At 66.9% G+C, this 55,267-nt stretch carries 59 protein-coding genes and 1 pseudogene (2 of these 60 cut by a window edge); 31 read left to right on the top strand and 29 right to left on the bottom strand.

Annotation, left to right across the window (positions count from 1 at the left end):
- Positions 1–203, bottom strand: the start of a protein-coding gene (pheA, locus tag M1248_RS06035) for a prephenate dehydratase (RefSeq protein ID WP_163733054.1). The gene continues 682 nt to the left of window position 1, outside the view; 203 of the gene's 885 nt are visible here — the first part of the coding sequence; the start codon lies at positions 201–203; its stop codon lies beyond the left edge, outside the window.
- A gap of 111 nt (positions 204–314) precedes the next feature.
- Here pheA and M1248_RS06030 point away from each other — a divergent pair, with 111 nt between their 5' ends.
- The 3 genes from M1248_RS06030 to M1248_RS06020 all read left to right on the top strand — a co-directional run bounded on the left by M1248_RS06030 (position 315) and on the right by M1248_RS06020 (position 3,179).
- Positions 315–1,115: a DUF2470 domain-containing protein gene (locus tag M1248_RS06030; RefSeq protein ID WP_317147824.1), complete on the top strand. Its 801-nt coding sequence runs from the start codon at positions 315–317 to the stop codon at positions 1,113–1,115.
- Positions 1,116–1,143: 28 nt separating this feature from the next.
- Positions 1,144–1,914, top strand: a complete 771-nt coding sequence (locus M1248_RS06025; RefSeq protein ID WP_163733049.1) for a CPBP family intramembrane glutamic endopeptidase — start codon at positions 1,144–1,146, stop codon at positions 1,912–1,914.
- A 92-nt stretch (positions 1,915–2,006) separates the two neighbouring features.
- On the top strand, positions 2,007–3,179 hold the full coding sequence (locus tag M1248_RS06020) for an LCP family protein (protein ID WP_410506629.1): 1,173 nt from the start codon (positions 2,007–2,009) through the stop codon (positions 3,177–3,179).
- A gap of 94 nt (positions 3,180–3,273) precedes the next feature.
- On the opposite strand, the gene M1248_RS06015 is transcribed toward M1248_RS06020, so the two are convergent.
- Genes M1248_RS06015 through M1248_RS06005 form a run of 3 tightly spaced genes read right to left on the bottom strand, consistent with a single transcriptional unit; the run spans position 3,274 to position 5,539 of the window.
- Positions 3,274–4,098 carry a glycerophosphodiester phosphodiesterase gene (locus M1248_RS06015; RefSeq protein ID WP_163733046.1) on the bottom strand — a complete coding sequence of 275 codons (825 nt, stop codon included), beginning with the start codon at positions 4,096–4,098 and terminating at the stop codon, positions 3,274–3,276.
- Positions 4,099–4,104: 6 nt separating this feature from the next.
- Entirely contained in the window at positions 4,105–5,163 is a 1,059-nt protein-coding gene (locus tag M1248_RS06010; RefSeq protein WP_317147823.1) for a DUF4328 domain-containing protein, read from the bottom strand.
- Positions 5,164–5,197: 34 nt separating this feature from the next.
- The gene (locus M1248_RS06005) at positions 5,198–5,539 is read right to left on the bottom strand and encodes a rhodanese-like domain-containing protein (protein WP_317147822.1); all 342 of its coding nucleotides are present in this window, start codon (positions 5,537–5,539) and stop codon (positions 5,198–5,200) included.
- 342 nt (positions 5,540–5,881) lie between these two features.
- Between M1248_RS06005 and M1248_RS06000 the strand changes: the two genes are divergently transcribed.
- Complete coding sequence (locus M1248_RS06000; protein ID WP_163724422.1) at positions 5,882–6,094, top strand: hypothetical protein; 213 nt, start codon at positions 5,882–5,884, stop codon at positions 6,092–6,094.
- Positions 6,095–6,176: 82 nt separating this feature from the next.
- Here M1248_RS06000 and sodN read toward each other — a convergent pair whose 3' ends face one another.
- A complete protein-coding gene (gene sodN, locus M1248_RS05995; protein ID WP_163733038.1) occupies positions 6,177–6,599 on the bottom strand; it encodes a superoxide dismutase, Ni in 423 nt (140 codons plus the stop codon).
- An 85-nt stretch (positions 6,600–6,684) separates the two neighbouring features.
- On the opposite strand from sodN, the gene M1248_RS05990 reads away from it, so the two are divergent.
- The 4 genes from M1248_RS05990 to M1248_RS05975 all read left to right on the top strand — a co-directional run bounded on the left by M1248_RS05990 (position 6,685) and on the right by M1248_RS05975 (position 9,328).
- Entirely contained in the window at positions 6,685–6,969 is a 285-nt protein-coding gene (locus tag M1248_RS05990; RefSeq protein ID WP_174262283.1) for a S26 family signal peptidase, read from the top strand.
- A gap of 99 nt (positions 6,970–7,068) precedes the next feature.
- Positions 7,069–7,602: a peptidase gene (locus M1248_RS05985; protein ID WP_083127798.1), complete on the top strand. Its 534-nt coding sequence runs from the start codon at positions 7,069–7,071 to the stop codon at positions 7,600–7,602.
- Between the two features lie 240 nt (positions 7,603–7,842).
- Positions 7,843–8,550 carry a TMEM165/GDT1 family protein gene (locus M1248_RS05980; protein ID WP_163733033.1) on the top strand — a complete coding sequence of 236 codons (708 nt, stop codon included), beginning with the start codon at positions 7,843–7,845 and terminating at the stop codon, positions 8,548–8,550.
- Between the two features lie 379 nt (positions 8,551–8,929).
- Positions 8,930–9,328, top strand: coding sequence for a transcriptional regulator (locus M1248_RS05975; RefSeq protein ID WP_083127744.1), 399 nt, complete (start codon positions 8,930–8,932; stop codon positions 9,326–9,328).
- Between the two features lie 37 nt (positions 9,329–9,365).
- Here M1248_RS05975 and M1248_RS05970 read toward each other — a convergent pair whose 3' ends face one another.
- From M1248_RS05970 to M1248_RS05960, 3 genes are all read right to left on the bottom strand, one after another.
- Positions 9,366–10,538, bottom strand: coding sequence for a hypothetical protein (locus M1248_RS05970; protein WP_163733030.1), 1,173 nt, complete (start codon positions 10,536–10,538; stop codon positions 9,366–9,368).
- Positions 10,535–11,026 (bottom strand): ImmA/IrrE family metallo-endopeptidase, encoded by a 492-nt coding sequence (locus M1248_RS05965; protein WP_163733027.1) that lies wholly within the window; start codon positions 11,024–11,026, stop codon positions 10,535–10,537. Before M1248_RS05965 ends, M1248_RS05970 begins: the two co-directional genes overlap by 4 nt.
- 67 nt (positions 11,027–11,093) lie before the next feature.
- Positions 11,094–11,825, bottom strand: a complete 732-nt coding sequence (locus M1248_RS05960; RefSeq protein ID WP_317147821.1) for a hypothetical protein — start codon at positions 11,823–11,825, stop codon at positions 11,094–11,096.
- Between the two features lie 430 nt (positions 11,826–12,255).
- Between M1248_RS05960 and M1248_RS05955 the strand changes: the two genes are divergently transcribed.
- The 6 genes from M1248_RS05955 (at position 12,256) to rraA (ending at position 16,260) form a co-directional block, all read left to right on the top strand.
- On the top strand, positions 12,256–12,909 hold the full coding sequence (locus tag M1248_RS05955; protein WP_163733021.1) for a DUF6474 family protein: 654 nt from the start codon (positions 12,256–12,258) through the stop codon (positions 12,907–12,909).
- A 1-nt stretch (position 12,910) separates the two neighbouring features.
- Positions 12,911–13,453 carry a copper resistance protein CopC gene (locus tag M1248_RS05950; protein WP_317147820.1) on the top strand — a complete coding sequence of 181 codons (543 nt, stop codon included), beginning with the start codon at positions 12,911–12,913 and terminating at the stop codon, positions 13,451–13,453.
- A complete protein-coding gene (locus tag M1248_RS05945) occupies positions 13,429–14,373 on the top strand; it encodes a copper resistance D family protein (protein ID WP_410506622.1) in 945 nt (314 codons plus the stop codon). The genes M1248_RS05950 and M1248_RS05945 overlap by 25 nt, the downstream gene beginning before the upstream one ends.
- 91 nt (positions 14,374–14,464) lie before the next feature.
- Positions 14,465–14,980 carry a hypothetical protein gene (locus M1248_RS05940; protein ID WP_317147818.1) on the top strand — a complete coding sequence of 172 codons (516 nt, stop codon included), beginning with the start codon at positions 14,465–14,467 and terminating at the stop codon, positions 14,978–14,980.
- Positions 14,981–15,028: 48 nt separating this feature from the next.
- Positions 15,029–15,784, top strand: coding sequence for a MerR family transcriptional regulator (locus tag M1248_RS05935; protein ID WP_317147817.1), 756 nt, complete (start codon positions 15,029–15,031; stop codon positions 15,782–15,784).
- On the top strand, positions 15,781–16,260 hold the full coding sequence (rraA, locus tag M1248_RS05930) for a ribonuclease E activity regulator RraA (protein WP_163733004.1): 480 nt from the start codon (positions 15,781–15,783) through the stop codon (positions 16,258–16,260). The genes M1248_RS05935 and rraA overlap by 4 nt, the downstream gene beginning before the upstream one ends.
- A gap of 10 nt (positions 16,261–16,270) precedes the next feature.
- Here the strand turns inward: rraA and M1248_RS05925 are convergent, their stop codons facing one another.
- Entirely contained in the window at positions 16,271–17,746 is a 1,476-nt protein-coding gene (locus M1248_RS05925; RefSeq protein WP_163733000.1) for a flavin-containing monooxygenase, read from the bottom strand.
- Positions 17,747–17,825: 79 nt separating this feature from the next.
- Between M1248_RS05925 and M1248_RS05920 the strand changes: the two genes are divergently transcribed.
- The 3 genes from M1248_RS05920 to M1248_RS05910 all read left to right on the top strand — a co-directional run bounded on the left by M1248_RS05920 (position 17,826) and on the right by M1248_RS05910 (position 20,080).
- Positions 17,826–18,470 (top strand): TetR/AcrR family transcriptional regulator, encoded by a 645-nt coding sequence (locus M1248_RS05920; RefSeq protein WP_163732997.1) that lies wholly within the window; start codon positions 17,826–17,828, stop codon positions 18,468–18,470.
- 20 nt (positions 18,471–18,490) lie between these two features.
- Complete coding sequence (gene dinB / locus M1248_RS05915; protein WP_317147816.1) at positions 18,491–19,723, top strand: DNA polymerase IV; 1,233 nt, start codon at positions 18,491–18,493, stop codon at positions 19,721–19,723.
- A 66-nt stretch (positions 19,724–19,789) separates the two neighbouring features.
- Entirely contained in the window at positions 19,790–20,080 is a 291-nt protein-coding gene (locus M1248_RS05910) for a YiaA/YiaB family inner membrane protein (RefSeq protein WP_163732991.1), read from the top strand.
- 7 nt (positions 20,081–20,087) lie between these two features.
- Here M1248_RS05910 and M1248_RS05905 read toward each other — a convergent pair whose 3' ends face one another.
- Positions 20,088–21,092 carry a PHP domain-containing protein gene (locus M1248_RS05905; protein ID WP_317147815.1) on the bottom strand — a complete coding sequence of 335 codons (1,005 nt, stop codon included), beginning with the start codon at positions 21,090–21,092 and terminating at the stop codon, positions 20,088–20,090.
- Between the two features lie 116 nt (positions 21,093–21,208).
- Between M1248_RS05905 and M1248_RS05900 the strand changes: the two genes are divergently transcribed.
- Together M1248_RS05900 and M1248_RS05895 are read left to right on the top strand one after the other, a co-directional pair.
- Positions 21,209–21,586, top strand: a complete 378-nt coding sequence (locus tag M1248_RS05900) for an ArsR/SmtB family transcription factor (RefSeq protein ID WP_163732983.1) — start codon at positions 21,209–21,211, stop codon at positions 21,584–21,586.
- Positions 21,583–23,226: a SulP family inorganic anion transporter gene (locus tag M1248_RS05895; protein ID WP_410506621.1), complete on the top strand. Its 1,644-nt coding sequence runs from the start codon at positions 21,583–21,585 to the stop codon at positions 23,224–23,226. The genes M1248_RS05900 and M1248_RS05895 overlap by 4 nt, the downstream gene beginning before the upstream one ends.
- 12 nt (positions 23,227–23,238) lie before the next feature.
- Here the strand turns inward: M1248_RS05895 and M1248_RS05890 are convergent, their stop codons facing one another.
- Positions 23,239–23,811: a TIGR03086 family metal-binding protein gene (locus tag M1248_RS05890; protein ID WP_163732980.1), complete on the bottom strand. Its 573-nt coding sequence runs from the start codon at positions 23,809–23,811 to the stop codon at positions 23,239–23,241.
- 30 nt (positions 23,812–23,841) lie between these two features.
- Entirely contained in the window at positions 23,842–24,519 is a 678-nt protein-coding gene (locus M1248_RS05885) for a potassium channel family protein (protein WP_163737995.1), read from the bottom strand.
- Positions 24,520–24,674: 155 nt separating this feature from the next.
- Here M1248_RS05885 and M1248_RS05880 point away from each other — a divergent pair, with 155 nt between their 5' ends.
- Both M1248_RS05880 and M1248_RS05875 read left to right on the top strand, forming a co-directional pair.
- On the top strand, positions 24,675–26,171 hold the full coding sequence (locus M1248_RS05880; RefSeq protein ID WP_163732978.1) for a potassium/proton antiporter: 1,497 nt from the start codon (positions 24,675–24,677) through the stop codon (positions 26,169–26,171).
- A 117-nt stretch (positions 26,172–26,288) separates the two neighbouring features.
- On the top strand, positions 26,289–27,146 hold the full coding sequence (locus M1248_RS05875; RefSeq protein WP_317147814.1) for an LLM class F420-dependent oxidoreductase: 858 nt from the start codon (positions 26,289–26,291) through the stop codon (positions 27,144–27,146).
- 82 nt (positions 27,147–27,228) lie between these two features.
- Here M1248_RS05875 and M1248_RS05870 read toward each other — a convergent pair whose 3' ends face one another.
- From M1248_RS05870 to M1248_RS05850, 5 genes are all read right to left on the bottom strand, one after another.
- Positions 27,229–27,375 (bottom strand): hypothetical protein, encoded by a 147-nt coding sequence (locus M1248_RS05870; RefSeq protein WP_163724419.1) that lies wholly within the window; start codon positions 27,373–27,375, stop codon positions 27,229–27,231.
- A 164-nt stretch (positions 27,376–27,539) separates the two neighbouring features.
- Complete coding sequence (locus M1248_RS05865) at positions 27,540–28,328, bottom strand: polysaccharide deacetylase family protein (RefSeq protein ID WP_317147862.1); 789 nt, start codon at positions 28,326–28,328, stop codon at positions 27,540–27,542.
- Between the two features lie 99 nt (positions 28,329–28,427).
- Positions 28,428–29,894, bottom strand: coding sequence for a glutamate synthase subunit beta (locus M1248_RS05860; RefSeq protein ID WP_163732971.1), 1,467 nt, complete (start codon positions 29,892–29,894; stop codon positions 28,428–28,430).
- Positions 29,887–34,482 carry a glutamate synthase large subunit gene (gene gltB, locus M1248_RS05855; protein ID WP_163732969.1) on the bottom strand — a complete coding sequence of 1,532 codons (4,596 nt, stop codon included), beginning with the start codon at positions 34,480–34,482 and terminating at the stop codon, positions 29,887–29,889. The genes M1248_RS05860 and gltB overlap by 8 nt, the downstream gene beginning before the upstream one ends.
- A gap of 414 nt (positions 34,483–34,896) precedes the next feature.
- On the bottom strand, positions 34,897–36,948 hold the full coding sequence (locus tag M1248_RS05850) for a heavy metal translocating P-type ATPase (RefSeq protein ID WP_317147813.1): 2,052 nt from the start codon (positions 36,946–36,948) through the stop codon (positions 34,897–34,899).
- 61 nt (positions 36,949–37,009) lie between these two features.
- Between M1248_RS05850 and M1248_RS05845 the strand changes: the two genes are divergently transcribed.
- The 5 genes and pseudogenes from M1248_RS05845 (at position 37,010) to M1248_RS05825 (ending at position 40,903) form a co-directional block, all read left to right on the top strand.
- Positions 37,010–37,825, top strand: coding sequence for a PaaI family thioesterase (locus M1248_RS05845; RefSeq protein WP_163732963.1), 816 nt, complete (start codon positions 37,010–37,012; stop codon positions 37,823–37,825).
- A 76-nt stretch (positions 37,826–37,901) separates the two neighbouring features.
- Positions 37,902–38,951, top strand: a complete 1,050-nt coding sequence (locus tag M1248_RS05840) for a cupin domain-containing protein (protein WP_317147812.1) — start codon at positions 37,902–37,904, stop codon at positions 38,949–38,951.
- A gap of 62 nt (positions 38,952–39,013) precedes the next feature.
- Positions 39,014–39,256: pseudogene (locus M1248_RS05835) on the top strand (hypothetical protein); the annotation flags it as partial.
- A 139-nt stretch (positions 39,257–39,395) separates the two neighbouring features.
- Entirely contained in the window at positions 39,396–40,286 is an 891-nt protein-coding gene (locus tag M1248_RS05830) for a lysophospholipid acyltransferase family protein (RefSeq protein ID WP_317147811.1), read from the top strand.
- A gap of 2 nt (positions 40,287–40,288) precedes the next feature.
- Entirely contained in the window at positions 40,289–40,903 is a 615-nt protein-coding gene (locus tag M1248_RS05825) for a CDP-alcohol phosphatidyltransferase family protein (protein WP_317147810.1), read from the top strand.
- A 181-nt stretch (positions 40,904–41,084) separates the two neighbouring features.
- Here the strand turns inward: M1248_RS05825 and M1248_RS05820 are convergent, their stop codons facing one another.
- The 3 genes from M1248_RS05820 to M1248_RS05810 form a co-directional block, all read right to left on the bottom strand.
- On the bottom strand, positions 41,085–41,642 hold the full coding sequence (locus M1248_RS05820) for a DNA starvation/stationary phase protection protein (RefSeq protein ID WP_317147809.1): 558 nt from the start codon (positions 41,640–41,642) through the stop codon (positions 41,085–41,087).
- A gap of 79 nt (positions 41,643–41,721) precedes the next feature.
- Complete coding sequence (locus M1248_RS05815; RefSeq protein WP_317147808.1) at positions 41,722–42,636, bottom strand: DNA-3-methyladenine glycosylase 2 family protein; 915 nt, start codon at positions 42,634–42,636, stop codon at positions 41,722–41,724.
- 9 nt (positions 42,637–42,645) lie between these two features.
- Positions 42,646–43,020 carry a DUF427 domain-containing protein gene (locus tag M1248_RS05810; RefSeq protein ID WP_317147807.1) on the bottom strand — a complete coding sequence of 125 codons (375 nt, stop codon included), beginning with the start codon at positions 43,018–43,020 and terminating at the stop codon, positions 42,646–42,648.
- A gap of 60 nt (positions 43,021–43,080) precedes the next feature.
- Here M1248_RS05810 and M1248_RS05805 point away from each other — a divergent pair, with 60 nt between their 5' ends.
- Positions 43,081–43,548 carry an SRPBCC family protein gene (locus M1248_RS05805; RefSeq protein ID WP_317147806.1) on the top strand — a complete coding sequence of 156 codons (468 nt, stop codon included), beginning with the start codon at positions 43,081–43,083 and terminating at the stop codon, positions 43,546–43,548.
- Here M1248_RS05805 and M1248_RS05800 read toward each other — a convergent pair.
- Positions 43,545–44,921 carry an FAD-dependent oxidoreductase gene (locus M1248_RS05800; protein WP_317147805.1) on the bottom strand — a complete coding sequence of 459 codons (1,377 nt, stop codon included), beginning with the start codon at positions 44,919–44,921 and terminating at the stop codon, positions 43,545–43,547. The two genes, M1248_RS05805 and M1248_RS05800, sit on opposite strands and share 4 nt — an antisense overlap.
- A 122-nt stretch (positions 44,922–45,043) precedes the next feature.
- On the opposite strand from M1248_RS05800, the gene M1248_RS05795 reads away from it, so the two are divergent.
- Positions 45,044–45,826, top strand: a complete 783-nt coding sequence (locus M1248_RS05795) for a sensor domain-containing protein (protein ID WP_317147804.1) — start codon at positions 45,044–45,046, stop codon at positions 45,824–45,826.
- Between the two features lie 7 nt (positions 45,827–45,833).
- Here the strand turns inward: M1248_RS05795 and M1248_RS05790 are convergent, their stop codons facing one another.
- From M1248_RS05790 to M1248_RS05775, 4 genes are all read right to left on the bottom strand, one after another.
- Positions 45,834–47,051, bottom strand: a complete 1,218-nt coding sequence (locus M1248_RS05790) for a hypothetical protein (protein WP_317147803.1) — start codon at positions 47,049–47,051, stop codon at positions 45,834–45,836.
- On the bottom strand, positions 47,051–47,527 hold the full coding sequence (locus M1248_RS05785) for a nuclear transport factor 2 family protein (RefSeq protein WP_163732929.1): 477 nt from the start codon (positions 47,525–47,527) through the stop codon (positions 47,051–47,053). The genes M1248_RS05790 and M1248_RS05785 overlap by 1 nt, the downstream gene beginning before the upstream one ends.
- 48 nt (positions 47,528–47,575) lie before the next feature.
- Positions 47,576–49,327 (bottom strand): serine/threonine-protein kinase PknH/PknJ, encoded by a 1,752-nt coding sequence (locus tag M1248_RS05780; RefSeq protein ID WP_317147802.1) that lies wholly within the window; start codon positions 49,325–49,327, stop codon positions 47,576–47,578.
- Positions 49,328–49,454: 127 nt separating this feature from the next.
- The gene (locus tag M1248_RS05775; protein WP_317147801.1) at positions 49,455–50,588 is read right to left on the bottom strand and encodes an FHA domain-containing protein; all 1,134 of its coding nucleotides are present in this window, start codon (positions 50,586–50,588) and stop codon (positions 49,455–49,457) included.
- Between the two features lie 74 nt (positions 50,589–50,662).
- Between M1248_RS05775 and M1248_RS05770 the strand changes: the two genes are divergently transcribed.
- Both M1248_RS05770 and M1248_RS05765 read left to right on the top strand, forming a co-directional pair.
- A complete protein-coding gene (locus tag M1248_RS05770) occupies positions 50,663–51,319 on the top strand; it encodes an enoyl-CoA hydratase-related protein (RefSeq protein ID WP_317147800.1) in 657 nt (218 codons plus the stop codon).
- Positions 51,320–51,437: 118 nt separating this feature from the next.
- Positions 51,438–51,656, top strand: coding sequence for a hypothetical protein (locus M1248_RS05765; RefSeq protein WP_317147799.1), 219 nt, complete (start codon positions 51,438–51,440; stop codon positions 51,654–51,656).
- A gap of 18 nt (positions 51,657–51,674) precedes the next feature.
- Here the strand turns inward: M1248_RS05765 and M1248_RS05760 are convergent, their stop codons facing one another.
- Positions 51,675–52,448, bottom strand: a complete 774-nt coding sequence (locus tag M1248_RS05760; RefSeq protein WP_317147861.1) for a class I SAM-dependent methyltransferase — start codon at positions 52,446–52,448, stop codon at positions 51,675–51,677.
- Positions 52,449–52,579: 131 nt separating this feature from the next.
- Here M1248_RS05760 and M1248_RS05755 point away from each other — a divergent pair, with 131 nt between their 5' ends.
- Positions 52,580–53,518, top strand: coding sequence for an amidohydrolase family protein (locus M1248_RS05755; protein WP_317147798.1), 939 nt, complete (start codon positions 52,580–52,582; stop codon positions 53,516–53,518).
- Here the strand turns inward: M1248_RS05755 and M1248_RS05750 are convergent.
- From M1248_RS05750 to M1248_RS05740, 3 genes are all read right to left on the bottom strand, one after another.
- Positions 53,515–54,132 carry a sigma-70 family RNA polymerase sigma factor gene (locus tag M1248_RS05750; protein WP_317147797.1) on the bottom strand — a complete coding sequence of 206 codons (618 nt, stop codon included), beginning with the start codon at positions 54,130–54,132 and terminating at the stop codon, positions 53,515–53,517. The genes M1248_RS05755 and M1248_RS05750 overlap by 4 nt on opposite strands.
- Before the next feature lie 17 nt (positions 54,133–54,149).
- Entirely contained in the window at positions 54,150–54,872 is a 723-nt protein-coding gene (locus M1248_RS05745; protein WP_317147796.1) for an SDR family oxidoreductase, read from the bottom strand.
- Positions 54,873–54,939: 67 nt separating this feature from the next.
- A protein-coding gene (locus M1248_RS05740) for an AAA family ATPase (RefSeq protein ID WP_317147795.1) crosses the window boundary here: on the bottom strand, positions 54,940–55,267 show its end. Its footprint extends 2,453 nt past the window's final position; 328 of the gene's 2,781 nt are visible here — the last part of the coding sequence; its start codon lies beyond the right edge, outside the window; it ends in the stop codon at positions 54,940–54,942.

The raw sequence follows: 55,267 nt of genomic DNA, 5'->3' as shown, positions 1-55,267 counted from the left end.
AGCACGGAGCCGTCGATCGAGTTCTCGATCGGCACGCACGCGAAGGCGGCGTCTGCGGATCGCACCATCTCCAGCGCGGCCGCCGGGCTGCTCGTCGGAAACCATTCGAACTCGGTCAACGGAACCAGGTGAGCCCCGACCATGCCGCGCAAGGCCGCCTCGGTGAAGGTCCCTTCGGGTCCGAGATACGCGATACGGGTCACGGTCCAACCCTATCGGTTCCCCTCGGTAATCCCGTTCCGCTGCACGTAAGCCTTGCGCGACCAGACGAGGCTTAGTTAAGTTAGGCTCACCTTATCTACGAGAGGTTGGCCATGACAGAGCTGGAGACCAAAGCCACACCGACGACGGCCGAGCGCATCCGCAGCGCGTTCGCACGGGCCGGCGGGGCGATGCTGGCGGTCGAAGGGCTGGAACCCGCCGAATCTCCGGTGCACCACCTGCTCGACGACGGTTCGTTCGCCATCACCGTTCCGGTCGACGGCGCCGTCGCTCACATGGTGGTTTCGGCGGGTGCGGCCGGTGTTCAGGCGGTGCTGGAGATGACCGACTACGCCCCGCTACCGCTGCGCGAACCGGTGCGGTCGCTGGTGTGGATCCGCGGCCGCCTGCACGACGTCCCCTCCGGCGAGGTCTCCGCGCTGCTCGACCTCATCGCCGCCGAGGATCCGAATCCCGCCTTACTCCAGGTGAACTCGGGACCCGCCGACTCCGAGAAGGACACCCGCTACGCGTTGATGCGGCTCGAGATCGACTCCGTTGTCGCCGCCGACTCCACCGGGGCCGAATCCGTCGGGTTGAGCGCGCTGCTGGGTGCACGTCCCGACCCGTTCTGCGCGATGGAGTCATGCTGGCTGCAGCACATGGACTCCGCGCACCGCGAGGTGGTCGACCGGTTGGCCAGCCGACTGCCCAGCTCGCTGCGCCGCGGACGCGTCCGTCCCCTCGGCCTGGATCGCTACGGTGTCCAGCTGCGCATCGAGGGCGATGACGGCGACCACGACGTTCGGCTGCCCTTCGCGAAGCCGGTCGACGACGTCAGCGGTCTGTCCCAGGCGCTCCGCGTTCTGATGGGCTGCCCGTTCCTCAACGGCTTGCGCGCGCGCCGGCTCTGAGCCGCAGCCGGGCCGCTAGCCTGACCCGGTGACCGCCGGCGCCCCCGACGACCTGACAGACCCGCAGCGCCGTGGGTTGCGCATCGAGATCGTCGTCGTATTGGCGGTCACCTTCGGACTGTCGGCGTACACCGCCCTGCTCAACCTGATCGAGGCGGTCCTGCTCGGGCTGTCCGGACAGGTAGTGGCGCTCAATCCGCGCCGGTCGCCTTTCGACCTGATCGACCTGGGACTGAACCTCTCGTGGGTTTTCCAGTTGCTGGCGTGGGGCGCTCTGGGCCTATACCTGTTGTGGCGCAGCGGTATTGGTCCTGCCCAGATCGGGCTGGGCAGAATCCAGTGGCGTCCCGACCTCCTTGGCGGCATCGGCCTGGCACTGCTGATCGGGCTGCCCGGACTGGGGTTCTACTTGCTGTCACGAGTGCTGGGCATGAACGCCTCGGTGGAACCCGCGGAGCTGTACGACACCTGGTGGCGCATCCCCGTGCTACTGCTCGTCGCGTTCGCGAACGGCTGGGCCGAGGAAGTGATCGTCGTCGGGTTCCTGCTCACCCGACTGCGCCAGCTGCAAATCAGCCCGCTGGCCGCGGTGATCATCACGAGCCTGTTGCGCGGTCTGTACCACCTGTATCAGGGTTTCGGCGCCGGGCTCGGCAACGTGGCGATGGGCCTGGTGTTCGGCTACGTGTACCTGCGCACCGGACGGTTGTGGCCGCTGATCGTCGCGCACGCGCTGATCGACGCGGTCGCATTCGTCGGATACGCATTGGCGGCAGGCCATCTGAACTGGCTGCAGTAGGGTTCGGCCGACGTACATTTCTTGCTGTGGACGACAACCGGCAGCAGCCCCCGGGATTCGACCCGTACCAACGCCGGGAGCCGCCGCAGGTGATCCGGCGCGATCCCAACTACCGGCCGCCGCCGCCACCGAAGCCACCGACCCCGCCGGACCCTCGACATCGACGCCCGCCGCCACCGCCGCCTCCTCTGCAACGGAGGCCTCCGCCGCACCGGCCGCCACCACCACCACCGCCACGGGCGCGTCGGCCGGCACCGCAGGCCCGCCCACCTGCGCCGCCGTCGCCGCCGGCACCGAAAAAGCCTCGGCGCAAACGTCATTGGGGCCGGATGCTGCTTGTTCTTCTGCTGCTGTTCGTCGTCGCGGTCGTGGGCGGTGGGGTCTGGATCGACTCGTCGCTGCACCGCACCCCGGCACTGGCCGACTACCCGGACCGACCCACGGCGGGATCAGGTACGACATGGCTACTCGTGGGGTCGGACAGTCGACAGGCGCTGACACCCGAACAACAGGCAGAGTTGGCCACCGGCGGCGATCTCGGCGGCGGCCGCACCGACACGATTCTGCTGGTCCACATCCCCGGTCTCGGATCGAGCACGCCGACCACGATGGTTTCGATCCCGCGCGACTCGTACGTGGACATCCCCGGCTACGGCAGCGACAAGATCAACGCGGCATTCCTGGAAGGCGGGGCGCCCCTGCTGGCGCAGACCGTGGAACAGGCCACCGGGCTCCGCTTGGACCACTACGCCGAGATCGGTTTCGACGGGTTCGCCGTCATGGTCGACGCGGTGGGCGGGGTGACCATGTGTCCCGCCGAGCCGATCGACGATCCGCTGGCGGGGATCAACCTGCCCGCGGGCTGTCAGGAGCTCGACGGCCGCACCGCGCTCGGCTATGTCCGTACGCGCGCCACGCCGCGCGCAGATCTGGACCGCATGGTGAATCAGCGCGAGTTCATGTCCGCCCTGCTGCACCGCGCCGCCAGTCCCGCGGTGTGGCTGAACCCGCTGCGCTGGTATCCGATGGCCCACGCCGCATCGGGGGCGGTCACCGTCGGCCAGGAGGACCACATCTGGGACCTGGCGCGGCTCGGTTGGGCGCTGCGGGGGGACGTCACCACGACGACGGTGCCGATCGGCGAGTTCACCGAGGGCGATTCGGGATCGATCGTGGTGTGGAACAGCGAGGTCGCCGATCAATTGTTCGCCGCGCTGAAAACCGACGCGCCGGTACCACCGGAGGTCATCGACGCGCAGCCCTGACGGGCGGCCTTCTTGGCGGTTGTAACGTCATGGCGCGATTCAGGCTGATTCCTCGCCGTGCGGTTACGCGCGACAACGCCCACGGCGGCGCGCTCTAGTCGCTCTGCACTCCGGTCAGTCCGTTCTGCAGCCAGTCCTTGGTGCGACCCGGGTGGTTTGTCGCCACCCACGCGACGCCGACGTCTCGGCAGTAGCGCACGTCCTCGTAGTGGTCGACGGTCCAGCAGTACAACGCTCGGCCCTGTGCGGCGGCGCGATCCACCAGTTCGGGGTGCTCGCGCAGCGTCGATATCGACGGGCCCACCGCGGTCGCGCCGACGGTCGTCGCGGCGCTGCCGCCGAGAAAACGCGACGTATCGCCGAGTAGTACGGTCGGCAGCATCGGCGCCGCGCGCCGGATGCGCCACACCGCTGCCGCCGAGAACGACATCACCACGGCGCGGGACAGATCGGCCGAGGCCGGCGCTGCGACGCCGTAGCGATGCAGCAGTGCGAGGACCTTGCTTTCGACCAACGCGCCGTAGCGCACGGGATGTTTGGTCTCGATGAAGAGCTTCACCGGGCGGTTCCAGTCCAGCACAAGCTTGACGAGGTCGTCGAGCGTCAGCAGTCCCGTGTCACCGGTCGCACCGTCGTCTTCCCGACTGGGATGCCAAGCGCCGTAATCCAATTCGCGCAGCTGAGCCAGCGTCATCTCGCTGACCAGTCCGCTTCCGTTGGACGTCCGGTCCACCCTGCGGTCGTGCACGCAGACCAGGTGACCGTCGCGGGTCAGCCGCACATCGCATTCGACGCCGTCGGCCCCTTCCTTCAGCGCCAACTCGTAGGCAGCCAGGGTGTGCTCGGGGAGTTCACCGGACGCACCGCGGTGCGCCACGACGAACGGATGGCCGGCGAGCGTGCCGTCGCCCGAGTTCATAGGTACCTATGCTGCCGGGTTTTGGCCTTCGGACTCAACCGCAGCGGCATTCTCGCGTTCGGTGTCGCGTCGCACCTCGGTGTTCACGGCGGCGTCGGGCACGATCACCCAGCGCTTGGACGGCTTCTCGACGGGTTGGCGCTCGAACCCGTCGAACACTTTCATGGCGAGCAAAACGGCCGCCAGGGCCAGCAGATACGCCACGGTGGTCGTCACCGTGTTGTTGGCGATGGCCTGGGCCTCGGTGGCGAAGCTCGTCGCGATGGAGAACACCGACACCGTGGTGCTGGCGACCCACACCAGCCACCACACCGCGATGGGTCTGCGCAGCCAGGTGAACCGCTCCTCGACGCCCGCCAGCTCGATGACGAACACCGGCGCCCAGGCCAGGTTGACGACGGGCACCAAGCAACCCGCACGGAGCGACCACAGCGACCGCGGGTCCGGCTGCCCCCGGTAGGCGTAGGCGGCGGCTCTGCGGCCGATGAGCCAATTCGTCAGCACTACCGCGCTGGCGACCACCATGAACATCGCGATGACACTGAGCACGACGCCGATCCACGTCACGCCACCCGCCACCCACGGGTTCAGCAACCTGCTGCGGTTGACGATGAGCAATGCGTAGCGCACCAGATGCGCGAGCGCCGCCGCACCGAGCACGGCCATGGTCACGACCAGAGTGGTTCGCACCATCCCGGCGGAGGGGCCCGGGCGCTGCGGGGCCTGCTGCTGGTCGATCGGGTCGAAACGGTCGACGAGGCCCCAACGCGGGATGAACGCGTAGCGCGGCGTCGGACCGAGGGGGCGACGAGTCCGGCGCGGTGGGGGCGCCGATCCTGGACGGACCGCGATCCAGCGATAGCCCTGCGGCAGTCTCCTAGCTGACGGCGGGGTACCGAGGCCGGCAGTCGGCCCCCACCCCCTACCTGCCGGTGGGGTCGTCCCCAGCGCAGCGGAGTCTGGACCCGTCGGCGCGAGCAGCGTGCCGTTGCAGCGCGGGCACCAGTCCCGTCGGCGGTCACGCACGTTCCAGCGCGTTCCGCACGTGGAACAGACCTGGATCATCCGACCAGCCTAGCCAGCGATTGTCGACGGCTGCTCAGACGGCGCCCGCACCACCGTCGTCGGTGACCACCGGTCGTCCGGCGTCGGCCCACGCGTGCATGCCACCGCTGACATTGATGGGCGCGTACCCGTTCTGCGCCAGGTATTCGGCGACCCGCTGCGAGCGGCCCCCGACCCCACACACGACGTACAACGTGGCCGAGGGGTCGATCTCGGCGACGCGGGCCGGAATCTGCCCCATCGGGATGTGCCGGGCGCCTGGCGCGTGGCCGCGCTGCCATTCGTCGTCTTCGCGAACGTCGAGCAAGATCACCGATTCGTTGAAGGTCGCCGGAACGGTGGCGATGTCGGCCTGCGGGACCGCGTCGGAGTCCATCCGCCAATGCTCGCATACGACGGCGGGTCCACCCAGGCCAGCAATTCCCGGCTATCCACAGTTTCCACAGGTTCATCCACAGGCCCAAGATCAGGGCAATAGGAGTCTGAGCCGGTGAATCTGTGCGGTTGCTCAAGATCAGTGTGGATAAACTGGGATGTGATCAAGACGACAATCAACAGCCGGAGCGGGCCTGAGCGAAATACCTCGCCAGACTAACCATTCGCTTCTTGACGGCTGTCGACTGTTTTGTACCCCCCACCTGCAGTTCTAAACGCCTCTCCGCGCCGATTTCTTCCGAGGAACAGCAGGGGTTATGATCGCGGTCACAACATGGGTATTGTGACCGATCTCACCGGGGAGGGTATCGATCGTGCAGGTCAGGAGCTGTTAATGACGTCGTCGCATCCGATGGGTCCGGGGTCCGCGGTACCGCCTTCTGAGTGGCATTCCTCGGCGAACACGTACACCCGCGGCCAGTTGATGGCCTGCATGCGGGCCGGTGTGATCGCGCTGGTCCTGTTGGGCGTGCTCGCCCTGATCGTCCTGTACTGATCGACGTCTCCCGGGACGCAACTCACTAGGCACGAAAAACGGGCCTGCTCGCGATGAGCAGGCCCGTCCTCGTGTCAATTCACTAGGCGGGCGGGTAGACGCCCATCTGCTTGCCCTTGTCGGTCTGCCAGAAGATGTCGGCGATCTCGTCGATCGTCTTGAGCAGCTTCTCGGCGACGGCGGCGTCGAGAGACTTCTTGACGTCACCAGCGCCGTGCACGCCGTCCCAGAACAGCTGGTGCAGGTTGGGGAACTGCTCGAAGTGGTCCTTGGTGAAGAAGTCGGCCCACAGCACCATCAGGTGATGCTTGACCTCTTCGGCCTGGCGCTCCTTGATGATGATCGCGCGGGCCTTGAAATGGTCATCGTCCGAGTCGTGGTACTTCTGGATCGTCTTCAGGCACGAAAGCGCCTCGATCCTGGCCTGGGCCGGATCGTAAACACCGCAGTACAGGTCGCAGTGGGCGTGGGCAGGGGTGGCGTTGTTCATGAGTCGATGCAGCATGGCCCTAACCTACCCTTCGAGGGTGCCGCGAAACCATCCTCCACCCCGTTGGCCATTGCGTTTGTTCAGGGTGGTCGAGGACTCGATGCGCCCGGCATTGCGACCGGGCGACGGTTTGGTGGCATGGCGCGGCGGCGTACCCCGCGCCGGCCAGCTGCGCTTGTTCCGCGACCCTCGCCGGTCCACCCGTTGGCTCGTCAAACGAGTCGGCGAGGTGTACGGCACCGGCCCGAACGCGATATTCCAAGCCCGGTCGGACAATCCCACAGCGCCGGGCGCCGTCGACTCCCACGAACTGGGATGGGTGTCCGCGGCAGGCACCTATCGCGTCGTCTACACGGTCCGGGGATCAGGCCGCCGCGACCAATGATGCGTGTCCGCTTGCGCGCCAGTGAGAACCTGCGCATTCTGGTCTGATCGACCCACAGTCGTGTCGGGCTTTACCGAACAACGATGGTGCGGAGGCGAGATGGAGATGGAATCCGGTCGGGCGATAGAGATCGCCCCGTTTCATTCGCGCGGATCACTCAAGGGCTTCGTGATCTCGGGCCGCTGGCCGGATTCCACCAAGGAGTGGGCACAGCTACTCATGGTCGCTGTCCGCGTGGCATCGCTTCCTGGATTACTCTCCACCACAACGATTTTCGGTGCACGCGAAGAGCTACCCGATGAACCGGAGCCCAACACCGTCGGCCTCGTTGTCGCCGAGGGTACGGTCGTCGGCGAATCGGCGGTTCCGCCAGGGTATTTCGCAGAGCATCAGCCACCGGCCCTGTTGATGCTGCATCCACCGTCCGAGACCATGCCGTCGCTGCCGGAGTGCTCGGGTGCGGCATCGGGCTGCGTACTGCTGCCCGGTCTTCCCCATCTGGGTCTCGAACATCGCGCGGCCTGGGTCGAGGCGGAAGCCGACGGCACCGTCACGTCGATGGTGAGCAGGGTCGGTGTCGACCCGATCAGCCACCCCGACACCGCGATCCTTGCCATGCTCCTTGCCGCGTAAGGGTTTTCGAAGGCAGCCGAACCCGCAAACCTGAACGGTCGATTCGGCTACCCGAAATCATTGCGCGGACTGGCGTGCCGCCACAACCGTCGCTACAGTCGAATCATCAGCGAAGGGGAGTAGCCCCCAATCGTCGTGTCGACATACTGGCGAAAGCCCGGCCGACGAACCGCACCTCAGCACGAGGGGTGGTGGGCGAGACCTTCGACCGTTTTTTGGTCGAAAGGTCTCACCCAACCCATGGTTACCGCAATTCTCATCAGCCTCGCGGTCGTGTTCGTGGCCGAACTCGGCGACAAGTCGCAGCTGATCACCATGACCTACGCACTGCGCCATCGATGGTGGGTGGTGTTGTCGGGCGTCGCGGTCGCCGCCACGCTCGTGCACGGACTGTCGGTGGCGATCGGCCATTTTCTCGGCCTGACACTTCCCGAACGACCGATCGCCTTCGCCGGGGCCATCGCGTTCCTGTTGTTCGCGATCTGGACGTGGCGCGAGGGCCGCACCGGTGACGACGACGATGAGGTCCGCATCGCCGAGCCACGTTTTGTCATCTTCGCCATCGTCTCCTCATTCGTCCTCGCCGAGCTCGGCGACAAGACGATGCTGGCCACCGTCACCCTCGCCAGCGATCACAACTGGCTGGGCGTCTGGATCGGGGCCACCGTCGGAATGGTGCTCGCCGACGGCGTCGCGATCGCGGCGGGCGTCCTGCTGCACAAGCGCCTGCCCGAGGGCTTCCTGCACCGGCTCGCCAGCGTGCTGTTCCTGGTTTTCGGCCTCTGGCTGCTGTTCGACGGCGCGCTCGGGCTGCGCTGGGTCGCGGTGGCGGTCACCGGGTCGGTGGTCGTCGTCGTCGGCACCGTGGCGCTCATTCGCTTCGCCCGGAGGCAGGATTCGGCACCAGCGGCCGCATCGACGGCGACGTCCTCACGCAATTCCCCCTAGCGCAGGTTCGCGCCGCCGGCAACTATTGCCCGTACGGATGCGAACCCGCTATTTGCATACAAACAGCAAATCTTCGATCCACCATTGCGAGTGGCTGTGGACGTTGCCGGTGGTGAAGATCGGGATTACTGTGGCAATCGGGGCAATACCCCGAGTGCGGCAATTCAGACGATGTCGAACTTATTTGCCCGACCGCACCATGTGGGCGCCGTTCTTGCGTACTCTGACAATGTCGCCACTGGTGAGAGAGCCCTGAGATCGCGGAAGGTGGGTTAACTTTCCTAGTTTGCACTTGGGTTTGGGCACAACACTCGCTACGATGATCAGCAAATACGCCGCCAAATAGTCCGCTCGTCTACGCATGTGGAGGTCAATACCGATGAGCAAGACGTTCGCCGCCCGTCTAAACAGACTTTTCGACACGGTCTACCCGCCCGGGCGCGGTCCGCATACTTCCGCCGAGGTGATCGCTGCGCTCAAGTCCGAGGGCGTGACGATGTCGGCTCCATACCTGTCCCAGCTGCGCTCTGGCAACCGAACCAACCCCTCTGCAGCGACCATGGCTGCCCTTGCCAACTTCTTCCGTATCAAGCCGGCGTACTTCACCGACGACGAGTACTACGAGAAGCTCGACAAGGAGCTCACCTGGCTGGCGAACATGCGGGATGAAGGTGTCCGTCGCATTGCGGCGCGCACTGTCGGCCTGTCGGTTGAGGCCCAGCAGGACATCGTCCAAAAGGTCGATGAGCTGCGTCGCCAGGAGCATCTGGACGATTAGCCCGCCATCACCGGCATTGCGGTCGCCGGCGAAGTCATTACGTAGCGGTCTTCTCTGACCTCACGAGCGTGCGGTACTGCGTGGCAATCTCGAGGATCCACTCGCGATCCGAGTAGACGCTGGGCTGCCGCAACCATCTCAGACCGGGGAACTTCAGGTCCCCGTTCTTCCGTGCACCCTCGCGGCCGGCGTAGATCCACAGCGCGACGGCGTGCGCCTGCTCTTCTGGTGGCACGGGTGGCGGCTCCATCTCGGCGTCCTCCCCGTCGATGTCGCCGTCGCCCTCCTCGGCGTCACGATCGACGAGCGCACCGGTCGCGCCGACCCGCTTTCGCGTGACATCCGCAGCCGTCGCCTCCAGAAACAACGCATCCGAGATCAACGACATCCGTTCAGCCACCCGGAACGCGAGCGGACCGCGGGGACGCACGCCGATACCGACGTCCGGATGCCGGCGTCCCAGCTCGTCCAGCAGCGGCTGGATCGCCCGGAGTTCGCGGCGCGCACCGAACCAGTCCTCGATGCTCGGCAGCAGCGAGCCCGCGGCGACCACCAACATCGCGCATCCGAGCAGGGTCGCCGCGGCGCCCACCCCCACGGGTCCGGTCCGGTGCACGGCCCGGAAGAAGAAGAAGCCCGACGCGAAGACGATCAGCACGATGCCGATCGTGAACACGAACAACGCCCTGCCGCGACGGCTGCGGTTCGAGTATCGCAGTCCGGCCCACGACACCAGCGTCAGCGCCAGCAGTACGTACAGCAGCGGCAACAGCCAGGGCAGCGAGTTGCCGTCCGCGGCCAGGGTCCGCTGCAGGTACTCCTCGGGCGCCATCTCCGGCTGCTGCCCCGCCGAGAAGAACGCCACCAGGCTCACCACCGCGATGACGACCGCGACGCCGTACTGCGCGATCGCGATCCTGCGGATCGTGGCCGGCTTACGCCCGGACGCCACCGTGGTGATCATCACGCAGCTGCCCGCCGCGCACATCACGAGCGCCACCTGCGACAGACCCATCGAGATGTTCGGCCACCGCAGCACGGTGTCGACGAGGAGCGTCAGGGGCTGCCAGTTCAGCGCGGCGACCAACCCGAGGCTTCCCAGCGCGAGGATCATCGCGGTGCTCACCAGTGATTGCTTGTTGACCAGCGCCCATCCGATACGTAAACCGGTGGCCAATCCGAGCAGACCGGCGATCACCCAGACGATCAACCAAACGCCTCTCCGAGCCGGACCTGGACGATGGAAGCGCGATCGGAGGGCAACCGCCCCAACCGATACAGCAGCAGCGCCGCGAAGTCCTCGGCTTCCTGCTCCGCGTCCTCGCCATTGGGTCCCATACATCCGGTGCGCTGGTTCAGCATGTAGCCGATCAACTCCGAGCTGGCAATTTCAGTGTTCTCCAGGGCGGCCTCGACGACCGGCATGCCGTCGTGCCCGAGGACCAGGTGGCCGAGCTCATGTGCGAGGGTGCGGTCCCACGCCGGCAGACCCTTTTGAATCAGAAACACGTCGCGATCGGCGTATTGACGCCATTGCCCGCACACACCCGGCGGCAAATCGGCTGTTTTCAGCTCGATCGGACGCCCCCTGTCCTTGCTGACCGCATCGACTAGTCGGGTGAGCGACACCTCCCCGTGGCGCGGAGCGAGGTCCAGAACCGCACTCACTGCGCGGGTGACGTTGCGGCTGGCAGGCATACGTTCCCCCTTTCGACGAATCCACTATGCGCTGTTCGGGTCGCCGAAGCAGCGGTTCCCCGTCAGTTCAGTCCACAAATCTTGCGGCGCCTCCGGCGCGTACCGCGTGCCCCGCCTTTGCCTGTCGGTGACCGACGAGGCCACCGACACCGGTGAGAAGCACCATGCCGGCGAGACCGGGTGCCGCCACGAGGGCAACCTGTGAAATCCCTGCGTTGCGTAGGTACTCGGTGTACCCGGCTCGGTATGACGCGGGTGGGGCTGCGACGTTGCTGGCCGTCTCGGCCGGCGGCGCCTGCCGCCCGGCGGGCGGCTCGGCCGCGGGTCCGCGCGGCGAGGCCGGGACCGGCTCCGTAGGTAACCCGCGCGGAGCTGCGCCACCAGGGATTCCCATCGGGGGCGCCACGACGATCGGCAGGGCGATCGGCGCGACCGGAAGTTGCGGCACGGCAATGCCGATGCCGGGTTCGGCGTCGACCACGCCCGGCTGCGACGGCGTGTGCTCGGGCAGCAGATGCGGCGGCAGTTGCATCGGCGGCGCATGCGGCCGGCCCGCCGGCGGCCGGATGGGTGGGCCCGCGCCGCCACCGTCACCGGGGGGCTGCGGGTCGGGTGGCCAGGGCCAGCAGTCGTCTGGATCTTCCTCGCCCGGCGGTTCTTCCCAGGGGGGCTCTTTGGGTGGCGTTTCGACGCCTCCGCCGTCCTCGCCGTCGACGGGTTCGCCTTCGGTTTCGCTTTTCGTCGTCCTCGGTCTGCGGCGTCTGATGGGGCACGCGTCCGCTGCCGAATCTGCGTTCACGCGGCTTACGACCGTCTGGCTCGTCGCCGCGAGATCCGGTGCCCGGCGACGCGTGGTCTCGGCGGCCCGGCCGCACCGCCGACGGCGCTCCCCCGTGTTGCCCGGATTCGGTCCTGGCGCCATCTCCGTCGTCGGCCGCGACCGAGCCGGGCGCCGGGGTCGCATTCGCAGGAGTATTGCCGGCACCGACGACCAACAGCCCGTAAGCCACGAGGAAGCCGGCCGCGGCGATGCCCACACGCGAACCCACTTCTGCACCACCCATCACACGCATCGCCGCTGCGGATTTGCTGTCAAGCGATTGTCGCACAGGTACGTTGGCCGGTTTGCCCTCGACCGAATCGGCATTCCCTCGGGCCAGGGCCACGGGTGACACGCACCGGGAGATAGTGTTGTGCGGCATCGACAACGCGACCGGGAGACTGCTGGGATGAGCCTGTTCAAGCGCAAAACCCGCGCCACCCGAAAGGCCGAGGCCCGCGCCATCAAGGCGAAGGCGAAACTCGAGGCCAGACTGGCGGCCAAGAACGAAGCTCGCCGCATCAAGGCCGAGCACCGGTCGGAAACGCGCGCCCTCAAGGCTCAGCTCAGGGCCCAGCGCGACACCGACCGGGCCGCGCTCAAGGTCGCGGATATGCAGCTGAAGGCCGCGCGCGAAGGTAAGTTGTTCTCGCCCACCAGAATTCGCCGCTTCCTCACGATCACCCGGCTGCTCGCACCGGTGGCGGTTCCGCTGGTGTACCGGGCCTCTATCGCTGCGCGTGGTTACGCCGACGAGCGTCGCGCTGCCCGCCTAGGTGTTCCGCTGAGCCAGCTCGGTCAGTTCTCCGGCCACGGCGGTGAACTCTCGGCGCGGATCGCCGGCGCCGAGCAGTCGCTGCGGATGGTCGCCGAGAAGAAGCCCAAGGACGCCGAAACGAAACAGTTCGTCGCGGCGATCACCGATCGCCTCGGTGATCTGTCGGCCGCCGTCGCTGCGGCGGAGAACATGCCACTCGCGCAGCGGCGTTCAGCCCATGCCGCCATCGCCAAGCAACTCGACGGCATCGACGCCGACTTGATGGCCCGGCTCGGCCTGGTCTGACATGCGCGCTGCCAAGCAGCTTGCCGCCGTCATAGTTCTCGTACTCGGGTTGGCGGCGGGAACACTGGGCAGTGCCGGTGTCGCTGCCGCGCACGCCGCCCGAATCGCGTCCGACCCCGTCGAAAATGCCTCACTGCCACAGGCACCGGCCCGGGTCAGCGCGACATTCAACGAGGAGATGCAACCCCGGTTCGCGGCGATGACGGTGGTCGGTCCCGACGGCAACGTGTGGTCCACCGGCGAGCCGGCGGTCGACGGCACCGTCATCAGCGTCGGGGTCCGTCCGCTCGGCCCCTCGGGCAGATACACGGTGAACTATCGCGCCACATCGGCCGATGGCCATGTCGTGTCGGGCTCGTGGTCGTTTCAGCTGACCGCGGCGGGTAGCGGTGTCGCCGGACCGCCTGCCGGTGCCGCGCCACCGGCCGCTGATTCGTCCGGTACATCCGAGGACGACGGCGCAGTTCCGGTGTGGCCCTTCTACGTCGGCGCCGTACTGATCGTCGGTGCCGGTGTTCTGTGGGCGGCGCGGCGCCGGACGTGAGACGTTCCGCGGCGCTCGCGGGCGGGACACTGGTGGTGGTCGCCGCGTCGGTGGTGGCATGGGCGTTGGCGTACCCGCAGACCTCACTGCCGGTGACGCTCGTGCGTGCGGTTGCCGACTGCGCGGTGGTCGTCTGTCTCGGACTCGCGGTCGTGCCGACAGTCGACGACGAGCGCCACCGCCGCGAACTCGTCGGTCGCGCCACCGTGCCGTTGTCCGCCGCGGGCGCGGTGTGGCTGGTGGCCGAACTCGGCCTGCTGATCGCCGCGGCCGCCCAAGCCACCGCGGTCCCGGTCTGGCGACTGGGCGCACCGACGACGGTCAGCTTCGCGGTGGACACCGCGGCGGGGCGCGCAGGGACGCTCGCTGTTGCGGCCGCCGCAGCGCTGTGCGTGGCAACCGTCGCGGCGCCGCGTACCGCGGCGGTCAATGCCGTGGTGGCCGGTCTTTCTGCGGTCGGCCTGACGAGCCGCCTGATCACCGGTCACTTCTTCGAAAGCGCGCTCGGCGGGCTGGCGCTGACCGTTCACACGCTGGCGGCCGCGCTGTGGTGCGGTTTGCTGGCGGGCCTGGTGCTGACGGTCGACCATCGAGGTCAGTGGGCACGTGTCCTGCCGCGGTTCTCCCAGTTGTCCCTGTGGTGTGTGCTGGCACTGCTGCTCGGCGGCGCGGTGGCGGCGGTCGACCGGCTCGGGTCGCCCGCCGAGTTGTACTCCACCGGCTACGGCCGGCTGCTGACGGCCAAGGTGGCGGTGGCGGCGGTGCTGATGCTGATGGGCTGGCGTAACCGCACGATCTGGGTGCCCGCGGCACGGACGCACCGAAGCACCGCCGTCCTGTCGCGATCCCGCGCACTGGTCGAATTGGCGGTGATGGCCGTGGCGCTCGCTCTCGCGGCCGGTCTGGCCGCCACCGGTTAGCGCTATAGCCGACCTGGCATGATGGGGGCCACTGCCGGTACCCGCGCTGACGCCGGACGTGCGCAGACAAGACACTGCAAAGGAGCAGCCGATGGCCGACGAGCAGGACCGACCAGACGAAGGGGCCCAGTCCACGCCGCCTGCGGCCACACCGCCACCCGCAGCGCAGCCACCCGCAGCACCGCCCCCACCGGCAACACCGCCCCCACCGGCAGCACCGCCGCCGGCCAAGAAGGCTCCCGCCAAGGCCGCGAAGAAGGCACCTGCCAAGAAGGCCCCGGCGAAGGCTGCGAAGAAAGCCGCCCCGGCGAAGAAGGCTGTCCCGGCCAAGAAAGCCGCGAAGAAGGCCCCGGACACGAAGGCTCCCGCTACGCCGGTGCCACCGAAGCTGGCGGACACCAACGGCGACCTCACCGCGGCCGCGCGTGAAGCCGCGGCCAAGGCCAAGGCCACTGTCGCCACCGCGAGCAATCCGGTGGCGGGCCCCGCGCCGGTGCCGTTCATCGGACCCGAGCCCTCCCGGCTGCCGATCGCCGCGGCCATCGCTGCCGGTGTGCTGGCCATCCTCGTGGTGCTGATCGTGCGTCGCGGCTCTGACGAGGGCTGAACCGAATTCACTTGACCCTCACGCGACGTCAGGGTCGATAGTGGCGTCATGGACGCGAAGACCGTTGGAGCGGTAGCCGCACTCACCGGCGTCTCGGTACGCACCCTGCACCATTACGACCACATCGGTCTGGTGGTGCCGAGCGTCCGCACCCCGGCGGGGTACCGCGGTTACACCGATGCCGATATCGAACGGCTGCACCTGGTGCTGGTGTACCGCTCCGTCGGGCTGCAACTCGAGGACATCCGCACACTGCTGGACGACGGCGATGCCGATGTGCTCGAACACCTCCGGCGGCAGCACCGGCTGCTGCTGGAACAGGCCGACCGGCTGCAACACACGATCAAGGCAGTGGAGGAACTGATGAACGCGCACCGCAGCGGTATTCAGCTGACCGCGGAGGAACAGATCGAGATCTTCGGCACCACCGCGTTCGGGGAGGAGTACGCCGTCGAGGCTGAACAGCGTTGGGGGCAGACCGACGCGTGGAAACAGTCGCAGCAGCGGGCCGCGGCGTTCACCAAGCAGGACTGGATCGACATCAAGGCAGAAGGTGACGCGTTGTTGCAGGCGCTGGCCGAGGCCAAGCGCGACGGCGTCCAACCGGGGTCCCCGGTGGCCCACGAACTGGTCGCCCGGCATCGTGCCGCGATCGAGAGGTTCTACGACTTCGGCGGCGAGATGCACCGCAACCTTGTCGAGATGTATGTGGCCGACGAACGGTTCACCCGCTACTACGACGACGTCGAGCCGGGTTTGGCGCAATTCGTCCGCGACATCGTGATCGCTAGCATCGACGAGTGAGCATCGATTTCCGTCCCACCGCAGACCTCGTCGACGATATCGGCCCGGATGTCCGCAGCTGTGATCTGCAGTTCCGCCAGTTCGGCGGACGATCCGAGTTCGCCGGACCGATCACCACGGTGCAGTGCTTCGAGGACAACGCCTTGTTGAAATCCGTACTGTCCCAACCGGGTAACGGCGGTGTGCTCGTCATCGACGGCGGGGGTTCGCTGCACGCCGCGCTCGTCGGTGACGTCATCGCCGGCCTGGCCCTCGACAACGGCTGGGCCGGAATCATCATCAACGGTTCGGTCCGCGATGCCGCGACGCTGCGCACGCTCGACATCGGCGTCAAGGCACTGGGTACCAACCCTCGCAAGAGCAGCAAGGACGGCGCCGGTCAGCGCGATGTCACCGTTGAGTTCGGTGGCGTGGCGTTCACCCCGGGCCACATCGTCTACAGCGACGACGACGGGATCGTCGTCGTCGCCGGCTAGCGCTGGATGACTAGGCCGAGGCCGTCACCCGCGCACGGTGTTTGGAGAACTTCAGCGCCTCGTCGTCGACCTTGCCGCGACGGATCAGCCGCAGATCCAGCAAGTAGTTCTGCTTGAGACGCCACGGCGCGATGTGTCCGGACTTGGGCAGGTAATCCAACGCGCGCAACACGTAGCCGGGAGTGAAGTCCATCAGCGGAGCCTCGTCGACACGGTCTCCGGGATGCTGAGGTTCGACGGTGTCAAAACCCTTGGCATCCATGTAATTGATGACCCGGCAGAAGAACTCGGACACCAGGTCGGCCTTCAATGTCCATGACGCGTTCGTGTAGCCGATGGTGAACGCCATGTTGGGCATGTGCGTCAACATCGTGCCCTTGTAGGCCATGGTCTCGTTCAGCTCGATCGGCACCCCGTTGCGACTGATCTCTGCGCCTCCGAAGAGCTGCAGGTTCAAACCCGTTGCGGTGACGATGATGTCGGCTTCCAGCTCGTCCCCCGACGTCAGCCTGATGCCGGTCTTGGTGAAACGCTCGATCGTGTCGGTGACGACGTCGGCCTTGCCCTTCTTGATCGTCTTGAACAGATCGCCGTTGGGCGCCAGGCACAGTCGCTCGTCCCACGGGTTGTACCGCGGACCGAAGTGCTTCTGGACGTCGTAACCCTCGGGGAGTCGCCGCTGCGCCATCGTCATCAGTTGCTTGCGCATGAAGTTCGGGAATCGCCTGCTGATTCGGTACTGCGCGAACTGGAACAGAATGCTCTTCCAACGATTGAGGACGTACGCCACCTTGGTCGGCAGCATCTTGTTCGTCTGGACGGTGAACGGATCCACGTCGGGCAGCGCACCGATGTATGTCGGCGAGCGCTGCAGCATCGTGACATGCCCTGCGCCTGAATTGGCAAGGGCCGGAATCAGAGTCACCGCGGTCGCGCCACTGCCGATGACGACGATCTTCTTGCCCGTGTAGTCGAGGTCCTCGGGCCAGTGCTGCGGGTGGATGATCGTGCCCTCGAAGTCGTCGCCCCCCGCGAACTCCGGCGAGTAACCCTGGTCGTAGTTGTAATAGCCACTGGCCGCGAACAGGAAGGAGGCGGTGATCTCACGCTCCTGGCCGTCGGTCTCGACGCGGACGGTCCAGCAGTTGTCGGCGTCCGACCAGTCCGCGCCGAGGACCCGGTGGCCGTAACGGATGTGCTTGTCGATGCCGTACTCGGCGACCGTCTCCTTCAGATACGACATGATCGACGGCCCGTCGGCGATGGCCTTGTCCGACGTCCACGGCTTGAACCGGAAGCCGAGGGTGAACATGTCGGAGTCCGAGCGGATGCCGGGGTACTTGAACAGGTCCCAGGTGCCGCCGAGGTTGTCGCGACGCTCCAGGATCGCGTAGCTCTTGGTCGGGCAGCGGTCCTGCAGGTGCCAGGCGGCGCTGATGCCGGAGATGCCGGCTCCCACGATGACGACGTCGAGGTGTTCGCTCATGGTACCGGAGCGTATCAACGGTGTGTCGAGATAGTCAACAGTGTGTTGAGAATATCGACACTGTGTAGACTCAGGCCTTGTGACCACCGCCAGCCGACCGCGCGCCACACGCGCCCGTCGTTCGACCCGACCGTCCGGGGACGACCGTGAGCTGGCGATTCTTACAACACTGGAGAGTCTGCTCGAGGATCGCCCGTTGGCCGACATCTCGGTCGACGACCTCGCCAAGGGAGCGGGTCTGTCCCGGCCGACGTTCTACTTCTACTTCCCGTCCAAGGACGCGGTACTGCTGACGCTGTTCGAAAGGATTCTCGCCGAGGCCGACGCCACCTTCGAGGGTCGGGCCGACGACTACGCCGGCAACCCGGCGCGCGCTTGGCACGACAGCATTTACGCCTTCTTCGAGCCGCTGCGCACTCACCTGGCCGTGGTGCTCGCCGGCGTCGGGGCCACCGCGACCAATGCGGAATTGCGCGAACTCTGGTCGACCTTCATGCAGAAATGGGTCGACCGCACCGCTGCGGTCATCAACGCCGAACGTGCCCGCGGCGCAGCCCCGGACACCGTGCCTGCCCAGGACCTCGCCGCCGCCCTCAACTTGATGAACGAGCGGACCATGTTCGCCTCGTACACGGGCCAACGCCCGTCGATCGCCGAAGACTCCGCGCTCGACACCGTTGTCCACGTCTGGATCACCAGCATCTACGGCAAGACCCCCCAATAGCCGTACCGCGATGCGAACATATGTTCGTGTCCCGAGTCGGATCGACGGCTCAGCCGTCGGCGACGATCCTGCACGCTGATCTCGACTCCTTCTACGCATCGGTCGAGCAGCGTGACGACCCCGCGCTGCGCGGCAGGCCGGTGATCGTCGGTGGCGGCGTTGTGCTCGCCGCCAGCTACGAGGCCAAGGCCTACGGAGTTCGCACTGCGATGGGCGGGCGGCAGGCGCGCGGCCTGTGCCCGCACGCGATCGTCGTGCCGCCGCGGATGTCGGCGTATTCCGAAGCCAGTCACGCGGTATTCGAGGTGTTCCACGACACCTCGCCCATCGTCGAGCCGCTGAGTGTGGACGAGGCGTTCCTCGATGTCTCCGGCCTACTTCGGGTCTCCGGCACCCCGGTGGAGATCGGCGCGCAACTACGCACGGCGGTGCGCGAGCGGGTGGGGCTGCCGATCACCGTCGGCATCGCCCGCACCAAGTTCCTGGCCAAGGTCGCCAGCCAGGAGGCCAAACCCGACGGCCTGCTACTCGTTCCGCCGGACCGTGAGCTCGCCTTCCTGCATCCGCTGCCGGTGCGACGGCTCTGGGGGGTCGGCGCCAAGACCGCTGAAAAGTTGCACGCACACGGCATCGAGACCGTCGCTGACGTCGCCGAGTTGTCGGAGTCGACGCTGTCGTCGTTGTTGGGCGGGGCGATGGGCTATCGGCTGTTCGCGTTGTCCCGCAACATCGACCGCCGGCGGGTCGTGACGGGTGTGCGACGCCGTTCGGTGGGTGCGCAGCGCGCCCTGGGCAGGCGTGGCAACACGATGTCGGACGCGGAGGTCGATGCCGTCGTCGTCAACCTCGTCGACCGGATCACCCGCCGCATGCGCAAGGCCGGCCGCACCGGACGAACTGTGGTGCTGCGCCTGCGTTTCGACGACTTCAGTCGCGCGACCCGGTCCCACACCATGCCGCGGGCAACCGCGTCGACCGACATGATTCTCGACGCCGCACGCACGCTCGTCGCGTCGGCCGCCCCGCTGATCGCCGAACGCGGCCTGACCCTCGTGGGTTTCGCCGTGTCCAACATCGACCGCGACGGCGCACAGCAACTGGAGCTGCCGTTCCCGCCCGCACCCGCCCACGACGTCATCGCGTTGGACGACGCCGTCGACCAGGTGCGGAAGCGCTACGGCAACGCCGCCGTGATGCGCGGCGTCCTGCTCGGGCGCGATCCGGGGCTCGAGATGCCGCACCTGCCGGACTGACCGGGACTTACGAATTGAGTAATCTCACTCAGCCGCCGGTGCCGCCGTCACGCCAGGCTGAAACCCATGAACACTTTGAATGCTCCGTCGAATAACACCGCCGCGTTCTTTCTGCAGGCCGCCATCGCGTTCGGCGTCAGCCTCCTTGGCGTACTCGGCGGGATCGTCTTCCTGCCCCTGGACATGTGGCAACGGATGTTCCTCGCCATGACGGTCCTGTTCCTGGTCACCAGCGCGTTCACCCTGGCGAAGGTCATTCGAGATCAGGAAGAAGCCGCCACCATTCGAGTTCGGCTGGACGAGGCGCGAATGGAAAAGCTACTGGCAGAACACAATCCGTTCACCACGTCCACCTGAGGAAGGCCTACGAGCTGGTCCAGTCCAACAGCTTGTCGGCCGGCCACGTATTGACGATCCGCTCGGCCGGCACCCCCGCGTCCAGCGCACGCTGTGCACCGTAGCCCAGAAACTCAAGCTGTCCCGGCGCGTGCGAGTCGGTGTCGATGGAGAAGACGCAGCCGATCTCGAGCGCGAGGTTCAGCAGGCGGGTCGGCGGATCCCGACGCTCGGGCCGCGAGTTGATCTCGACGGCCGTGCCGTTGTCGTAACACGCGGTGAAGACCTTCTCGGCGTCGAACTTCGATTCGGGCCGCACACCTCGACCGCCGGTCACCAACCGTCCGGTGCAGTGGCCCAGAACATCGGTATGCGGATTGGCCACGGCCTTGAGCATGCGACGGGTCATCGCGGTCGAATCCATGGACAGCTTGGAATGCACGCTGGCCACCACGACGTCGAGGCGCTCGAGCAGTTCGTCCTCCTGGTCGAGCGACCCGTCGTCGAGGATGTCGACCTCGATTCCGGTCAGAATGCGCATCGGCGCGACCAACTCGCGGATCTCGTCGATCACGTCCAGTTGTTCGCGTAGTCGCTCGGGTGAGAGCCCGTTGGCCACGCGCAGCCGCGGCGAGTGATCGGTCAGCGCGCAGTACTCATGGCCCAATTCCATTGCCGCCAGCATCATCTCCTCGATCGGCGCCGAACCGTCGGACCAGTTCGAGTGCACATGCAGATCGCCGCGCAGGGCGGTGCGGAGATCGCCGCCCCCGAGATCGCCTGCGTTCGAGCGTAATTCGACAAGCACGTCGGGTTCGCCGCCAGCCCAGGCCTGCGCGATGACCTTCGCGGTCTTGGGCCCGATGCCCGACAGCGACTGCCAGCTGTTGGCCGCGCCGTGACGATCACGCTCGGCATCCGTCAACGCCTCGACGATGTCGGCGGCGTTCCGGTAGGCCATCACCCGGCGGGGGTCCTCCCGCGCCCGGTCCTTGTAGTAGGCAATCTGGCGCAGGGCGATGACCGGATCCATGGTTTCAGTGTGCCCGGTCAGGGCCGGCGTCGAACCCGCGGTTTGCATCCACGGCGTGGACCTCGGTAGCATCGATTGCGAATTCGTTCAATCCATCAATTGGCTAGGTCGTAGTAATGCCGCATCCCTTCTCAAGTGGTCCCGAGCTACCCCTCTACGAAATCAAGGCCAACTTGTTCAAGGCGCTCGCCCATCCGGCGCGCATTCGGGTGCTCGAGATCTTGTCGGCCAGCGACCGAGCCACGTCGGTCGGTGAGATCCTCGCCGACACCGAGCTGGAACCGACCCTGTTGTCCCAGCACCTCGCCGTACTCAAGCGGCACCACGTTGTCACCGCGCAGCGCGTCGGCAACGCGGTGTACTACGAGCTCGCGCATCCCAAGATCTCCGAACTGCTCGTCATCGCGAGGAGTTTCCTCACCGATGTCCTCGGTGCGCACCGCGACCAGTGGGAAGCGCTGCAGAGACTCCCGCCCCTTGGTCGTGACCAGTGATCGCCGCAGTCGGCGATCTCGCCCGCCTGTTGCCTAACCGACGCGACTATGCGGAACTGGGGTCGTCGTGGCGCCGTGACATCCTGGCCGGCGTCACCGTCGGTGTCGTCGCGCTGCCGCTGGCGCTGGCTTTCGGCATCAGCTCCGGAGTCGGCGCGGCCGCCGGGTTGATCACGGCGGTGGTGGCCGGCCTGGTCGCCGCAGTCTTCGGCGGTTCGCACGTGCAGGTCTCGGGGCCGACGGGTGCGATGGCTGTGGTCTTGGCACCCGTCGTCGCCCAATTTGGCCTGGCCAGCGTCGCGCTGGTGACGGTGCTCGCCGGCATACTCGTCCTCGCCGCCGGCCTGACCGGCCTCGGCCGGGCGGTCACCTTCATCCCGTGGCCCGTCATCGAGGGATTCACGCTCGGCATCGCGGCGATCATTTTCCTGCAACAGATACCCGCCGCGCTCGGGCAAGGCATTCCGGCCGGTAGCCGCACACTGAGCGCCGCGTGGGCCGCCGTCAGTCACATCGAATGGGCATCCGCGGCGAAAACCCTTGGTGTCGTTGGGGTTGTCGCCGTTTCGATGGTGATACTGCCCCGCCTGCACCGCGGTATTCCGGAATCGCTCACAGCCGTGGTTGTCGTGACGTTGGCCGTCGCGGCGTTCGGCATCTCGGTGGCCAGCATCGGCGAACTGCCTTCGCGCCTGCCCACACCGGTACTGCCACATGCTGACGGGGCCGCCATGCGCACGCTGGTGGGTGCCGCATTGGCGATCGCTGCGCTGGCGGCAATCGAATCACTCTTGTCCGCACGGGTCGCCGCGACCATGGCACCCACGGGTCCCTACGATCCCGACCGCGAGTTGGTCGGCCAGGGCTTGGCTTCGGTCGCCTCGGGTGCGTTCGGCGGTATGCCCGCGACCGGTGCCATCGCGCGTACCGCCGTCAACGTCCGCTCCGGCGCGCGCACGCGAGTCTCGGCGATCGTGCATTCGCTCGTATTGCTCGCTGTCGTATACCTCGCGACGGGACCGGTGTCGGCAATCCCGTTGTCCGCGTTGGCAGGTGTACTCATGGTGACCTCGTTCCGGATGATCTCGGCGGGCACTGTCCGCAAGATCCTGCGATCCACCCGGTCGGACGCATTGACGTTCATCCTCACCGCCGCAATCACGGTGTGCTTCGATCTGGTGGAGGCCGTCGAGATCGGCATCGTCGTCGCGGCATTCTTCGCGTTACGTGCCGTGGCGCGGCGCAGCAGCGTCGTCCGCGAGGACCTTCCGGATGTCTACCGCCCCGGCGATGAACAGATCGCTCTTCTGCGACTTGATGGCGCAATGTTTTTCGGCGTGGCTGAACGTATCTCGAGCGCGATCGTCGACGCCGATCATCCCCATACATCCGTGGTGATCATCCGGATGTCTCAGCTGGGCATGCTGGATGCCACCGGCGCGCACACGCTCGCGCAGATCTGCACCGAGCTGGAAGCTCGCGGCATCACGGTGATCATCAAGGGCGTTCGGGACGAGCACATGGACTTGCTGACCAACGTCGGCGTCTTCGAGACCCTTCGTCACGAGAACCATCTGCTGGACTCGCTCGATGAAGCGATCCGCCACGCTCGCACCCATGTGGCCCGTCAGCCGCACTGACACCGAGCGTGCTCAGCGCCCACTCCACGCAGGGTCACGACCCGTCAGCCCGACGATCCGGTCCAGCACCGGAGCATCGTCGGGAACGGCCACTGCACGGTCGAACAGCCCCTCGACGGGCTCTTCCGCCGCGAACTGTGCGACGTGCGGCACCACCGCGTCGGCCGTGGCGGCGTCGATGTCATATGGCTGACCGGTGGCCTTGGCCAGATCCCAACCGTGTACCACCACCTCCGTCAGAGCGACCATCCCCGCCACGTCGCCGGGAAAGTCGACGCCGCCGGCCCGGCTCATGCCCTGCCAGGCATCGGGTTCACCGAATGCCGTGGCCAGCTCCGACAGGCGCTGTGGGTATACGGTGCGCCAGTCATCCTCGAGCGCTCCGTCGAAGGTCGGCGGTGTGTCGGTCAGTGGTCCGAAGTCCTTGCGCGCGGCCGCGGTGAACGCCAGCGCCAGGCCCCCGATGTGCGCGACCAGTTCCTCGACGGGCAGCTTCTCGCACGGGGTGGATGCGCCCAGCTGATCGTCGGTCACGTTCGCCAACACCTGGGCTGTGCGTCGGCAGGCTGAAGTCATATCGATCATGTCCGTACAGACCGCCGGCACGGCCGGAACTCATCGCCCGCCGCGCCGCTCCGTTGCGCCCTGGACCAACGCGGACACCTGATTCTGGGCGCCGCCCGCGAAGAACAGCATCTCGTCACCGGCCTCGAGCACGTCGTCCGGCTTCGGGAACACGATCCCGCTCTCCCGGATCACGATCGCCAGCGCGGCGTTCTCCAGCAGCGGCAGATCGCGCATCCGCTGACCGACCAGTGGATCGCCGTCGGGCAGCGTCAGTTTCGCCAGGCTCACCTGTCCCTGGCGCAGTTCCATCAGCCGCACGACATGGCCGATGTCGATGGCGCCCTCGATCGCGGCGACCAGGGCCGCGGGTGCCGAGACGGCGACGTCCACACCCCATGACTCGGTGAACAGCCACGCATTACGCATGTCGTTGACGCGCGCCACCACTCGGTCGACACCGAACTCGGTCTTGGCCAGCAGCGAGGCCGTCAGGTTCACCTTGTCGTCGCCGGTCGCGGCGATCACCACGTCGCAGGTCTGGATCCCCGCGTCCTCGAGTGAGGTCAGCTCGCACGCGTCGGCCAGCAGCCAGTCCGCGTCCGGCACGGTGTGCGGTTCGTAGTGGCGAACGTTGTGCTCGATCAGCAACACCTTGTGGCCGTAGCCGAGCAGTTCCTGGGCGACGGAGCGACCGATCGCCCCGGCGCCCGCGATGCCGATGCGCATCTTCGGTCGTTCATCGACGCGGCCCGACTCCTCGGATTTTCGCCGCGTCAATCGGAACATCGGTTCATCGTCGCACCTGACCACGGCGCTTCGCGGCCGTGGTAGGTGTTTACTGCACGTCAAAGCTCATTGGCACCTTTCCGAAAGCGATTCGAATGACCTTGGAGCAGCTGTATCTGATGCTGCTCGCCGGTGGGCTGGTGCTGTTGGCCAGCATCGTCGCCACCCGGGCGGCGAGCCGGGTCGGGCTGCCCAGCCTGCTGCTGTTCCTCGGCGTCGGTGTGATCGTCGGCGAGGACGGGCTCGGTCTGCAGTTCGACAACTACCTGCTCGCCGACCACCTCGGCACCGTCGCGCTGGCGATCATCCTCGTCGAAGGTGGTCTCACGACCCGGTTCTCCGACGTGCGCAAGGTGTTGGCGCCCGCCGGCGCATTGGCGACCGTCGGCGTCGGCGTCAGTATGGCGGTCACCGCCGCGGGAGCCCATCTGCTGCTCGGCATCGACTGGCAGTTGGCCCTGCTGCTGGGCGCCGTCGTGTCGGTCACCGACGCGGCCGCCGTGTTCTCGGTGCTGCGGGTAGTCCCGCTGCCGCGCCGGGTGGCGGGGCTCCTCGAAGCCGAGTCCGGTTTCAACGACGCCCCGGCCGTCATTCTCGTCCTGATGTTCAGCGTGACGCCGCTGGAACTGTCCGCCGGGCACGCGCTGATTGACATCGTCTACGAGTTGGTGGCGGGTGCGGCGATTGGGTTGGGCTGCGGATTTCTGGGCTCAATCGCGCTGCGCCACATCGCACTTCCCGCATCCGGGCTGTATCCGTTGGCGACCTTCGGTTTCGGCATGGTCGCGTTCGCCGCCGCCGGAAGCGCCCATGCCAGCGGATTCCTGGCCGCGTATCTGGCGGCTGTCGTGCTTGCCAACACCGGGCTGCCCCACCGCGCGGCTACGCGGTCGTTCGCCGAAGGGCTCGGCTGGCTGGCGCAGATCGGCCTGTTCGTCCTGCTCGGACTGCTCGTCGATCCCAGCGATCTGGGTGCCGAGTTGGCGGCGGGGATCGTCATCGGTCTCGTCCTGCTCCTGATCGCCAGGCCCGTGTCGGTGTTTGTCTCTTTGATCTGGTTCCGGATTCCGTGGCGCGAGCAGGTGTTCATCTCGTGGGCGGGTCTGCGCGGTGCGGTGCCGATCGTGCTCGCGACGTTCCCGATCGTCGGAGGCGTGCCGGACAGCATCCGCATCCTCAACATCGTGTTCATCCTGGTGGTGGTCTACACCCTGGTGCAGGGGCCGAGCCTGCACTTCCTCGCGCACCGTTTGGGTCTCATCCCGAAGGAAGCCACCCGTGAGCTCCAGGTCGAGGCGGCACCGCTGGATGTGCTCGACGCGGAGCTGCTGACGATGACCGTGCAGGATCCGTCCCGGCTGCACAACGTGACGGTCCTGGAGCTGCGGTTGCCCGACCCGAGCGTGATCACCTTGATCATCCGCGACGGCCACACGTTCGTCCCGCAGCCCGATACCCGCATCGCGATCGGCGACGAACTGCTGATCGTCACCACCACCAAGACCAGGGCCGCGGCCGAACGCCGGCTGCGCGCGGTGAGCCGACGGGGCAAGCTGGCGCACTGGTTCGGCGAATTCGGTGAAACCGAATAGACGGCCGATTCGGCGAAGTCGAATAAAAGGCCGATTCGGCGAAGTCGAATAAAGGGCCGGAGCCGGCGAATCGGACTGACGGTTGACCCCCAGGAATCCGGACTACGCTGGGTCTACGTGAGATTCGCATTCAAGACTTCCCCGCAGAACACCACGTGGTCCGACATGCTTGCCGTCTGGAAGGCCGCCGACGACATCGAGGTCTACGAGTCCGGCTGGACCTTCGACCACTTCTATCCGATCTTCTCCGACTCGACGGGGCCGTGCCTGGAGGGCTGGGTCACGTTGACCGCGCTGGCCCAGGCAACGCAGCGGCTGCGCGTGGGTGTGCTCGTCACCGGCATCCACTACCGTCACCCCGCCGTGCTCGCGAATATGGCTGCGGCACTGGACATCGTCTCCGACGGCCGCCTGGAACTCGGCATCGGCGCCGGGTGGAACGAAGAGGAGTCCGGGGCCTACGGGATCGAACTCGGCTCGATCAAGGAACGCTTCGATCGGTTCGAGGAGGCGTGCGAGGTGCTGACGAGCCTGCTGTCCGAGGAGACGACGACGTTCGACGGAACGTTCTATCAGCTCAAGGATGCTCGCAACGAGCCCAAGGGCCCCCAGCAACCGCACCCGCCGATCTGCATCGGCGGCAGCGGCGAGAAGCGCACCCTGAAGATCACCGCCCGCTACGCGCAGCACTGGAACTTCGTCGGCGGTCCGCCGCAGGAATTCGCCCGCAAGCGCGATGTGCTCGCCGGGCACTGCGCGGACATCGGCCGGGATCCCACGGAGATCATGCTGTCGGCTCATGTCCGATTGGGCGAGGACCGTGATTACGGCAAGGTCGTCGAGGAAGCCGCGGCGCTGGGCACGGAGGGTCTGGACTTGGCGATCATCTACCTACCACCGCCGTATGACCCCGCCGTTCTCGAGCCGCTCGCCAACGAGATCAGGGCGTCGGGACTGCTGAGTAGCAAAGATTAGCGGCGATAACGGAAAGATAACGATTCGGCAAAGGGTGAATCACGACACCGGGGGCGCGGCCGCCGGGCGGTAACGGAATTCGCTAGACGCCGAAGCGGACCAGTTCGTCGGCGGTGATCAGGCGCTCGGCCTTGGCCGGGAACTCGCGGCTCTTCAGGGGATGACGGAACAGTGACCAGGCGATTCGATTCACCCGTGACCGAGATAGCGGGTTGAGGTACACAGTCATAACTCCTGCGTCGATACCGATAGCTGCTCGGGGCCTTACCCTAGCGCAATGCCCTCATGAAGTCATTAGATACCGGCGAGTTGGCAAACCGTGCGAGGCGCGCCGAAAAATCATCTGATGTTTCTGGTGTGGCTGATGTTGTTTTTGTGACTCACTTTCGAAGCCTAGACGGGCCGCAGAAAGACGTCATCGAGGGTCACCGTACGAAGCCTTCGCGCACGGATGATGTCGACCAGTTGGCGGTAGACATTCGTCACCGGCAGGTGGTTGAGATGGCCGATGACGATCGCCTGCGGCGTGAAGTAGGCCTGTGCCATCTTCACGATCTCGGCCTCGGGGATCACGTTCTGGTCCTCGAGAGTCCCCGACCACAGCGTGTCGGTCGTGTAGCCGAGATCGCCGGCCACCTTGTCGACGTGTGCGTTGCGCGCACCGTAGGGCGAACGGAAGTAGGGCCGGACGTCGACACCGTAGGTCTTCCACAGGAAGTCGTGATTGTGCCGTAACTCCTCTGCCACAGCGACTAACGGAAGTCTCGTCATGTTCGGATGTGACCACGTGTGGTTGGCCAGTTGTATCTGGCCGTCGTCGACCATCGGCCGCAACAGGTCGACGTGGTCCATCCACGCCGGATAGATGCCGTTGACGAAGTACGTCAGCCGCACGCCGGTGTCCTTGGCGAACTGGGTGTACGCCCGCACCACGTCGCTGTTCACCCCATCGTCGACCGTCAGGGCCAACAGATCTCCCGCGCCGGACAGGCTGCTCAGGACACCGCCGGGCAGCTGAATGCGCGCCGCGCGCGGCGGCGGCGGCAACAGCTCCGGTGAGGTCGCGGCGACCTGTTCAGATGCGGCGACAACCTCTCGTTGTGCGCCGAAGCTGCACCGGCTGAGGCCGACTCCCGACAGCGTGGCGACGGACAGGGCCGCGATGAAGTGCCGCCGGGTCAGTTCGGTGCCGGCGTAAGGGAGGCGGTACCGCCCTGGCATCGGAACAACTGTCCCGCGAGCCGGGCCCAGAACACGCGTATTGCAGGGCGTGTCGTCGGACTAACGCTGCGGAACCGCCGTCGGCTTGATCGGCGCGGGCAGCGCGGTGTCGCCCATCAGGTAGCGGTCCACACCGGCGGCCGCGGCCCGTCCCTCGGCGATCGCCCACACGATGAGCGACTGGCCGCGGCCCATGTCGCCGGCAACGAAGACGCCGGGCACCGTTGTCGCAAAATCCTTGTCACGCGCGACGTTGCCGCGTTCGGTGAACTCGACACCGAGCTCGGTCAGCAGCCCCTCACGCTCGGGACCGACGAAGCCCATGGCCAGCAGCACCAGATCGGCCTCGAGCTCGAAGTCGCTGCCGTCGACCTTCTCGAACTTGCCGGCCTTCATCTCGACCTCGTGACCGCGCAGATGCGTGACCCGGCCGTCGGCGCCGAGGAACTCTTCGGTGTTGACCGAGTAGACGCGCTCGCCGCCCTCCTCGTGCGCCGAGCTCACGCGGAACATCAGCGGGTACACGGGCCACGGCGTGCTGTCGGCACGCTGCTCCGGCGGGCGCGGCATGATCTCGAACTGGTGCACGCTCTCCGCACCTTGGCGGTGCGAGGTGCCCAGGCAGTCGGCACCGGTGTCGCCGCCGCCGATGATGATCACCTTTTTGCCCTTGGCGGTGATCGGCGGCTCGCCGTCCTCGCCCAGGACGTCATCGCCCTGCTGGACACGGTTGGCCCACGGTAGGAACTCCATCGCCTGATGGATGCCGTCGAGTTCCCGACCCGGGATCGGCAGGTCACGCCAGGCCGTCGCGCCGCCGGCGAGCACCACGGCGTCGTAGTTCAGCCGCAGCTGTGCGACGGTGATGTCGACGCCGACGTTGACGCCGGGCCGGAAATGCGTGCCCTCGGCCGACATCTGTTCCAAACGACGGTCGATGTGGCGCTTCTCCATCTTGAATTCGGGGATGCCGTAGCGCAGCAGGCCGCCGATGCGGTCCTCGCGCTCGAATACCGTCACCGAATGACCCGCGCGGGTGAGCTGCTGCGCAGCGGCCAGCCCGGCCGGGCCGGAGCCGACGACGGCGACCTTCTTGCCGGTGAGCTTGTCCGGTGGCAGCGGAACAACCCAGCCGTTGTCGAAGGCGTTGTCGATGATTTCGACCTCGACCTGCTTGATGGTCACCGGATCCTGGTTGATGCCGAGCACGCAGGAGCCTTCACACGGCGCCGGGCACAGCCGCCCGGTGAACTCGGGGAAGTTGTTGGTTGCGTGCAGCCGTTCGATCGCGTCACGCCAACGGTCGTTGCGGACCAGGTCGTTCCATTCCGGGATCAGGTTTCCCAGGGGGCATCCGTTGTGGCAGAAGGGGATACCGCAATCCATGCAGCGCGTCGCCTGCTCGCGCAGGGTGTCGTGGGAGAAGTCCTCGTAGACCTCTTTCCAGTCGCGAAGCCGCAGCGGGACCGGCCGCCGCTGCGGGGTCTCGCGCGTCGTGTACTTCAGAAAACCACGGGGATCAGGCACCGGCGGCCGCCATGATCGCTTCATCGACGTTCTCGCCGGTTCGCTCGGCCTCGGCGATCGCCTCGAGCACCCGCTTGAAGTCGCGGGGCATGACCTTGGTGAAGTGCTTCACGGTGTTGTCCCAGTCGCTCAAAATACGCTGTCCGACAGCGGAATCAGTGGCATCGACATGCGCTTGGAGCATGTCGCGCAGCCACTCGAGGTCCTCGTCGTCGAGGCATTCCAGTTCCACCATCTCGGAGTTGAGGTTGTCCGGCAGGTTGCCGTCCGGGTCGTAGACATAGGTGATGCCGCCCGACATACCCGCCGCGAAGTTGCGGCCAGTGGGACCGAGAATCGCGATTCTGCCGCCGGTCATGTACTCGCATCCGTGGTCACCGACACCCTCCACGACCGCGTGGGCGCCGGAGTTGCGCACGGCGAACCGTTCGCCCACCTGTCCGCGGATGAATGCCTGACCGCTGGTGGCGCCGAACAGGATCACGTTGCCCGCGATGATGTTGTCCTCGGCGACATACTCGGCGGGTGCCTTGTCGGACGGACGCACCACGATCCTGCCGCCGGAAAGGCCCTTGCCGACGTAGTCGTTGGCATCGCCGTACACGCGCAGTGTGATGCCCTTGGGCACGAAGGCGCCGAAGCTGTTACCCGCCGAGCCCTCGAACGTGATGTCGATGGTGCCGTCCGGGAGTCCCTGGCCACCATAAGCTTTCGTCACCTCGTGGCCCAACATCGTACCGACGGTGCGGTTGACGTTCGCGATCGTTGTCGAGAACCGGACCGGTGAACCCGAATCGAGTGCCTCACGGCACATCACGATGAGCTGCTGATCCAGTGCCTTGTCCAGTCCGTGGTCCTGGCGTGAGCTGCAGTACAGATCCTGGTTCATGAACGCCGACTCGGGCTCGTGCAGCACCGGTGTCAGGTCCAGCTTGTAGGCCTTCCAGTGCTCGGCGGCCTTGGTGGTGTCCAAGGCGCCTACCTGGCCGACCATCTCGTTGACGGTACGGAAGCCCAACTGGGCCATCATCTCCCGCACCTCTTCGGCGATGAACATGAAGAAGTTCTCGACGAACTCCGGCTTGCCGTTGAACCGTTGGCGCAGCACCGGATTCTGAGTCGCCACACCGACAGGGCAGGTGTCGAGGTGGCAGACCCGCATCATGATGCAGCCTGACACCACCAGAGGTGCGGTGGCGAAACCGAATTCCTCGGCGCCGAGCAGCGCGGCGATGACGACGTCGCGGCCGGTCTTCAGCTGGCCGTCGACCTGCACGACGATGCGGTCACGAAGTCCGTTGAGCAGCAACGTCTGCTGGGTCTCGGCCAGGCCGAGCTCCCATGGCGCACCCGCGTGCTTCATGGACGTCAGCGGCGTCGCGCCGGTGCCGCCGTCGTGGCCAGAGATCAACACGACGTCGGCGTGCGCCTTCGACACACCCGCCGCGACGGTGCCGACACCGTTCTCGCTCACCAGCTTCACGTGCACGCGCGCCTGCGGGTTGGAGTTCTTCAGGTCGTGGATCAGCTGCGCCAGATCCTCGATCGAGTAGATGTCGTGGTGCGGGGGCGGCGAGATCAGCCCCACGCCCGGTGTCGAGTGCCGCACCTCGGCCACCCACGGATAGACCTTGTTGCCCGGAAGCTGGCCACCCTCACCGGGTTTCGCCCCCTGGGCCATCTTGATCTGGATGTCCGTGCAGTTACTCAGGTAGTGGCTGGTGACCCCGAAGCGGCCGGATGCCACCTGCTTGATGGCGCTGCGGCGCCAGTCTCCGTTCTCATCGGGTTCGAAGCGCTGAACGGCCTCGCCGCCCTCGCCCGAATTCGACCGTCCGCCAAGGCGGTTCATCGCGATCGCCAGCGTCTCGTGAGCCTCGGCGGAAATCGACCCGTAGCTCATCGCACCGGTGGAGAACCGCTTGACGATTTCGCTGGCCGGCTCGACCTCGTCGAGCGGCACGGCCGGACGCTGCCCGTCCTTGAACTTCAGCAGGCCACGCAGCGACGCCATCCGCTCGCTCTGATCGTCGATCAGCTGCGTGTACTCCTTGAAAATCGAGTACTGGCCGGTGCGGGTGGAGTGCTGCAGCTTGAACACCGTGTCCGGGTTGAACAGGTGGTACTCGCCCTCGCGGCGCCATTGGTACTCGCCGCCGACCTCGAGCTCGCGGTGTGCCCACTCGTCGGGGCGGTCCAGGTACGCGAGCGCATGCCGGGTGGCGACGTCGTCGGCGATGTCGTCGAGGTCGATGCCACCGACGGGGCACGTCAGCCCGGTGAAGTACTCGTCGAGCAGCTGCTGGCTGATGCCGATGGCCTGGAACAGCTGCGCGCCGGTGTAGGACGCCAGCGTGGAGATGCCCATCTTGGACATCACCTTCAGCACGCCCTTGCCCGCCGCCTTGACGTAGTTGGCTTTGGCCTGGTCGCTGGAGATGCCGGAGATCACGCCGCGGTCGACCATGTCTTCGATCGACTCGAACGCCATGTACGGGTTGATCGCGGCCGCGCCGAAGCCGACCAGGCAGGCCATGTGGTGCACCTCGCGGGCGTCGCCCGCCTCGACGACGAGCCCGACCTGGGTCCGGGTGCGGTCGCGGACGAGGTGGTGGTGCACGGCGGACACGCTGAGCAGTGACGGGATGGGCGCCATCTGCTCGTTGGACTCGCGGTCGGACAGCACGATGATGCGCGCACCGTCACGGATCGCCGCCGATACCTTGGCCCGGACGTTGTCGAGCGCCTCCTTGAGGCCCTGTCCGCCACGGTTCACCGGATAGAGACATCGAATGACGGCCGCGCGCATGCCGTGCTTGTGGCCGCGGATCTCGTGGTCGGGGTCGACGCACATCAGCTTGGACAGTTCGGCGTTGCGCAGGATCGGCTGCGTCAACACGATCTGGCGGCAGGAGTCGGCATTGGGATTGAGCACGTCGCCCTCGGGGCCGACCGTGCCCTGCAGGCTGGTCACCACCTCTTCGCGGATGGCGTCCAGCGGTGGGTTGGTGACCTGGGCGAACAGCTGCTGGAAGTAGTCGTAGAGCATTCGGGGTCGCTGGGACAGCACGGCGACGGGCGTGTCGGTGCCCATCGAGCCCAGCGGTTCGGCTCCGGTGCGCGCCATCGGGGCGACCAGCAGGTTCAGCTCTTCGTACGTGTAACCGAAGGCCTGCTGCCGCAACACGACCCGGTGGTGCGGCATCCGCACGTAGTCGCCGGCGGGCAGGTCTTCGATCTTGAAGAGGCCGGCGTCCAGCCACTCCTGGTAGGGGTGCTCGGCGGCGAGTTCGGCCTTGATCTCCTCGTCGTCGACGATGCGGCCCTGCGCGGTGTCGACGAGGAACATTCGGCCGGGCTGCAAGCGCATCTTCTTCACGACGGTCGACGGGTCGAGGTTCAGCACGCCGGTTTCCGACGCCATCACCACGAGGCCGTCCTTGGTGACCTCGATGCGCGACGGCCGCAGGCCGTTGCGGTCCAGCACGGCGCCGATCACGGTGCCGTCGGTGAACGTCATCGACGCGGGGCCGTCCCACGGCTCCATCAGCGAGGCGTGGTACTCGTAAAACGCCCGCCGGGCCGGATCCATCGACTCGTTGCGCTCCCACGCCTCGGGAATCATCATCAGCACCGCGTGCGGCAGGCTGCGGCCGCCGAGATGCAGCAGCTCGAGAACCTCGTCGAAGCGCGCGGTGTCCGAAGCGCCTGGCGTGCAGACCGGGACGATCTTGTCGAGCCCGTTCTCGCCGAACACGTCGGTGTTGATCAGGGCCTCGCGAGCCCGCATCCAGTTCTCGTTGCCGGTGACGGTGTTGATCTCGCCGTTGTGGGCGATCCGCCGGAACGGGTGGGCCAGCGGCCACGAGGGGAACGTGTTGGTCGAGAACCGCGAGTGCACGATGCCGAGCGCGCTGGTGAGTCGGTCGTCCTGCAGGTCCAGGTAGAACGCCTTGAGCTGCGGCGTCGTCAGCATGCCCTTGTAGACGAAGGTCTGACCGGAAAGGCTTGGGAAATAAACGGTTTCGCGTCCCGGTCCGTCCTGTCCCGGGCCTTTGGTGCCGAGTTCGTGCTCAGCGCGCTTGCGCACGACGTAGGCGCGGCGCTCCAGGTCCATGCCCGAGGCGCCGGCCATGAAGACCTGCCGGAACGTCGGCATGGCGTCGCGGGCCAGGGCCCCCAGAGACGAGTCGTCGGTGGGCAGGTCGCGCCACCCCAATACCTCGAGACCCTCGGCCTCGGCGATCTTCTCCACGGCTTCGCAGGCGGCGGCGGCGTCCTTGGACGACTGAGGCAGGAAGGCGATGCCGGTGGCATAGCTGCCGTACTCGGGCAACTCGAAGGAGGCTCCCTGGTCCTTCAGCACTGCACGCAGAAACTCGTCGGGGACCTGCAGCAGGATGCCCGCACCGTCACCGGTGTGGGGTTCGGCGCCCTGGGCGCCGCGGTGCTCGAGGTTCACCAGGGCGGTGATCGCAGCGTCGACGATGGTTCGGCTGCGGCGGCCGTGCATGTCCGCGACCATGGCCACGCCACACGCGTCATGCTCGAACGCGGGGTTGTACAGCCCTTGACTGCTGGGCGCCATTCCCACCTACCCTTTTCCGAACGCCGAGCGAGGATTCCGCCGGCCAACCAATTCGAGGACGGCCGCTGGCCGTTTCAGCGAGGGCGGTTCCTTCGTGCAGCACTGAACGACGGCCCAATTCCCACTCGCCACAAGTGGACAAAACGATATGACAAACTCGGGTTGACATGCCAACTTAGGCGGGCCTAAGTAGAGTGATCCGGCCGTTTCGTCGCACGGGCGAATCCGGCGCTGAATCTCGGCGAGAGACATTGCCGCCCTTTCTATTTCGAGATCAAGCGGGCGCGTCAGCCAGAATGCGAAGTGCCGCGTCCCGTGTGAACCCTTCCGTCTGGAGTTTGCTGTAACCATAGTACGCGGAGTTTATCTGGCATTATCCTGCCGAACTGGTTTGCGCAAAGCCTAGCCAGATTCTTAGAGAACAGACCGCACGCTGGCCTGCGGCCGGAGGTCCAGTCGGCGCAGCAGTTGGGCGTTGGCGGCCACCACCACGGTCGACGCAGACATCAAGATCGCACCCACCGACATCGGCAGCACAATCCCGATAGGCGCCAAGATGCCCGCCGCGAGCGGCACCGAAAGCAGGTTGTATCCCGCTGCCCACCAAAGGTTTTGCTTCATCTTGCGATAGGTCGCCTTGGACAGCACGATCACCGAGAGCACCGACCGCGGGTCAGAGCTCGCGAGGATGACCCCCGCCGATGCGATCGCCACGTCGGTGCCCGCGCCGATCGCGATGCCGACGTCGGCCTGTGCCAGCGCCGGGGCGTCGTTGACACCGTCGCCGACGAACGCGACGCTAAGCCCCTCGTCCTGCAACTCCGCGACCTTGGCGGCCTTATCCCCAGGTCGGACGCCTGCGAAGACCCTGTCGATGCCCAGCTCGTCGGCCACCGAGCGCGCCACCGACTCGGCGTCGCCTGTGATCATCACCACCTCGATGCCCAGCTTGTGAAGCGCGTCGACAGCCTCGCGGGACTCCGGGCGCACTTCGTCGGCGAGCTTGAGTGCCCCGACAACGTCGTCGTCGACCAGCACGTGCAGCACGATCGCACCGTCGTCGCGCCACGGCACCACCGCGGACAACTCGTCACGACCGGCCTCGGCCAGTAGCCGCGGCCCGCCGACGCGGACCCGGTGCCCATCCGCCATCGCCGCCACTCCGACCGCGGGCGACGAGCTGAAATCCGACGACCGCGGAACCGTCAAACCGCGCCTGCGGGCGGCCTCGACGATCGCGCGGGCCAGCGGGTGCTCGGAGTCGGCCTCCGCGGCGGCGGCCAATGCCAGCACCTCATCATCGCCGCGGCCGGTCGTCGCGATCGCGGTGACGGTCGGCTCGCCCTTGGTCAGCGTCCCGGTCTTGTCGAACAGCACCGCGCCGACGGTGCGCATGCTTTCCAGTGCCAGCCGGTCCTTGATCAGGACACCGCCGCGGGCCGCGCGCTCGGTCGCGATCGACACCACCAGCGGGATCGCCAGGCCCAGCGCGTGCGGGCAGGCGATCACCAGCACCGTGATGGTGCGCACCACCGCCTCGTCCGGCAGGCCGATCAGGCTCCAGACGACCGTGGTGACGACGGCGGCGCCCAGCGCGAACCAGAACAGCCAGCCGGCCGCCTTGTCCGCCAGCCGCTGCGCGCGCGACGACGAGTTCTGCGCCTCGGTGACCAGGCGCTGAATTCCGGCCAGCGCCGTGTCGTCGCCGACCGCACTGACCGTGACGCGCAGTCCGGAATCGGTGGCGACCGTCCCCGCGATCACGTGGTCGCCGACGCCGCGCCGCACCGGACGCGATTCGCCGGTCACCATCGACTCGTCGACGTCCGCGGATCCGTCGACGATGTCGCCGTCGGCGGGAACACTGCCACCGGGCCGGACCAGCACGACATCACCCACGCGTAGCTCGGACGGCGCGACCGTCTCTGTTGTCCCACCCACCACGCGTTCCGCCTCGTCCGGCAGCAATGCCGCCAGTGAGTCCAACGCCGAAGTGGTCTGCGCCAGCGATCGCATCTCGATCCAATGGCCCAGCAGCATGATCACGATCAGCAGCGCCAGCTCCCACCAGAAGTCGAGCTGGTGATGCAACACACCGAGGCTGGCACCCCACGACGACACGAACGCCACCGTGATGGCGAGGCCGATCAACAGCATCATTCCCGGTGCGCGCGAACGGATCTCGCTGACCGCACCCGTCAGGAACGGCTTGCCGCCCCACACGTACATCACCGTGCCCAGCACCGGGGACACCCACTGGGCTCCGGGGAACGTCGGCACGGCGTAGCCCAGGATCATCGCGAACATCGGTGACAGCGCGACCGTCGGGACGGCGATCACGAGCATCACCCAGAACAGCCGCCGGAACGCCGCGACGTGCCCGCCGTGCCCGCCGTGCCCGGCATGCGCGTCGTGGCCTTCGTGACCCGCGTGGGCCTGATGTTGCGTGTGGTCTACCTCGGTCATGACGGCAGTCTATACCCCTAGGGGGTATATAGCCACCCCCTAGCCGTCACGCTGGACAGCGATGTCTCACCCGTTGAACACCCCACTGGGCCGCTTCGGCATCGTCACGTCCGAAGACGGTCCCGACGGCTGCGTGGCGTCGATACCGGCAGGCGAGATGGTCAACCCGCTCACCGGCACCCTCACGATCGCGCCGCTGGCCATGCTGGTCGACCACGTCGGCGGTCTGGTCAACCACCGCCGCCGAGGCCCAGGCGAGTGGACGGTGTCCAGTGAGCTGTCGTTCGACGTCCGCCCCGACGCGGTCGACGTCATCGCCGAAGACCCAGGCGAGCCGGTCACGGCGACGTCGAAGCCGTTCGCCGCCAAGAGCGACGTCGGGCTTGGCCTGTGCGAGTTGTCCCATCGCGGCATCACGCTGGCCACCGCCACGGTGCGGTCCTTCTTCATCAGCGCGCCGGCGCACATCGGCGAATTTCCCGACGGACCAACGGGTCCTCTGCCGCCCGGTTCCCTGGCCGACCGGATGGCGGTTCGAGTCGCCGAGAGTGGTGGTTCGGCCAAAGCCCTCCAGCAGTTGCCTGATCCGGTACTCAACAACAGCCTCGGCATCGTGCACGGCGGGGTGTCGGCGATGGCACTCGAACTGGTGGCGTCGGCGGCAGTCAACGCAGGCCGCGACTATCGGCCACTGCGTACCGCATCGCTGCGGGTGAATTTCATCCGACAGTTCTTCAGCACTCGGGAAGGCGGCCCCGAATCACGTTATGTCGGAACGGCTTTACGAGTAGGCCGGCGTAGCGGCATCGGCGAGGCGAAAGCCATCGGCCCCGACGGCGAGGTGGCGATCGTCGCGCGCCTCACCGCCTACGCCTAGCCACGAAATCCGCGGTTTGTAGCGAAAGTTCGAGAAGACCTCCACAAAACTCCGATTTCGACGCGAGCATAGGGATATGTCTTCCACACCGCAGAGCCCGAGCCTTCACGCCACCTCATTGACCGACGGCGAAGTCGTCGAGCAGAACGACCTCGGGTCCATCACGCGAGTCACCGCCGACACGTTTCCGATCCTGTCCGGCATGTCGATCAAACGGATCGTCGTCAATCCCGGCGCAATGCGCACACCACACTGGCATGCCAACTGCAACGAGCTCACCTACTGCATATCCGGCACCTCGCTGGTGTCGGTGCTCGACAGCTACAGCAAGTTCTCCAGCTTCACCGTCGGGGCGGGCGAGATGTTCCACATCGACTCCGGGTCACTGCATCACATCGAGAACATCGGAGAGGAGCCCGCCGAGTTCATTCTCGCGTTTCGCAGCGAGCGGCCCGAAGACTTCGGTCTGGCAGCGTCTTTCGGTGCGATGACGGACGCCGTACTCGGCAACACCTATGACCTGCCCGCCGCTGACTTCACGAAGATGCGCCGGGACACCACCGACCGTAAATTCGCGGCGCGCGCAGGCGATCCGGACGTTCCGTCAACTGCTCGGTTCGACGATCCGCACAAGTTCGCCGTCGAGGCGCAGAGTCCGGCCATCGGTGTCGCAGTCGGTTCTGCCCGGCTGGCGCGGTCCCAGTACTGGCCGGCGCTGAAGGATTTGTCGATGTACTCGCTTCGCATCCGCGAGGACGGTATGCGTGAACCGCACTGGCATCCCATCACCGCCGAAATGGGCTACGTCCACAAGGGAAACGGTCGGATGACCGTGATGGACCCCGACGGCTCGGTCGACACCTACTACCTCAAGGAGGGCGACGTCTACTTCATCCCGCGCGCCTACCCGCACCACATCGAGGTGGTGGACGCCCCCGACATTCATTTCGCGATCTTCTTCGACCAGCCCATGCCCGGTGACATCGGGTACCGCGCATCGGCGAGCGCGTACTCGCGCGAAGTGCTGGCCGCGACATTCAACATGCACATCGACGATCTCCCGGCATTCCCGTTCACCAAGACCGACCCGCTGATCGTCAATCGCTGCAATCCCGTCGACGCGTGAACGGCGAAGCTCAGATCACGGTGCGGTGCCGTTGACGTCCGTCGCGGCACGATTTGGCCACGACGGCCACTGGCAACATGGCCGCCAACGGTTTCGGCGAGCACTCACCGGGCGGCTACTCCCTGGCCCCGGTCCTGATCATCGAGGTGGTGCTGGCACCGATGCAGCTCTGGGCGTTCTGGTTGGCGCCGCTGGTCGGTGCCGCCATCGCAGGCATCGCCTACCCGTTCCTGTTCGGCAGGAATGAGGAACTGGCCGACCGCCCGGTGCGCGACGACGCCCTCGAGGAGTCAGCCACCACGTAGCCGCAGGTCACCCGAATTCCCCCCTGTTCAGGGGCCCTTGGAAGTCTTTAGAAACCTCCAAGTGCGTGTTCGTTAACTCTCTCCATCAACGGTCAGGCAGATCGTTCGGCCAACCGACGAGAAGGAGAGGAGATACCCGATGAACACGCTTCGCGCACTCAACCCCTGGTACATGCCCGGCCTGGGCGATTACCTGCACCGTTCGGCAATGCAGGGCCACACCCCCGAACTGTTCAACAACCTCGCCATCTTGTTGAACGCCGCGCCGGCCACCGTGCCCTGGATCGAGGCCGCGTGCGTCGTCGGACTGCTCCTCGTCGCCATCCATCGGTTGATGCGCACCGGCCGAATCGCCGCCGCGTTCCGGCACTACCTGTGGCGGACCGTGGTCGGCTGCTCCGGCGGACTGACGGTGATCGGCCGCTGGCGTCACGAAGGTGGCTGCATCCTCGTCGCCAACCACTCCTCTCACGCCGATACGGCTGTTCTCCTCGCCGCGCTGCCGCCCAAGGCGAAGCCGGTGTTCGTTGCGGCCGCCGACTACTGGTTCGACGTTCCGGTGCGCCGGTTCGTGCTGACCAGCCTCGCAGGTGGCCTTCCGGTGCGGCGTTCGGGCGGCTCGTCGTATGCCGCGCTGGTCGCAGCGGTCAAACCCGCGCTCGCGGCGGGTCGAACTGTCGTGATCTATCCGGAGGGCACCCGCGGCACCGACGGCAACATCGGCGAGTTCCGTTCCGGTGCCATCCATTTGGCAAAGGAATGCGGTGTGCCGGTCATCCCGGTTGCGCTGTTGGGCACCGCCGACGTGCTGCCCAAGGGTGGGCGCCTGACGCCGAACCCGATGGAGGCTCGGATCGGTGAGCCGATGGACCCGGCCGCAATCGCCGCGCAGGATTTGCGGCGCGAGGTCTTGGCATTGCGCAACGGGCGTCGCACGCGGACCAATACAGGCACGCTCCGACTGGTGCAGGACAGCCTCGCGGTCACTCAGCGGGAACCGCAGCGTGCATCCATGGCGGGCGCGGCGTAGCGATGGACGGACTCTACGCACTGAAGCCCTGGTACACCCAACGGCTTCGGATCTTCCTGCAGCGCGCCGAGATTCAGGGCACTTCCCCGGATTTCTTCACCGCGGTCGGCATTTTCGGCGCAGCAGCGGCGGCAGTCAGCATCGCGGTCGGCTGGTGGCCACTGGCGGTGTTGTGGCTCGGTGTCCGACTGGCCGGGGCGAACCTCGACGGCGCGGTCGCGCGGGCCAGGAAGGTCTGCCGACCCTGGGGGTTCACACTGAACGAAATCGGCGACCGCGCCTCGGATCTGCTGATGTTCGCCGGACTCGCGGTCTGGGCGGCATCTCAGGGCGGCCATGGCATGAACTGGCTGTCCTGGCCGGTGATCTGGGTCCTGGCCGCCGCGCTGGCGGCGACGCTGCCGACATTCGCCTCACTGGCCGCCGCAGGGGCGGGCGCAACCCGGCGCAACGGCGGGCCCTTCGGCAAGACGGAACGCTGCCTCGCCGCCATCGTGGCCGCCGCGGCACCGGCGGCCATCCCGGTGGTCGGCGCGATGATCGTCGTCGGGTCGGTGCTCACCGCCTCTTTACGGCTGGAAGCAGCACACCGCGAACTCACGACAGCCGCAGCGTAGACCCGACTACACGCCCAGGGCTGGTCCGATGGTGGTGTTCCAGGACTCCTGCATCTCGGACTCGAACAGAGCCCACGTGTGGGAGCTTTTGCTCATCACCTGTCCGCGTTAGGGTTTCGGACCCGTAAACGCCAACTCGCCGCCGCACAGCACCGTGCGGCGGCGAGTTTGGATCAGGCCGCTACTTGGTCGCGGCCTTCTTCTTGGCGCGGCTGGCGGCCGCTTTTTCGGTCTTGGCGCCCGCGTTTGACAGCTGGCCGCCCGAGTTCTCCAGATGCGCCCGAACGAACCACTGGAACTTCTCCAGCTCGCCCGCCTGGCTGATGAACAGGTCCTGGGACACCAGGTCGAGGTCGTCAAGGCGGTCGATGCCCTTACGCAAATCCTCGATCACGCCGGTGTAGACGAGGTCCAAGGCGGCCAAGTGCGCCTGCACCGTGTCGCGGCCTACCGAGTAGTCGTCCCACGTGCGGTCCTTGATGATGGCGCCCGGCGTACCCTGGGGCGACTTGCCGAGTGCGGCGATGCGCTCGGCGACATCGTCGGCGTACCCGCGAACGAGTTCGACCTGTGGGTCGATCATCTCGTGCACGCCGATGAAGTTCGGCCCGACGACGTTCCAGTGAATGTGCTTCAAGGTCAGATGCAGATCGTTGTACGCGCTGAGCGCCTTCTGCAGAATTTCGGCCACCTCGGCGCCCTGCTTCTCGGAGAGGCCGGGAATGGTGAACGTAGTCATCAGTAGCTCCTTCGCATGATTGACCGTCTCGCGACGTGTACCCGCCGGCTACCGGACAAAACCGTGCGTGGAAGACACGTCACATATCGGCAAGCTTTGGAATCGGCATCCTCGGGCCGAACCGCGGATTTGACGCCAGACCACTGACTTCCAGCAGGCGAACCGCCCGGTGGCGGTGCGGGCGCAGCGGCTCGAGCAGCTCGACCATCGCGGGGTCGTCGATGGGATGGCCGAGCAGACTCCAGCCGACCATCTTGGCCAGGTGGTAGTCGCCGACCGACAACGCGTCGGCATCGCCGAAGGCGCGCTGCGCCGTCTCCGCCGCAGTCCATTCGCCGACGCCGGGTAGCGACATGAGCGCGGTACGGGCCTGCTCCGTCGTGCGGGCCGCCAGGCGTTCCAGCGAGTCGGCCCGCTGCGCGCAGCCCACGATCGTGCGGGCGCGGCCGGGGTCGACGTTCGCGAGGTGAAACTCCCAGGAGGGGATGCGCCGCCACACCTCGGCCGGCGGTGGCACCCGCATGTGTGCGGGGGCCGGCCCGGGTGCGGGTGCGCCGTATCTCGTGACGAGTTTTCTCCACGCAGCGCGGGCGTCCTTGCCGTAAACCCGTTGCTCGAGCACCGCCGGGATGAGCGCTTCCAGTACGCGGTCGGTGCGGCCCAGCCGTAGATGCGGAACCCGCCGATGCGCGGCGGCGATGGTCGGCTCGACCGGCTGAAAGCCCGACGAGTCGTCGTCGCGTCCGAGTTGGGCAGGTAGGGATTCGGCGAATTCCCGTGCGCCGCCGCCCCATGCCTCGCAGTCAACGGTGTCGCGGGCCGATTTGGTGAGGCGCGCGGTGACCGGTCCGCTGCGCATGAGGCTGGTGCGCCAGATCGCCCCGTCCCGGGCGTCGTGATAGCACGGGTCAGCGCGGCCGCGGCGCAGCGGTGACAGCGTCAATCCCGGGCCGGCCGGACACGCGAAAACGACACTGCACTCGACGCTTCGCACCGCCTCAGACTAGGTGACGGTGACGACAGCCTTGTCCGGGTAGAACGCCACATGTCCGGCGATCGCGCCCACCGCAGGGTACGGCTCGAGGTACGTCCAGATCGCGTCCTCGACGGTGTCGCCGGATCCCGTGACCACGTGGTGATAACTCGCCACGCCCTTGAACGGGCAGTACGTCTCGGTGTCGCTGTCGCGCAGCGCGGACTGCACGACGTCGACCTTCGGGATGTACTGCACGGCGGGATACGTCGACTCCTGCAAAGTCAGCGCATTGTCGGTGTCGGCGACGACCTCGCCGTTGATGCGAACGGTGACATGCTTGCCCGTTGGCTCGACGGTGATCGGGTGGGCAGCGGTTGGCTGGAGTACGGGGCGATCGCTCATAACAGAATCAACGTGTCAGTACCGCTCAGGATTCCGGTATCGCTGGCTACGATTCGCGACATGAGTGCACACGGTCCCGCCTCCGCTGAGGCCTCGACAGACATCGCGGCCGAGCCGGCGACGGTATACGCGCTGATCACCGACCTTTCCACGCTGGCGACGCTGGCTGAGGAGGCCACCGAGATGGTTTGGCACCGGGGCGACCGCGTCGCACCGGGGGCCGTCTTCAAGGGCCGTAACCAGCAGGGCAGCAAGAAGTGGACGACGACCTGCACCGTGACCGACGCCGAGCCGGGGCGCGCGTTCGCGTTCGACGTGAAGAGTCTTGTCATCCCCGTCGCGCACTGGCGATATGACATCACCGCGACCGACGGCGGCTGCACCGTCACCGAGCGCACCTGGGACAAGCGGCCCGGTTGGTTTCGCACACCGGCGGGCATCGCGACGGGCGTACGTGACCGCGACACAGCCAACGCCAAGCACATCAAGTTGACCCTGCAGCGGCTGAAGGAGCGCGCCGAACGTTAGTGGGGTCGGCCGGCGATCTTGTCGGCCACGACGGCGATCGGTGACGTCGTCTTGCGCCCGCGCGACTCGTGCCGGTCGGCGGCCTTGTAGGCCGTGTACATCCCACGCACGCCCAGCCATCGCAACGGCTCGGGTTCCCAGTCACGCGATCGGTGCCCGACCCACGGCAGGTCGGTGATCGCCGTCTGCCGTCCGAGCACCAGGTCGGCTAGGGTGCGTCCGGCCAGGTTGGTGGCGGTGACGCCGTGGCCGACGTAACCACCGGCCGCGCCCAATCCCGTTGCCGTATCGAACGTTACGGTGGCCTCCCAGTCCCGCGGCACGGCAAGCACACCGCACCAGGCATGTGCGACGGGGGCACCGCGGGTCTGCGGTAACGCCGAATGCAGCACCGCGGTGAGATGGTCGATGGTGCGCTCGGGGACCCTACCGTCGATGTCGGTACGTGAACCGAAGCGATACGGCACGCTGCGGCCGCCGATGGCGATGCGGTCGTCCACGGTGCGCTGGGCGTAGAAGAAGCCGTGCGCGGTGTCGCCGAGCGTCTCGCGGCCCTCCCAGCCGATGGTCTCCCAAATATCCTGCGGGAGCGGCTCGGTCGCGATCATCGAACTGTTCATCGGCAACCAGCGTCGCTTCAACCCCGGCAGCGACGCGGTGAAGCCTTCGGTCGCGCGCAGCACGACGGGGGCGCTCACCTTACCCAGTACGGTCCCCACCCGTCCGGCGCGCAGCTCGTTGACCGGCGACCGCTCGTAGAGGTCGACCCCAAGCCGCTCGACGGTGTCGGCAAGCCCTCGCACGAGCTGGGCCGGCTGGACGCGCGCACAGTGCGGGTTGTGGTAGGCCGACACGACGCCGTCGATCTGAACACGCTGTGCCGATTCATCTTTCGTCAGCTCAGTGATGCCGTCGACCTTCCAGCTGAGTTCCTCGGAGACTTCGGCCGCCAACCTCGACGCCTGCGCGCGGTTGCGTGCGACGTGCAGCGTTCCGCCCTTGACGATGCCGGCTTCGATACCCTCGCGGCCCGCCACGTCGATGACTTCGTCGACCGACTCGTTGAGGGCCTGCTGCCAGGCCAGCACACGGTCGCGTCCGTAGAGCTTCGCCATCCGGTGTCGGTCACCGGGCACCAGGCCGGACAGCCAACCGCCGTTGCGGCCCGACGCGCCGAACCCTGCGAACCGTGCCTCGAGCACCACGATGCGCAGCGACGGATCGGCCCGCTTCAGGTAGTACGCCGTCCACAGCCCGGTGTAGCCGGCACCGACGATGCACACATCGGCGTCGCGATTTCCCGGCAGCGCGGCACGCACGGCCGGAAGCTGCGGGTACCAATTGGAGATCCGGCCGTTGATCGTTTGGGTCACCTCCTGATTCTGGCAGGACGTGCCACCGGTGTTCTGTGTCGCGGCTGCGAAATTGGTGTCCGGACCACGTCCTTCGCCGTGCGATGCTGGAAGACCGGTCATGGAACAGAAAGGGCGACTTGATGCGTCAGCACCAGCGGTGGGCGAGTTCGGGGAGTGTGCGCGGACGGACGCGAGTCGCGCTCGCGTTGTCGTCGGCAGCTGTCCTCGCAGTCGGGACGGCCTGCGGCGGCGAGTCAGCGGCCCCCACCGAGGAGTCCACCGCCGAGGCGTCGGCCACATCGACGTCGAGCACGCCGGCGCCACCGCCGACGCCTGCGCCCGTCGCCGCCGCCAAGCTCCCCGAGTTGCTGCCAAGCCTCGAGGAGCTCAAGACCATCATGGACAACCCGCAGTTGATCGCGGGGCCGAACTCCACGGGTGTGGCGGTACCGGATCCCAGCCAGCAGGTGTACGAGCCGGAGAACTGCGCCAGCTCCTTCAGCGGCGGCGCGCCGCCCGCCTACGAAGGCACCGGCTACCGGAAGTTCCACGGCGCCAGCCAGGTCCAGTCGCCGACCCCATCGCTCATGCTCGGCGAGTCGGTGGTCACTTTCGACAGCGCGGCGGCCGCGCAGCGCGCCCTGGCCAACTACGTCGAGCAGTGGCGCCGCTGCGCGAACAAGCAGTTCGTGTGGAAGATGATCGCGCAGGGCCAGCAGGCGGCGTTCACGCTGGGCGAGCCAGTCGACGCCGGCGGCGGCGTCACGTCCTTGCGCAACGTCAACGACAATTCGCCGGTCGCCGTCACCCGTGCCATCGCGGCGAAGAACAACGTGCTGGTCGATGTGCAGATCATGGGCAGCAACCTGGCCGAGCAGAACGTGACGATCGCCAACCGGATCCTGGAGAAGATCCCGAACTGAGCGCTGGCTATCCGCCCAGCATCAGGTACTGGGCCGCGATCTGCTGATGAGCGTTGTTCAGGTCGCGGGCAACCGCTTTGAACGTGTACCGATCGTTGGTGCCCACGCACCAGTGCCTCGCGACCCGCGTGCGCGCGTCTTCGATGCGCAGACAACGGCTGGCCGCGAGGCCCGGCACCTCGGCGGCGGGCTGCGCCGACTGCCGTGCCACGACATCGTCACCCAGTGCCTGCGCGAGCTGCTGCGAGGCAGCGGCGTCGCGCGCCTGGTACACCGTCGTCTCGCTCACCGCGACCGTGTCGACCCCGGCGTCCTTCATTGCCGTGCCCGCCTGAATCGGGTTGTCCTCCAACTGTATTGCGCCTGCTGGATCATAGTCGGCGTTCGACATCGAATCGCCCTGGCCCGGCTTGAGCGGCACGGTGCGGGCGAGCAGACCCGTCGGGTCCTGCGGCAGCGAGGCCAACGGCGCCGGCTCGGTCGGTTTGAAGGTGTCGATCAACGGCACCTGTAGATCGAGGATGCGACCGGCCAGCTCGATCTCCCGTTCGGGCGTGCCGAACTGAACGACCTGGATCAGCACGTGTGGCCCGCGCGCGCTGACGACCGTCAGCTCATGCACGATCTTGGTGCCCTCCGGCCGCGCCATCAACGCCCCGCTGATTCCGGGGTGACCCGGAATCGGCACCGCGCGTACCGGTTCGGTCGGCACCGGGCCATCCGCCTGTTCGATCACCGCGATGTTGAGCGCGCCCTCGGCCAGGCCTTCCGCGACTTTCGCGGCGGTCTCCGGAAAGGGATATTGCAGCACCGCATTGCGGACCAACGTCGTATCGCCGGGCGTCGACGATGTCCGCTCGCTGACGAAGCCGACGATCAGCGGCAGTGCCGGAAACCTGGTCAGCATCGAAGGCCAGATCACCTGCGAAATCTGATTGCGCTGCTCCAGAACCTTGGCGGGAGCCGACCCGATCCGGGTCAACGTCGGATCGGCCTGCCACGGCCCGACGACGTAGCCGGCCATCCGCCGTCCCTCGATGAGCCGGCCCACCTCGTCGCTGCCGGCCTGGCCCAGGCGCGGCCGTGGTGTCGTGGGATAGGAGCCGGGGTCGAGCGCCGACGGATCGACGGTCGGTGCCGTCGACTGCACCGCCGTGCCGTCGACGGTGCTACCGCACGCCGCCAGCAGCAGCGCGACCGTCAACGCCGCCAACGTGATTCGCACTACCGCACACCGCTGGGCATGCAGACGCGCCATCCGTCCTCGCGGACCAGCTTCAAGTCGAGGGTCTTGCGGCCCAGCAGTTCGTTCTGGGCATCGACGTTCGCCGTCGCTTCGTCCCCGAGGATCTGCACGCTGTTCACGGTCATGGTCGTCAAACCTTGATCGATACGGGTTTTCTTCGTCATGTCCATGACCGGGCCGGTGTACTGGGCCCGCCACGACGGGCACATCAGCTCAAGATAGGCGTCCCAGTTCTGCGTGTTGTACGCCTGCTGAAAGGCCATGACCGTCTCGCGCACCTGGTCGTCGTCGGACGGTGCGGTGGTCGTGGTCGTGGTGGTGGCCGCAACCGACGTCTGCGTCGACTCCGTGGTGCTCTCCTGGGCGACGGGAGCCTCGCCGCGTGAGCACGCTGCGCCCATGAGAACCGTGACAAGCATCGCTCCGATGACCGCGGATACTTTACGTGACGCCATTGACGGCAAACCTCCTCGCTGAGAACAGTTTTCGATAGGTTCCGGTAGTCACTGTTGCCGGGGCACCTTGTTGGCGGTGGCGGTGATCAAGGCCCCGACATCGCCGGTGCCCGGCGGTCGGCGTTGACGGATGTCGATCAGCACGTTGCCACGGGTCGATATGCCGTGCTGGCAGACCGCGTCGCCGGCACTGGAGGTCGCGTCCAACACGAATGCGCCTGCGTTGTTGGTGGGCTGCCCGAACGTCCACTGCAGCGGCGGCTCGCCCGCCGGGGTGATGGTGACCGTCTTGCCCGCGCAGGCCTCCCAGTCCTGCCGCTGCAACTGCAGCGAGATGCCGGCGCCGCTCGGATCGGGGAACGACCCCACCGCCTGGATGACGCTTTCCTGGGTGATCTTTCGGTACAGCGCACGTAGCGTTTGCACCGCGACCCCGGCGATGCGCGTCTGGCTGTAGACCGGCTGTTGTGCCGGCGCCCATGCACCCAGGCACTGCTGATTGTCGATGGTTGCCGAGTCGTTGAGGAGTTCGGTGCCGTCTGATTCGAGGACCACCGTGGTCTCGCCGGTGTTGCCCGGAATCTCATTGCCGGTCAACAAGATCGAGCGCAACCCGGCAACAGGCACGTCGGTGGCCGGCGGCCCTTCGACGGTGGTCGGGACATCCCCCGATGGCGATCCGGCCTGCGGGTTGCTGGTGGAAGCCGGTTCGTCTGACGGCCACGCCACCACCGTCACGGTGCCGGCGACCAGCACCGCGGCCGCGGCCGTCGCACCGATCACCACCGCGCGCCGTCGGCGTCGCGGTGCGACAGGCACCGGGGTGGACGGCCCGAGGCCCGGTCCCGACTGACCCGGTGGCGGTCCGCCGGGCATCCAGGGCGTGCCGGAGTCCGCGCGCGGATACGAGCTGACCTCCGCGCCGGATACCGGCGCCAGCAACGTCGGGTTCTGTTGTGCACGTGGGTCATACAGCGCCGACCGGGCGGCGGCCGCCAACGCGCTGGCCGAACCGAACCGCTGCCTCGGATCCTTGGCCATCGCGATGGCGATCACCTGGTCGAGCGCCGGCGGCAGCGACGGCACCACATCGGTGACGCGCGGTGGCGGTTGCTGCAAGTGGGCCATCATCGTGGCCGCCGGCCCGTTGGCTCCCGAATACGGTGTCTTGCCGGTCAGCAGCCGATACAGGGTGCAGCCAAGTGAGTAGATGTCGGCGCGGCCGTCGAACTGCATGCCCGACAACACCTCTGGGGCGGCGTAGGCGATGGTGGCCATGACCGACCCGGTGGCGGTCAACCCGACATCGTCCAGCGCGCGGGCGATGCCGAAATCACCGAGTAGCACCCGCTCGTTGGCGTCGGCAGGTCCCGACAGCAGAAAGTTGGCCGGCTTGATATCGCGGTGCACTACGGTACGGCTGTGCGCGAAATCCAGTGCCTTGGCGACCTCGGAGACGATGTGCACAGCACGAGGCGGGGTCATCTTGCCGTCACGCAGTGCGGCGTCGGCGTCGGTGCCGTCGACGAACTGCATCGCGATCCACAGCTGTCCGTCGTCGGTCTGGCCCCGGTCGTATACCGACACGATCTGTGGGTGATCCAGTGATGCGGCCACATCAGCTTCGCGCGTGAAGCGCGTCCGGAAGTCGGGGTCACGCGAGAGTTCTCGGGAGAGCACCTTGAGCGCGTCGCGGCGGGGCAGGGTGGGATGCGCGGCCAGGTAGACCGAGCCCATTCCGCCGGCGCCCAGTTCCCGCTCGATGCGGTAGCCGCCCACCATCGAGCCGTTGGTCAGCACTGGCGGGCCCCTCGATGCTCCTCCGTACGGGTTCCCCCAGCCGCCTTCACGCTCAGCAGTATCACGTACGTCCGCGAGCGGCGTCTTCGCACCCGGTGGCGACGAAGTGGCATCTGGGTCCGTTCGCTCAGCGGTTGGTGATGCGGACGAGGACGCTTTCCAGCGCCGCGGACACCTCGCCCGATACCGCCCGTTCTGCCTCGACCGCGTTCACGGCATCGACGTCGACGGCGCAGGCCGCTGCGGTTTCCTCCACGCTGAGCAGGGCTCGGTGCCGCGCGGCGTACAGGCGCTGACCCAGCGTGCCGGCGGGGGCGGTCGCAGCGTGGCACATCAGGTCGCTGTAGGTCCGGCGCACGTCGGACAGGGCCAGCAGGATCTCGAGCGCTGGCGCGTTGCGCGCGGCGTTGGCGGTGGTGGCGTGCAGCCGGCGCAGCTGCGCCAGCAATTCAGCGACCTGGACGCCGAACTCCGGGTCGTCGGCCGGCGGCAATGCCGCGATCCGCGTGGCCATCCCGTCGAGGGCGATCGTGGCGTAGTCGAGCATCACCTCCAGCTGCACGGAGTCCGACAGCGTTCCGGTGTCGTCGTCGTCGGGGATCTCGCCCCCGCGGGCCACGAGGGGGATCGTTCCCGACGGCCAGCGCAGGGCCCGTTCGATCTTGTCGCGGGTGCCCTGTGAAGGCCAGGTGCGCCCGCGCTCGAAATCCGCCAGCTCGCCCATGCTGACGCCGCTCTCGTCGCTGAGGCGGCGTGCGGAGTAGCCGAGCTCTTCGCGGCGCGCGGTCACCGCCGCACCGGCCCGGGCGATGTCAGGGCCGTCCTGCGCTCCGGCCGGGGACCCGGCGGCGGCCTTCTCCGGCTGCGCGATGGTGTCGTCAGTGGTGCGTGCGGGCATCACGCCGGTGGCCATCATCGTGCCCGCGTCGGGGTCGATGAACGAGAACCGCACCGCAATGCCCTCGGGGTGACCCAGGTGCAGCGTCATGCCGTCCGTCACCGGCACGTTGGAGACCCGTTCACCGTTGAGGAACACGCCGTTGGTGCTGGCTTCGTCGACGACCACCCACTGCGCGCCCGTCGACTCGATCCGCGCGTGCGTCCGGGAGATGCGCGTGTCGTCGATGCGCAGCTGCGCGGGGAGCTCCCTGCCGATGAACACCGGGCCCTCACCGGGGCGCAGCACCTCGTCCACCCTGCCGAACCGCACGATCACGATGGGCAGGCCCGGCTCATCGCGGGGGGACTGCGGCGCAGGCATCGTCTAATTCCTTCCAGGCGTCGGGTCGGCCACCGTCCGATTCTGACAGCAAGCGCGAGTGGTGTAATCGGCAGATGACCGGCCTCGACCGCAACGGTGCGGTTTTCGTGCTCACGCTTGGCGACGACGAGAACCGCTTTCACCCCGATCGACTCGCCGCGATCAACACAGCGCTCGACGAGGTCGAAGCCGCCGAGGGCGCCAAAGCCGTCGTCACGACCGGCCTCGGCAAGTTCTACTCCAACGGACTGGATCTGGATTTCATGGCGGCCAACCCGGACGCCTCCGAAACGATCCTGGTGGACGTTCACCTGATGCTCGCCCGGGTCCTGGCCTTTCCCGCGCCGATCGTCGCCGCCGTACAGGGCCACGCGTTCGCCGGCGGCGCAATGCTCGCACTGGCCCACGACCACATCGTCATGCGGGCCGACCGTGGGTTCTTCTGCCTTCCAGAGGTTGACCTCGGCATCCCGTTCACCCCCGGCATGAACGCCCTGATCCGCTCGCGACTACCCGTCGCGACCGCTCACGAGGCGATGACGACCGCGCGGCGCTATGGCGGTGAGGACGCCCGGTCGGTCGGCATCGTCGCCGCCACCGCGGGTGAGGGCGAGGTGCTCGAGGTCGCGATCGCGCGGGCCGAGGAGCTCGCCCCTAAAGCCGGCGCGGTATTCGGGGCGATCAAGGCCCGGCTCTACGGCGAGGTCATCGCCGAACTCAAGGCGGTCTGATTCCGCCGATCGGGGGACACCGGGTTCATCCGGTAGGCGGTCCGATCACCGGACAGACGCGTGGACCGTTGCGCGGCATCGTTATGCGCAACAGGTCAAGGACATCGGGAGAAACCACATGCACGTCTTCACGCGCTACATCGCCACCTACATCGTCGCCCCCGCCGCGCTGGTCGGCGCGTTCGCGTTGGGAACGGCGGTCAATGCCGAAGCGGCGCCCGCGCACCAGGACTGGCACCCGAGCATGGTGGCCACCCCGACCGTGAAGGCGCCGACCGCTGCCGGTCCGGGCACCAGCCACAGCACGCGTCGCCACATGTATGGGTACGGGTACTGACCACGCTCAGAGGGCCGCTCAGAACGCGTAGCGGTGGTACTGCGCCATGTAGCGCAGCGCCGGCACCACCGACATCACGCGCGCCATCACGAGGTACGGCCAGGCGACGTCCTGGAACGACGCGGAGTCGAACGGTGACTCCCACGCCAGTAACCGCACGCCGGGGACCGCGTCGACGATGTCCTCGGGCCGGTTGATCCCCCAGTACAGCGTCGAACCTGACCGGCGGACCACCGCGTTCATCCACTGCGATTTGATGCCGAGCCGGTTGAACGCGTCGAACTGCAGCTCCCCGCCGGGAAAGGTGTCGACGACGCGGCGCAACAATGCGACACCGTCGGACTCGGTGAGATACATGGTCAGTCCCTCGGCGATCATCAGCGTCGGCCGATCCGAGCGCACGTCGGCGAACCACGTCGGGTCGGTCACCGAGGCGGCGATGACGTGATAGTTGTCCCGGCTCGGGAAGAGTTGACGACGCAGATCGGCGACCTCGGGATAGTCGACGTCGTACCACTCGACGCCGGGACCTGGATCGAGCCGAGACGCGCGCGCATCCAATCCGCAGCCCAGGTGCACGACGGTGGCGTCGGAATGGACCGCGAGAAATTGCCTGGCCCAATTGTCGAAATGGGCGCTGCGGGTGGTCACCGACGGCGAATTGGCTTTCGTGATCGAGGTCTCCGACCAGTCGTAATCGATGCGGTCGACGATCTCCTTGGCCAACCGATCGCCGAGTATCGGCTTGGGCAGGTCGGCGTCCAGCGCTTTTGCATACAGGGTGGCCAGCATGGTCTGCGGTGCACCGGAAAGGTCGACGTGCAGTTTCTCGCCCACGCTTGCGAGGCTAACCGCGGCACGATCCAACTCGCCAGCCGCTGAACACTGTACGGCGTGGCGTTCAACGAATAACGTTGACATACATGCGGATCGACGTTCACGCCCACTACTGGACCGACCAATATCTCGACCGGGTCGCCGCTCTCGGTAAGACCGACACCGCGGTCCAGCGAGGTATCGGCGCTGGCGGTGGCGCCGAGCTCGATGCGCGGCTGCGGTTGATGGATCGCGCGGGCATCGACATTCAGGTGCTGTCGGCCGCTCCGCAGTTGCCCTACGGCCTCGACACCGAGCGGGCCGTCGCAGCGGCCCACTACGTCAACGACGAGTACGCAGCAATCGTCACCGCACGTCCCGACCGCTTCCGCGCCTTTGCAGCCTTGCCTATGCCGGACGTCGATGCCGCGATCGCCGAAATAGCTCGTGCCACAGATGAATTGGGCATGGTCGGCGTCACGATGAACACCAGCGTGCTGGACCGCGCGATCACCGATCCGGACTTCGAGCCGATTTTCGCCGAACTCGATGCCCGCGGTGCGGTGCTGTACCTGCATCCGGCGGGTAACGGCGCCTGCTCCCCGCTGGTGACCGAACACCGCATCACGTGGATGGCAGGCGCACCGTTCGAGGACACCATCGCCGCGCTGCAGCTGATCACTTCCGGCCACCTGCAACGGTATCCCGGCGTGAAGATCATCTGCTCACATCTGGGAGGCGCGCTGCCGATGCTGACCCGCAGGGCCGACGATCACCTCGCGTGGGAGGCGCCCGACACTCCGGAGCCTCCCAGCCACGCGGTACACCGGCTGTGGTTCGACACGGTGAGCCACTGCCACGAACCCGCATTGCGTTGTGCCATAGACACTTTTGGTGCCGACCGGATACTGTTGGGCACCGATTTCCCGTACGAGGACGGCGATACATTCGTGCGCGCGGTCGAGTACGTGATGAAGGTCGCCGATCCCGGCGAAGCGCACGCAATCCTCGACGCCAACGCTATGGCGTTGTTCCACCTCGCCTAGGCGGCCATCGCGAGGTCCTCGGTGAACACCGTCTCCAGTGTCGCCAGGTCACCCGTTTGCGCGGCCGCCGTCAGCGCCACCACCATCCGCTTCTGCTCGGCGCCCGTGGGCTCCTCACGGCGTTCTGCGACAAGGCGTCTGCGCGCACGGCTGACGAGTTGGCGCGCGTTCGCCTGCGTCACCTCCACGATCCCGGCGATCTCGGCGTACGAATAGTCGAACGCCTCGCGCAGCACGTAGGCCGCGCGCTCGGGCGGGGACAGCCGTTCGAGCAGGGTCAGCGCGGCGAGTTCCAGTGCTTCGCACTGCTCGATACGACGCTGCGGGTCCGCGTGGGGATCCACCGGATCGGGCACCCACGAGCCCGCGTGGGTTTCGTGTCGCGCACGTGCCGACTGCAGTGCGTTGATGCAGAGCCGCTTCGTGGTGGTGGCCAGGAACGCCGGCGGGTCGAGAACGACGTTGCGATCGCAGGTCTGCCACCGCACCCACGCGTCCTGGACGATGTCTTCCGCTGCGGCGCTGTCGTTCAGGATCCGAAACGCGATGCCGAACAAGCGATCCCGGCACGACAAGAACGTCACTGCGGCGTCTTCGAGGCTTTGGCGGGGCATGTTAATTCCTTCCGCGGTCAAACCGCCGCGCCGCCGCCGTCGGCGTGCAGCGTCGAACCGGTGATGAAGCTGGCCCGCGGCGAGGCCAGAAACAGCACTGCCTCGGCGATTTCGGCGGCATGCGCAGTACGGCCCAGCGGTATGACCCGTCCGAGTTCCTCGTTGGTCTCGCCCCATTCGGCGGCCACCCCTTCGGTGCGGGTCGGCCCGGGCGCGACACTGTTGACGCGCACCCCGTGCTTGCCGAACTCGGCGGCCCAGGTGCGGGTCAACGACTCGAGCGCCGCCTTGGAGGCGCTGTACACGGACGCCCCGGGAGCACCCTTGGACGCGACCATGGAGGTGACGTTGACGATGCTGCCGCTGCCGCGATCGACCATTGCCGGGACCACGCCCGCGATCAGGAAGTACGCACCGCGAACGTTGGTGTCGAAAATCGATTCGAATGCGGCGAGATCCTGGTCGACGGTGGCGGCGCCGGTGAAGTTCGCGGCGTTGTTCACGACGATGTCGACGGTGCCCACCTGGTCGATGAGTGCGTGGATCGAGTCCATGTCGGACAGGTCGGCAGATACGAAGCGCGCGTGGTCACCGATCCGCGCCGCCGCCGCCGCACCACGGGCAAGGTCGCGCCCGGAGATGATGACCTCGGCACCCTCGGCCGCCATCAGGCGTGCGACTTCCCACCCGATACCGGCCGTGCCGCCTGTGACCAGGGCTTTCTGATTCGCAAGTTCCACCAGCTCAGTCTGTCGACCGAGTTGGACCACGGGACCCTTGAAAGTCCGTAGTCATTGCATGGTCCGGCTAGGTGACCTCGGGTCGCCCCCGTAGCTGCCGACGGGATTTGATACCGAGCTTGGCGAACACCTTGCGCAGGTGCCATTCGACGGTGTGGGCGCTGATGAACAGCTGCGCCCCGATCTCCTGATTGGTCAGGCCGGCGCCGGCCAGCTGAGCGATCTGCCCCTCCTGCGCCGTCAGCCCGTCGTCCGTGCCGATCGCACGCTTCTGGGTCTTCTCGCCGGTGACGAGCAGCTCGCGGCGGGCCCGCTCGGCGTAGCTCTCCGACCCCATGCGGACGAACATGTCGTGCGCGGTGCCCAGATGCTCGCGGGCGTCGACCCGCCGATTC

It is taken from the genome of Mycobacterium sp. 29Ha, assembly GCF_032883055.1.
In the GTDB taxonomy this organism is placed as follows: Bacteria; Actinomycetota; Actinomycetes; order Mycobacteriales; family Mycobacteriaceae; genus Mycobacterium; species Mycobacterium gallinarum.
The sequence above is the reverse complement of the archived record's forward strand: the minus strand, read 5'-3'. Positions and strand labels throughout refer to the sequence as shown.

What these genes read in the sequence shown, in the direction of transcription:
- M1248_RS06030 (WP_317147824.1), top strand. Translation starts at nt 315, where the DNA reads ATGACAGAGCTGGAGACCAAAGCCACACCGACGACGGCCGAGCGCATC.
- M1248_RS05880 (WP_163732978.1), top strand. Translation starts at nt 24,675, where the DNA reads ATGACCTTGGAGCAGCTGTATCTGATGCTGCTCGCCGGTGGGCTGGTG.
- M1248_RS05885 (WP_163737995.1), bottom strand. Translation starts at nt 24,519, where the DNA reads ATGCGCATCGGCATCGCGGGCGCCGGGGCGATCGGTCGCTCCGTCGCC.
- M1248_RS05845 (WP_163732963.1), top strand. Translation starts at nt 37,010, where the DNA reads ATGTCTCACCCGTTGAACACCCCACTGGGCCGCTTCGGCATCGTCACG.
- M1248_RS05810 (WP_317147807.1), bottom strand. Translation starts at nt 43,020, where the DNA reads ATGAGCGATCGCCCCGTACTCCAGCCAACCGCTGCCCACCCGATCACC.
- M1248_RS05850 (WP_317147813.1), bottom strand. Translation starts at nt 36,948, where the DNA reads ATGACCGAGGTAGACCACACGCAACATCAGGCCCACGCGGGTCACGAA.
- M1248_RS05990 (WP_174262283.1), top strand. Translation starts at nt 6,685, where the DNA reads ATGCGCCCGGCATTGCGACCGGGCGACGGTTTGGTGGCATGGCGCGGC.
- M1248_RS05985 (WP_083127798.1), top strand. Translation starts at nt 7,069, where the DNA reads ATGGAGATGGAATCCGGTCGGGCGATAGAGATCGCCCCGTTTCATTCG.
- dinB (WP_317147816.1), top strand. Translation starts at nt 18,491, where the DNA reads ATGTTCGTGTCCCGAGTCGGATCGACGGCTCAGCCGTCGGCGACGATC.
- M1248_RS06010 (WP_317147823.1), bottom strand. Translation starts at nt 5,163, where the DNA reads ATGATCCAGGTCTGTTCCACGTGCGGAACGCGCTGGAACGTGCGTGAC.
- M1248_RS05935 (WP_317147817.1), top strand. Translation starts at nt 15,029, where the DNA reads ATGGACGCGAAGACCGTTGGAGCGGTAGCCGCACTCACCGGCGTCTCG.
- M1248_RS05925 (WP_163733000.1), bottom strand. Translation starts at nt 17,746, where the DNA reads ATGAGCGAACACCTCGACGTCGTCATCGTGGGAGCCGGCATCTCCGGC.
- M1248_RS05820 (WP_317147809.1), bottom strand. Translation starts at nt 41,642, where the DNA reads ATGACTACGTTCACCATTCCCGGCCTCTCCGAGAAGCAGGGCGCCGAG.
- M1248_RS05890 (WP_163732980.1), bottom strand. Translation starts at nt 23,811, where the DNA reads ATGATCGATATGACTTCAGCCTGCCGACGCACAGCCCAGGTGTTGGCG.
- M1248_RS05825 (WP_317147810.1), top strand. Translation starts at nt 40,289, where the DNA reads ATGGACGGACTCTACGCACTGAAGCCCTGGTACACCCAACGGCTTCGG.
- M1248_RS05950 (WP_317147820.1), top strand. Translation starts at nt 12,911, where the DNA reads ATGCGCGCTGCCAAGCAGCTTGCCGCCGTCATAGTTCTCGTACTCGGG.
- M1248_RS06015 (WP_163733046.1), bottom strand. Translation starts at nt 4,098, where the DNA reads ATGAACTCGGGCGACGGCACGCTCGCCGGCCATCCGTTCGTCGTGGCG.
- M1248_RS05830 (WP_317147811.1), top strand. Translation starts at nt 39,396, where the DNA reads ATGAACACGCTTCGCGCACTCAACCCCTGGTACATGCCCGGCCTGGGC.
- M1248_RS05840 (WP_317147812.1), top strand. Translation starts at nt 37,902, where the DNA reads ATGTCTTCCACACCGCAGAGCCCGAGCCTTCACGCCACCTCATTGACC.
- M1248_RS05805 (WP_317147806.1), top strand. Translation starts at nt 43,081, where the DNA reads ATGAGTGCACACGGTCCCGCCTCCGCTGAGGCCTCGACAGACATCGCG.
- M1248_RS05765 (WP_317147799.1), top strand. Translation starts at nt 51,438, where the DNA reads ATGCACGTCTTCACGCGCTACATCGCCACCTACATCGTCGCCCCCGCC.
- M1248_RS06005 (WP_317147822.1), bottom strand. Translation starts at nt 5,539, where the DNA reads ATGGACTCCGACGCGGTCCCGCAGGCCGACATCGCCACCGTTCCGGCG.
- M1248_RS05770 (WP_317147800.1), top strand. Translation starts at nt 50,663, where the DNA reads ATGACCGGCCTCGACCGCAACGGTGCGGTTTTCGTGCTCACGCTTGGC.
- M1248_RS05910 (WP_163732991.1), top strand. Translation starts at nt 19,790, where the DNA reads ATGAACACTTTGAATGCTCCGTCGAATAACACCGCCGCGTTCTTTCTG.
- M1248_RS05755 (WP_317147798.1), top strand. Translation starts at nt 52,580, where the DNA reads ATGCGGATCGACGTTCACGCCCACTACTGGACCGACCAATATCTCGAC.
- sodN (WP_163733038.1), bottom strand. Translation starts at nt 6,599, where the DNA reads ATGCTGCATCGACTCATGAACAACGCCACCCCTGCCCACGCCCACTGC.
- M1248_RS05940 (WP_317147818.1), top strand. Translation starts at nt 14,465, where the DNA reads ATGGCCGACGAGCAGGACCGACCAGACGAAGGGGCCCAGTCCACGCCG.
- M1248_RS05975 (WP_083127744.1), top strand. Translation starts at nt 8,930, where the DNA reads ATGAGCAAGACGTTCGCCGCCCGTCTAAACAGACTTTTCGACACGGTC.
- M1248_RS05980 (WP_163733033.1), top strand. Translation starts at nt 7,843, where the DNA reads ATGGTTACCGCAATTCTCATCAGCCTCGCGGTCGTGTTCGTGGCCGAA.
- M1248_RS05760 (WP_317147861.1), bottom strand. Translation starts at nt 52,448, where the DNA reads ATGCTGGCCACCCTGTATGCAAAAGCGCTGGACGCCGACCTGCCCAAG.
- M1248_RS05965 (WP_163733027.1), bottom strand. Translation starts at nt 11,026, where the DNA reads ATGCCTGCCAGCCGCAACGTCACCCGCGCAGTGAGTGCGGTTCTGGAC.
- M1248_RS05905 (WP_317147815.1), bottom strand. Translation starts at nt 21,092, where the DNA reads ATGGATCCGGTCATCGCCCTGCGCCAGATTGCCTACTACAAGGACCGG.
- M1248_RS05955 (WP_163733021.1), top strand. Translation starts at nt 12,256, where the DNA reads ATGAGCCTGTTCAAGCGCAAAACCCGCGCCACCCGAAAGGCCGAGGCC.
- M1248_RS05870 (WP_163724419.1), bottom strand. Translation starts at nt 27,375, where the DNA reads ATGACTGTGTACCTCAACCCGCTATCTCGGTCACGGGTGAATCGAATC.
- M1248_RS05775 (WP_317147801.1), bottom strand. Translation starts at nt 50,588, where the DNA reads ATGCCTGCGCCGCAGTCCCCCCGCGATGAGCCGGGCCTGCCCATCGTG.
- M1248_RS05785 (WP_163732929.1), bottom strand. Translation starts at nt 47,527, where the DNA reads ATGGCGTCACGTAAAGTATCCGCGGTCATCGGAGCGATGCTTGTCACG.
- M1248_RS05750 (WP_317147797.1), bottom strand. Translation starts at nt 54,132, where the DNA reads ATGCCCCGCCAAAGCCTCGAAGACGCCGCAGTGACGTTCTTGTCGTGC.
- M1248_RS05795 (WP_317147804.1), top strand. Translation starts at nt 45,044, where the DNA reads ATGCGTCAGCACCAGCGGTGGGCGAGTTCGGGGAGTGTGCGCGGACGG.
- M1248_RS05900 (WP_163732983.1), top strand. Translation starts at nt 21,209, where the DNA reads ATGCCGCATCCCTTCTCAAGTGGTCCCGAGCTACCCCTCTACGAAATC.
- gltB (WP_163732969.1), bottom strand. Translation starts at nt 34,482, where the DNA reads ATGGCGCCCAGCAGTCAAGGGCTGTACAACCCCGCGTTCGAGCATGAC.